This is a genomic window from Streptomyces sp. RLB3-17, assembly GCF_007113425.2.
GTDB classification, from domain to species: domain Bacteria; phylum Actinomycetota; class Actinomycetes; order Streptomycetales; family Streptomycetaceae; genus Streptomyces; species Streptomyces mirabilis_D.
In genome coordinates this window covers 10,861,146-10,918,311 of the sequence record NZ_CP041610.2, presented here as the reverse complement: position 1 = coordinate 10,918,311, position 57,166 = coordinate 10,861,146, and the positions used below count along the sequence as shown (strand labels likewise).

The following is a 57,166-nucleotide window of genomic DNA, read 5'->3' as shown; positions in this document are numbered from 1 at the left end:
ATGTCGGCCAGCAGCACAGCGTCCTTGCTGTCCACCGCGCCGCGCAGCGCATACGTCGACAGATCCGCATGCGGTACGCGGACGTACTCTGCCTGCGTGCCGTCGATCAAGTGGCCGAGGATCCAGCCCCCGCCCGCACGGCACTGCCCGTACGAGCCCTCCCGGCAGTAGCGGCAGCGGCCGCACGCCGTGATGCACGAGACCAGGACACGATCACCGGGGCGGACCATACGGACGTCGCTTCCCACTTCGACGACCTCCCCGACGGCCTCGTGTCCGAGCACCGTTCCCGGGCGCACCTCCGGTAGGTCGCCCTTGAGGATGTGCAGGTCGGTTCCGCAGATCGTGACGGCGTCGACGCGGACGATCGCGTCGGTGGCATCCTGGATACCGGGGTCCGCGACGTCCTCCCACGCGGACTTTCCGGAACCGTGGAACACGAGTGCTTTCATGACGACCCCTTTCTGGGCCAGGCGGACGCCGGTGGCGGGGGACTACGGCGTGCGAGCGCCCCGTTGCGCGCGACCACCCCTCCTGGTCGACTCGCCGACTCCGAGGCTGGTGGGACGCCGCTGCGCGGCCCTCCTCACGCGCGGGTTGGCCTTGCATGTCCAGCCTGAGGGCGACGACGCCCGTCCGCTTGGGCCGATCGGTCCCCATTGCGGGACCGAGCGGGGGCGCGATGCCGCCTGGTCGGCCCCTGCCGCCGCGCGTTCCCCAATGGCACCGTCCAATCAACGGCGATGAGGAGGTGCGGTCGGATGCGCAGGACCAAGCGTGTGAGGCAGCTGCTCTGGCGGTGGCGGAGCAATCCGTTGCGACGGCACGACGACCTCGTCGAGGCCTGGGTCGTGCTGGCCATCTGGCTGGTCATGGTGATCGGCGGCACCCTGACCGGCCTGCTGACGGCCCATGCCGCCGACGCGTCCTTCTCGCGGCTTCGGCACGAGCGGCATCCGGTCCAGGCCGTCCTCGTCGCGAGCAAGGCCCAAGCGGTGGGGATCGGGGCGGATACCCCCTACGACCGGGTCCGAGCGACGGTCCGCTGGACGGCGACGGACGGCTCGACCCGTACCGGTCAGGCCATGGTGGACTACGGCCACCGGGTCGGCTCGAGGGTCGTCGTCTGGCTGAACAGCAAGGAGCAGCTCACCACACAGCCGCCGACCGCCTCGGCGGCCGCCGCCGAGGCAGCCTGTCTCGGTGTCGCGGCCGCTGTCGCTTTCGGCGGCCTGGCCTTCGCCGCCGGGCGCGTCGCGCAGTGGCGGCTCGACCAGCGGCGCTACGACCAGTGGGGGCGTGAGTGGGACCAGGTCGGACCGCAGTGGCGGCGCAAGACCACGTGAAGCGCGAGAAACGTCCTCGCCGTGACGCTCATCGCCGCCGTGACCATGGTGTTCACCGACAAGTACCCGAAGGATCCGTACGACCTCGTCCTGAGCCTCGGCCGCTGGGTTCTCCGAGTCGCCTCTTCAGTCCGGCTCCATGTAGGGGCGCCGGAAGACCGGGGCCTGGCTGATGGCGTAAGGGCGTACGGCCGCCAGCGCCCGGACCACCGCGGCCTCCAGGGGGCCTCTCGTGTCGATGACGACGGCTTCTGGCCAGGGCGGTTCCGTGGTCGCCATCGTGGCGGCCACGTCGAGGTCGGCGTCGGATGCTCCGCGTGCGCGGGTGGTCAGGCGGGCCGCCGCGACATCACCCGGAACCTGGCAGTGCAGGGCCACGAGGTCGGCGCCTGCCTGTTCGGCCATGCGCAGGGCGGCTTCGCGCTGCCGCGCGCCGGTCCAGGTGGCGTCCAGGACGACGGACTCGCCGTCGGCCAGCAGGGCGGACGCGCGATCGAGCAGGGCCGCGTAGGTCTTGTCGGTCCACTCCGGTGTGTAGAGGCCCTCTCCGTACCCGGCCGACGCGGGCTCCTCGGCCGGGATGCCCGCCAGCTCCTTGCGGACGCGGTCACTGCTGAGCAGGGTGACGCCCAGCCGGTCCGCGAGGGCGCCGGAGAGCGTGGACTTCCCGCTGCCCGGAAGTCCACCGACGAGCGTCAGGCCGACAGCGGACGTACGAAGGTGCCGCAGGGCCGTCGCGATCAGTCGACGTGCGGCCCCCTCCGCGCCGGGCGCGCCTTGGCGCGCCTGGATGAGCGCGACCTTGGCACGGACGAACGCGCGATAGGCGACGTAGTGGTGCCGGAGGGAGGACGGCGCCGGGTCGCCGGAGTACTCGCTGTACGCGGCGAGGAAGAGTGCCGCCGCCTCCGGGGCACCGAGCTGTTCCAGGTCCATGGCGAGGAAGGCGGCGTCGTCGAGGCCGTCGACGTAGCGCAGCCGGTCGTCGAACTCCAGACAGTCCAGGACGCGTGGGCCGTCGTCGAGGCAGAAGATGTCGTCGGCGAGCAGGTCGCCGTGCCCGTCCACCACCCGCCCCTGTTCGATGCGCATGTCGAACAGCCGTTTTCGGCCGACGAGATAGCGGCGCACGAGTCGCTCGACGTCTTCCACGCCCTCGGGCACGAGACCGTCGTCCGCCAGTGCCCGGACCTGCGCGAAGCTCGCTTCCCATCGTGCCGCGAGGGCATCCCGCGTCCCCTGCTCGTCCACGTCCGGGGTGCGGGGGGAGTCGGCGTGCCGGGTGGCGAGCAACCGGGCCACGGCCCGCAAGGCCTCGTCCACGGGCGTGCCCTCCCTCACCAGCCGGGAAAGGCGACGCTCCGCCGGCATACGGCGCATCACGACGAGGGGTTCGGGCGTGTCCGTCTCCGGGCTGTGGAATTCGCCCAGGCCGAGGTAGACGTCGGGGGCGAAGCGACGGTTCAGCGTGACTTCCCGCTCGCAGGTGGTCCGGCGCGCCACCGCGGTGGTGTGGTCCAGGAACCCGAGGTCGACCGGTTTCTTGACCTTGTAGGCGCGATCCCCGACGAAGAACACCACGGCGGTATGGGTCTCGTGCACCTCCGCGCGCGGGCCACCCGGCTCAGTCATGAGGGACGACGGCGACCGGGCAGCGCGCGTGGTGGGCAGCGGCCTGCGTCACGGGGCCCAGGCGTGGTGCCGGTCCGGGGAGGTGCTTGCGTCGACCCACGACCAGCAGCCCGGCGCCGTCGGCGGCCTGCATCACGGCCTTGGCGGGGCTTTCGAGTGCGACGTGGTCTTCCACCTCCACACCTGGGAACTTCTCGCGCCAGGGGCGCAGGGCCAGGCTCAGGTGCTTGTGCGCGTCCTGCGTGATCTCTTCGGCGACGGCGTGGTCCGTACCCCAGGGCACGTGCGCGTGAAGCGGCAGGCTCCGGCCGTGGACGGCCCGAAGCGGCACGCCCCGCGCCGCGGCACTGACAAAGGCGAATTCGAGCAGGTCGTCGGATGGACCGTGCAGTTTCAGAGCCACGACTACGCCACCCGCCTTACCCGGAGCGGGCCGTGACCCCGCTTCGCGGGTTTCCGCGCGCACGAGGACCACCGGGCGATCGGCCCGTGCCACGACGGGCATGCTGATGTCACCCAGGAAGTAACTCCCGACGGCCCCGATCCCGCGCGAGCCGAGCACGGTCATCTCCGACTCCGATGCCGCTTGCAGCAGGGCGTCCTGGGCGTCTTCGGCGACCAGATTGCCGACGATCGAGAGGCCCGGGTGGCTCGCCTGGAGCTCCGCCCGCGCGTTGTGCACGATCCTCTTCGCCCAGTAGTTCTGATCCACCTCCGCGGGGGCACGGGCCGGTTCCGGCGTCAGCAGGGGCCATGCGTGCAAGAGACGCAGCGAGAGCCGGCGCCGCTCGGCCTCGTCGGCTGCCCAGTGGCCGGCGGCAAGGCTCTCGGGTGAGCCGTCGAGGCCCACGGTGACCACTGGCTCCATGGTGACTACCTTCGTCTCGTAAGAAACCGGAATGACCGTGAGCGGGCCCACTTGCCCCCTGCTCGATCGTCTGCGCCGACGCGCCGAACACGGTTGCCTCTCACACCTTTCATCCGAGGAGTACCCGAAATCCGCTCGCGGCGCATGCGGACTCTCCGGTGCGACGGGTCGCAGGGGTGAGCCCGCCGGTGCGTGGCCCGGATGGCCGCCCGCCGGGGACCTTCGGCCCTATGACCGGGGTTCGCCGCCGTTCGACCGTGGTGGGGAACGGAGCGGGACCGCCCGCGTGAAGCCGGGCCCGCTCATGGGCGAACCCGAGTGGTCCGCGCGCCTGCGCCAGTGCTTGGGCGAAGCCCCCACCGGCGGCGAGGAGTTGGCGTCGATGTCCGCTGCGACGACCACCGATCTGTACGAAGTGACGATGGCGATGTCCTGTCCGCGGGAGGCGACGACCGGACCGGCGACCTTCAGCCTCTTCGTCGGCGACCTGCCGTCCGACCGCGGTTTCCTCGTCGGTACGGGCCTGGAATCGGCGCTGGACTTCCTGTCCGGCTTCCGGATCGGCGCCGAGGACGCCGACGCCATCGCCACCGTGCGGCACCACCCGCCCGCCGACGTGGACACGCTGCTCGGCCTCGAGTTCACCGGACAGGTCCGAGTGGTGCCGGAAGGACGGATCGTCCTCGCGGGAGAGCCCCTGCTGGAGGTGACCGCTCCGATCCCGCAGGCCCAGCTGGTCGAAACATACGTGCTCAGCCAGGTGACCTCACCGACCGCGTCCGACACCGCATCGAGGAAGAGACCCTGGCCAGGACGACCGGTGGCCGCCGGCATTCCGGGCGAGTTCCATCCGGACCGGACCGGTCCGTACGAAGGTGAGGAGAAAATGATGCTGCATACGGTGGAATGGAAGGTTCGCCTCTATCTCTCCGAGGACGACGAGGGAACGACCAAGGCACGTGTCGTTGTCAACACCGGAACCACGACCCTCACCGGCCACGGGGCGGCGCGCTGCAACCCCGCGGACGCCGAAGTGCCCGAGATCGGTGACGAACTCGCGGCGGGCAGGGCCATGCACGACCTCGGCCAGCAACTGGTCAGCACCGCCGAGCGCGACATCCAGGACCTGGGCGCGCCCGGCACCGGGCGAAGTCCTCGACCGGCAGCTGGATGGCCCGTGTGACGGACGTCGGCGCAGCGGGCTCGCATCGACCCGGGCCACGCACACGCCCGGTGCCTGGCGACGACGGACATCCACCTCGATCTCATGTGCCCGAGGAGCGCGAGTCGTCGTTCCGGCAGGCGATGTGCGCAGAGACCGAGACGACGCCGTCAACGCTCCGTCACAGCCGCTCGATGACCGGGATCAGGCCTTGGAACTCGACGGATCCGCCCAGGGTCAGGTGCCCCTGACACACCTCGACCGTCACCTCCGAGGAGGCAGGGCCGGCCGCCCGCCGCAGCACGTCCCCGGTCTTCTCGTCACGGATGGCGTCGTCGCACCGCGAAAATATCCGTCGCCGTCGCCGCGGCTGACGATGCCCCGCAGCCGTTCCGTCTCATCCACCACGGGCGGTCGCTTGACGCCTTGGACGGCCATGAGACGGGCCGCCTCGACCACTCGGTCACCCGTCAACCGTGTCTGGAACCGGCCGCCACCGGGTGCGGCGCTCGACACCTCTTGAGGGGCCGGTCGGCCGGAGAACAGTCCGTTCGGCACCCCTGGTCGGGCTGCTCGGGCCATGCGGCGGAGCCTGTGCGCGTGGCACGTTGGGTACGGCACCATTCTGAGGAAGGGGCGGCGACCATGCGAGCTCACCTCGGCGATCAACTCGTTGTCAAAAGCCCGGCCGACGGCGCCACCAGACGCGACGGCGAAATCGTGGGGCTCCATCACGAGGACGGAACCCCTCCCTACGACGTGCACTGGTCGGACACGGACGAGGTGACGCTCGTGTTCCCCGGGCCCGACGCGCACATCCGTCACCTCGAACACAGGACAGGGGGGAGCCCTGACCCGGTTTCCCCTGACGTGGGTTCCCGGCCGAACTCGGACGAGGCACGTCAGCGGACGGGTGCCGGGTCCGACACGCCACCGCCGGAGGGGGCGTCCCACGCCGGTGACATCGGCCGCCGCGTGGCCGCCGAACGCCGGCGACAGGGACTGACCCGGGCGGAGACAGCCCGGCGCGCCAAAATGGCGCCGCAGTACCTGGCCTACCTCGAAGAGCGGTCGGCCGACCCGAGCCTGGCGAGTCTCGTCAGGCTGGCCGCCGCGCTGGGCACGTCCGTCGGGGCGCTGCGCGGGAGCGGAATCGATCTCCCGGCCGGCCGGGGCCAGGCACTCCTCGATCCCCAGCTGCGGGACCTCGGCCCGGACGAGTGTCGCGCCCGGCTCTCCACACACGGCCTGGGGCGTGTCGCGGTGTCGACCCCCGGCGGCCCGGCGGTCGTTCCGGTGAACTACGAGGTCGTCGACGACGCGATCGTCTTCCGGACCGCGCCGAACTCGGCCCCGGCGGCAGCCGTGGGAACGGACGTCGCCTTCGAGGTCGACCATGTGGACGAGGCCATGAGCCAGGGCTGGAGTGTGCTGGCCGTCGGTCCCGCCCGGGCGGTCACCGAGCCCGAGGCGGTGCGACGGCTGGCCGATCACGCCCACAGCAAGCCATGGGCGGGGGGCGAACGCGAGCTGTGGGTGTCGATCAGGCCCACACAGCTCACGGGGCGTCGCATCAGTCCGTCCGATCGGAGCGGGCACTGACTGCGCTTCCGCCTGCGGGCGTTTCGCCCCGAGCGTCCCGCGACAGTCCAGGAGCGGGCCCCGCCAAAGGGTTCGCCGATCTGCGAAGGGAGGCACCAGTGAGCCAACGAGCACTCTCGCCGGAGCGTGTGGCGACCCTGGTCCGCGACGCCACGGCCGCGCCGTCGATGCACAACGCACAGCCGTGGCGATTCAGCTACTTCCGGGGCAGCCGCACGTTCCATGTGCGCGCCGATCTCGCCCGAGCCATGCCCCACACCGACCCGGACACCCGCGCCCTCCACCTCGGCTGCGGTGCCGCGCTGCTCAACCTGCGGGTCGCGGTTGCCCACGGGGGCTGGTACCCGGCGACCCGGCTGCTGCCCGACCTCGCCGACCCCGCCCTGCTCGCGACCGTACAACTGACCGGGTTCGGAAGCGGCGAGAGCGACCTCGTCGCGCTGTATCCGGCGATCCACCAGCGGCACAGCAGTCGTTTCCCGTTCGAGGAGACGGAGATACCCGAGGCCGTGCGGACGGCGCTGAGCGACGCCGCCCATCTGGAGGGGGCGTCACTGTCCTTCGCCACCGCATGGCATCTGGAGGAGGTGCTGGAACTCGTCGAGGAGGCCGAGGCACGCAATCGGACCGATCGCGGCAGCGACGAGGACCTGGCCACCTGGACCCGTATCGGCACCCCATCGGTGATGTCGGCCGCTGACGGGGTCCCGGAGTACGCCTTCGGGCCGCGCAAGCGCGGCGGCAAGGCTCCGGTGCGCGATTTCGCGGGCGCCAGGTCAGTGGCGGGCCGCACCGCGACCGCATTCGAACGCTCCCCCCAACTCGCCCTCCTCAGCACCTCTCGCGACCACCCGGAGGACTGGCTGCGTGCCGGTCAGGCCATGGAGCACGTGCTGCTGCTGGCCACCCTCGAAGGTCTGTCCAGCTCGTTCGTCACTCAGGCCCTGGAATGGCCGGACCTGCGCTGGCCGCTGCGAGACCCGTTGTCGGGCTCCGCCCATGTACAGATGGTTCTTCGCCTCGGCTACGGGCCCGGGGGCCCCGGCACACCACGCCGCCCGGTACCGGAGGTACTCGACATGCAGCCCTGAAGGTCGGTTCGGCACTCGACGTCCACGACACCTTCCATGGCCCGGACGAGGCACGCGTCATGGCCCGGACGAGGCACGCGGCGTTCAGCGCCGGGCACTTCGGTCTTCGGACGGTCCATCCCGCTCGGTCTGCCGTTCCATTCCCTTCAGGACCTGAGCGGCCCACCGCCGCCGGACCGAGTCCTCGTGCTCGCTCTGCTCCGGAGCGAGGTCCACGTGGGCCAGTGCCTCCTGCGGGCGCGGGATCCAATGGCGCCGGAGCGCGCGGACCCGCCGGCTCGTGCTCGCCACCTCCGCGCCGACGATGCGGGCGGCCGCCCGTGCGCAGGCGTGGTCGGTGGCGGCCCGTACCGCTTGCCGGTAGGCGGCCTCGGCGTGGACCAGGGCGGTGTTGCCCGGTGTGGCTGCGCTCGTCGGGCGTGCGGGGACCGTGCACGAGATCCCCGAGGGGCGGCGCACCCCCATGGACGCGGTCCAGCGGACGGTGACGTCCGCCGGAGCGAGACCGGCCGCCGCCGAGAACAGGGCGTGCTCCCCGCTCAGGACAATCCCGCGCGACAACCAGGTCTCGGCCTCCCCCAGCTCCGCGCGCGGCGACGGCCAGGCGGTGCAGCAGATGCTGCCGGCCGGCCCGCGCGGGCGGAGTACGGATGGGGGCCACCGCGTTCACCCCCGCTCCGCGCCGTGCGCGTCCAGCAGCGCGGACGGCAGCATGGCGAGTTGATCGCGGCCAGGGTGAGCAGCACCCGCCAGGCGCTTTCCAACGTCTCGTCGAGGGTCCGCAGTTCGTCGCGCCGCCGGTCCACGAAGCGCCGCAGGAAGGCCTCGTCGAAGTCGAGATACCGGCGGTCGGTCGGGCACTTTCCCGCGGCCTGACCCCCACGGCAGGCCCTCGCCGTCGCGTCGTCGGCTGTCCAGCGCCTCCAGTCGTCGTGGTCCTCCTCGCGCTGGTGTGCCGCATCCGATGCATGGTGATGGAAGTCGTGTGCCGGTCGTCGGCGGGTGTGGGCCGAACGGCCCACGACACCGGCCACCTGCCCGCGGAAGGCTGGAAACCAGACAGTCGGCGGCCCCGGTCCGGCGGTCGTCGACAGGAACCCGACCGCAGAGGTGAGGACCATGATCCGTGGACATGCACGTGTCGCCGCCGCGGCGGCCCTGGCCCTCGCGGGCGCCGTGGCCATCGGCGGGTGTGGCGGGAACGGCAGCACCTCCATCGGTGGGCCCGCCAGTCCTCCGCCCGCCGTCTCGGTTGGCCCCACCGTGCCGGGCGGCGGCACACCGACCGTTCCCGACGGCACTCCCTCTCCGGCCGGGCCCACCAGCGGGTGGGGACCGGACATGTGGAACGGAAATTCGGGTTCCAGCATGATGGGCGGCGGCGGGGGCTCATGGGGGCCCGGCATGATGGGCAACGGCATGATGGGCAACTGGTGGCTGCCAGGCAACGGCACCCGGGTACAGACCCTCGACCAGGCCCGCCAGCGGGCGACGGCGTTCGCCGACCGGCTCGGCCTCCGGGTCGGCGAGATCATGCAGTTCTCCCGCAACTTCTACGCCGAACTGCGGACCACCGACGGCCACCCGGCCACCGAGGCCCTGGTCAACCCCACCGACGGCGCCGTACAGATCGAGTACGGGCCCGCGATGATGTGGAATACCGACTACGGCATGCACTACGGCAGCCGAAGCCAGGCCCGGATCTCGGCCACACAGGCCCGGAGCATCGCCCAGCAGTGGCTCCGCGACCACGGCAACACACTGACCGCGGGCGACCCGGAGCCCTACCCCGGCTACTACACCCTGCACACCATGCGGGAGGGGAAGATCACTGGCATGCTGTCCGTCAATGCCTCCAACGGCCAGGTCTGGTACCACACCTGGCACGGCACCTACATCGCCACCAGCCAGCGGTAATCGCGGTTTGATCGCCGGGGTCCTCCGCTGTCACCTCGGACTCCCCTTCCGCAAACCCTGGAGGCTGTGGCTGTGGCAGGCAACTCACTCACAAGCAATGGAAGTTGATCGATCCGTTCCTGCCGAGAGGTGAATACGGCCCGTACCTCGAGCGGCTGCGGAAGCAGTTCGAGAGGGTGATCTGGCGGTTTCGCACCAGCCAGTGGCGGGAGACGCCGGGTGAGTTCGGTCCGTGGGCGACGGTCCACGGCCGCTTCCGGGTCTGAAGGGATGCCGGCGACTTCACCGCATTGCCGGACGGCGTGATCGCCGAGGCCGCCCGCCAGGGGAGGACGGATCTGTCCCTGGTCAGCGTGGACTCCACCACCGCCCGCACCCATCACGACGCCGTCGGGATGTGCATCGGCAAGGAGGTCATGGACGCCCTTGAGGAAGCCGCCGCCGAGCAGTGGCGGGCCGGGCAGTAGGGGGCGGCCCGCCAGAACAAAACCCGTCTGCCAGTCGGCCGTCCGTGGTTCCAGCCTCACCCAGGGGCCTCACTCTTGCGAAGGAATCAGCAGCCCCGACCGATCGGCGGAGGTGACCCTGGACATGACTCGCACCACGGCAAAGTACGACGCTCGGCGCAGCAAGGGCAGGCGGCCGGCACCGCGTCCGTCTTGCCGAAGTGCTCTCGGCACACTGGCTACAGACCAGACGTCCCATCCAGCCCCCACGAGGACGATCAACGCCTGCCCTCTGTGCGTATTGGACCTACTCGTCCCTAGCTAGGAATCGGCGCGCACCTTCAAGGAATGGGAATACCGTGTTCCCGCTCCCTTCGACGAGGTGGCAGCCCAGGCAGCGTAGGTCGTGCGTGCGGCGTCTCCTGCGCCGACTCAGTGTGCTCGTGCAGACCAGCAGCGGCGGCCACGAAGTCGTGCGCCGTGAGCAGGCCGATCAGTCGGCCTTGTGGGTCGGTGACCGGCAGCGCGTCCATGTCTTCCTCCGTCATCACGGTTGCAGCGCGGAGCGTCGACTCCTCCGGATGGACCGTGACCGTGCGGCGCCCGTGCACGAGGTCACGCACCGTCCGGCAGGACAATGTCACCGCGGGGTCCGCGCAGGCGACGGCGAGCTCGGCGCGGTCCAGCACACCGGCGCAACAGCCGTCCTGGCGGACCACCGGCAGATGACGCTGCCCGGACCGCTCTACCACCTCCCAGGCCAACAGCAGCGTCTCGTCCTCGCTGATCGAGTACGGCGCCTCGTTCATCAGGGCACCCACAGACAGCCTCTCGTCCACGACTGCCTCCTTCCGGTCAGCGTTGGCTGGGCCGGGGCCCGGATCCAGTGGTCTCCCGCAAAACGGTCAGACGGCGGTGGTATTCGTCCTCGTCGATCTCTCCCCGGGCGAAGCGTTCTGCCAGGAACTGCTCGGGCGACGGCCCAGGAGGCCGGGCATCGGAACGGTCACCGCTCCCTCCCGGCCTCGCCAGGGCGCGGTACAGGAGGACGCCGAAGGTGATAATCAGGGCCCAGAAGAGGATCGTGCCGACGGACATGGCGAACCAGCCCCATCCGCCGACATCGTGGTCGTACCAGAACATCACGGTGACTCATCTCCCTCCAGGGCACCGCGAGCCAGGGGCCGGTGCCTGCGGCTTTCGAAGTGTCTGGTTCTCACGCTCGCCCAGACCGTGCAGCACGTCATGAGCCGGTGAGGCCAATGCAAGGGACCGATGGGCCCTCATCGCCAAGAGGGGGATGAACAGGATCTGCTGCCCGGGGAGCACGTGAGCCGCGAGTGGCAGCTCGGCCGGGCGGGCATGGGTGCTCGTTACCGCGGACGATCACGGAGTCCTTCGCGTGGGACTGGGACAGGCGGGATATGACAAGCCGGGCGTCGAGCCGGGCCCGTGCGGCCCGCCCGGCCCCTCGCTCGCGCCGCACACCGTCCTCCGCCTGCACTTCACACAGGAGGAGAGCTACTTCTCGCCGGCCGAGTGCACCGACTCTCGCGGATGGCCTCGGACCTGCCTCAGCTGACCGATGCCGACCTCACCCAGCGCTCGCCGGCCCGGCCATGCACGGCGTGGCCGACGACTGGCTGCACAAGCTGTAAAGAGCCGGCGGGACTCACTGTCCTGCGGCGGAGTCGGAGGACAGCGCGCGACGGATCCGGCGCTCTGGGAGCCGACCGCCTGCTCGTGACCGTCGGCCTATGGGTCGGACGGCCCTCGAAAGTGGGCGGGACAGCCTGTCGGCCGGAGCTGGTCGCCCCATGGTGGACAGGCGCCCCCGCACTCCTCGCGGGCCCGGTCCTCAGGACCTGCGGACGCCGTCGGGGCGGCCTCTGCCCGGCTGAGGGTTCCGCGCATGGTCACTCTCGACCAAGAACTCGCTGCCCGTGACCGTGCCGACACCGCCAAGGAACCTGAGGAGCGCGGGGCGTGACCCGCCGAGTGGCTGTGTTGCGGAGCGGGGAATCGCCGTGGTCGTGGTGTCGACTCCTCGTGTGTGCAGCAGGATTGGGGCCGAACGACACTGTTGCACCGGCGGTAGAACGTGCTGTGCTGGTGGTGGCGGGAAGGACCCGTTGGAGACGCGGAGAAGCGGCTCGCAGCCGCGCACCGCGCAATCCGGATCCGCGAGAAGCGGATGGCCCTTCCCGTCTCGTCATGCCGTGGCCGCGTGGGTCGCTCCGCGTGCCGCGGCGACCCGGTGCCGGACGATCCCGTCCTCGCGCCGTGTGACGAGGACATCCCCACGGCGGCGACAGACGGTGACAGACCTGGTCCGGGTAAGGTGCCGGCGACCTCGACGGCGTAACGCTGGAACGGGTCGCCGACCGCGACGCTCGTGGAGACGCTCATGGTGACTTCCCTCCGGGCGGGTGCCTCCAGCGTGTGGGGCGGCGATGCCGGCTCGCAGGGACCGAAGGGCCCTGATCGGATCCGAGCGGCCTGTGGTGGCGGGGCCTGTCCGCGTTCACGCTGGAAGCAGAGACCATGAAGGGAACCGGTGTGATGACTTCCGCCACCACCATGACCACGGCCTTGCGCACCGCGCACCGCGACAGCCTGATGCGCCTTGCCCGCGAGGTCTCCTTCGATGCGGGTAGTCGCCTGTTCGAGGAGGGTCGGCGCGCCGATCGCTTCTGGATCGTGCGGACCGGCACCATCGCCCTCGACCTGTACGTGCCCGGCCGCCGTCCCGCTGTCATCGAGTCGCTCGGTCACGGCGAACTGGTCGGCTGGTCCTGGCATTTCCCGCCATACCTCTGGCAGCTGGGCGCCGAGGCGATGAGCCCGGTGCGGGCCTGGGAGTTCGACGCCGAGGCGGTCCGGTCGATGTGTGCCGAGGACGCCGAGTTCGGCCGGGCGATCGCGGTCTGGGTCGGCCGTGTGGTCGCCCAGCGGCTGCACGCCTCCCGGGTCCGGTTGCTCGACCTCTACGCCCCCTACGGCAGCCGTGGCCTGACATGACCGCCCGGCCTCAGAAGGAGGACAGCATGGACAGCAGTCCGCACCGGGTGAGTGACGTGATGACACGTGCCGTCGTCGCGGTGGGCCGCAAGGCACCGTTCAAGGACGTCGTCGAGCGCATGGAGCAGTGGCAGGTCAGCGCCCTTCCCGTGCTGGAGGGCGACGGCCGGGTGATCGGAGTGGTTTCCGAGGCCGACCTGCTGCCCAAGGAGGAGTTCCGGGACAGCGACCCGGACCGGTTCACCCAGCTGCAACGGCTGTCCGACCTGGCCAAGGCCGGGGCGGTGAGCGCGGAGGAGCTGATGAGCACCCCGGCCGTCACCGTCCACGCCGACGCCACGCTCGCCGAGGCCGCACGCATCATGGCCATGCGACATGTGAAACGTCTGCCCGTCGTGAACGCCGAGGGCGTTCTGGAAGGGGTCGTCAGCCGCGGGGACCTGCTCCAGGTGTTTCTGCGCCCGGACAACCATCTCGCCGACGAGATCCGGCGCGACATCGTGGACGTCCTCTTCCCCGCCCCGGTCGAGCCCGTGCACATCATGGTCACCGAAGGCGTCGCGACCCTGACCGGACGAGTTACGGACGCCGCCCGCATTCCGCTTGCCGTCCGTCTCGTGCGGGGCGTCGAGGGAGTGGTGGGCGTGGACTGCCGACTCACTGCCGCCGACGGGTAGCACCCGCGCAACGAGAACAGCTGCCCTGGCAATCAAGTGCCCTGGCAATCGCGGTCGTTGGCGGCCGGCCTGTTGTCCGTACGGGCTCGGCGTTCAGCCTTTGCCCCCGCTCAGGTTCCCCCACCGAGGTCCGACCTGCTTCCATTCCTTGTCCCATGCGGCCATGCGCCGCCGGACGAGCCGGCTGCGAACCACCCATCCAGCGGTCCAGACCGCGGCGCCCGCCGAGGGTGCCACGAGGGCTCCGGTCAGGGCCGCCTGCAGGGTGGCCGCCGCACCCGTGACGGGTGCGGACACCACGCGACCCGTATGGTCCGTCCATACGGTGATCCGAGTGCCGGCCGGAGCACCGGGGAGCACCTTCGCCCGGTCGGTGTGCACGGCTCCGTCCGCTGTCGTCCAGCGCACGACCGCCCATACCCGGCCGTCGTCGTATCCGCTCCCGCCGAGCGCCGTCCTCGCCGCGTCGTCGGTGAGGACGGCGGACACGGTGTGGACCTGAGCCTGCCGCGCGGCGAACGCCGAGTCCGTCGCCTGGGCCGCGGCCGCGCCCGCCAGGGTCCCGCCGGAAAGGGCACAGATCCAGGTGGCGAGCACGATCCACGCTTCGACGACATCGCTGTGCCGTCGGAGCGGGTTGCGCCGCCAGCGCCACAGCCGTACGGGTTTCACCGTCATGGGAGGTGTCTGCGTCATGGTCGCCGCCTCCTCTCACCGGACGTCGGCCGCCGTCAGGTGGAGGCCGACGTCCGGCGCGTGTCCGGCAGGCCAGGGACGGGGTCCGGATGGCTCGCCGGACCGGTCAGCGCGCACTGCACGTCCACCACGCCCTCGACGCCCCGCACCAGCAGGGCGGCGAGCGGGACGAGCGCGGTGTCGTGCACCAGGCCCGAGAGCGTCACGACACCGTCGCGCACCTCGACCCGGAGCGCTTCGGCGTGTGTACCGAAGAGCGGTTCGACGACCTCGCGCCGAACCTCCTCGGCGATGTCCTCGTCATCCCGCAGGAACACCTTCAGCAGGTCGGAGCGGCTGACGATCCCCTCGAGCACGCCATCGTGCCCGACGACCGGCAGCCGCTTGACCCCGTGGCGTGCCATGATGCGCGCGGCGCGGGCGAGGGTGGCGTCGGGTGTCACGGTGACGGCTGGGCCGGTCATCAGCTCGCCGGCTGTCACCGCGCCGGCCTTGTACACATCGGCGGGATGCTGCAGCTGGCCATACCGGTCGAGATCACTTCGGCGGTACTCCTCCTTGGGCAGCATGTCGGCCTCGGAGACGACACCGACGACGCGTCCGGCGTCATCCAGTACCGGGAGAGCGCTGACCCGCCACTCCCGTATGGTCTTCACGATGTCCTTGAAGGTCGCTCCCCTGCGCAGGGCAACGACCCTGTGGGTCATCACGTCGTCCACCACAGTCGGAGTGCCGTCCATGGCGTCCTCCATTGGTTTCGGATGCCGTCCTACGACACCTCCAGCCTGAGGCAAGGGACACGTTCACGGCATGGGCCGAGTGGCCCGTCTTCCCGGTCCCTGTCACGGGACCGACCGGGGTTACGGCGCGGCCGGTGACGCTGTCGTGCGAGGGGTGTCCGCGCAGTTCCGGAAGGCGATTCCTACTCGACGGGCAGCGGAACCCACCAGGCCAGCAGCGTGCCGCCCCTGTCGGGGCTGCTCACCTCGAACCGGCCGCCCAGCTGCTCCGCTCGCTCGGCCATGTTGCGCAGTCCACTGCGGCGTCCGCCGGGCGTGATTCCCACACCGTCGTCCGAGACCGTCAAAGACGCCTCGTGGCCGTCAGTCGTCAGGACCACCTGGGCCCGGCCGGCGTGGGCGTGCCGTGCGATGTTGGTGAGGGCCTCGGAGAGTACGGCCATCACGTGGTCGGCGATCTCACGTGGCACATCGGTGTCGACGAGGCCTTCCATGCGCACGCTGGGAGTGAAGCCCAGCGTCGGGCTCGCCTCGCCCACCGCGCGGACGACGCGGGCCCGCAGCCCGCTGTGGGCCGTGCCCTCACGCGCCCGCAAGCCGAAGATCGTCGATCTGATGATCTTGATTGTCTCGTCCAGGTCGTCGACGGCTCGCAGCACCCGCCCGGCCGCCTCGGGGTGCTCGATGAATCGGCCCGCGCTCTGCAGCGTCATCCCGGTTGCGAACAACCGCTGGATGGCCAGGTCGTGCAGGTCCCGGGCGATCCGGTCGCGGTCCTCGAGTACCGCGATCTGCTCGGCGTCCTGTCGGCGCTCGGCCAGTTCCATCGCGATCGCGGCCTGCGCGGCGAAGCCCTGCAGCATCTCGGTCTCCCTCTCCGAGTACGTCGGCCGACCCGTCTCCCGCGCCAGCAGGACCACGCCGCGAACACCGTCTTTCCCTGTACCGATGGGGACGGCAACGGCAGGGCCGAGTCCGCCGAAGCGTGGAGGCTCCGGGCAGATCCGCGGATCCCGGGTGACGTCGTCGCTGGCGATCGGAGCAGCGGCGGAGTAGGCCAGTCCCATCAGGGTTTCGTGCATGGGCAGCACCAGCCCGCGGTGTTCCTCCGCGTCGACACCCACGGCGATCTCCACGGTGAGCGACTTGGTGTCCTCCATCGGCATCGCGACCGCGGCCAGTGCGGAGCCCGAGATCGTCCGGGCACGTTCCGCGATCAGGCCGAGAGCCTCGGCCCGCCCGCTGCCGGACATCAACAGGTGGGTGATCTTCGCGTTGGCCCGCAGCCAGCGCTCGCGCAGCCGGGATTCTTCGTACAGGCGGGCGTTGTCGATGGCCACGCCGGCCGCCACGGCGAGTGTGGCGAGCAGCGACTCGTCCTCCTCGTCGAACTGCAGCCCGCCGCGTTTCTCAGTCAGGTACAAGTTGCCGAAGGCCTGGCCGCGGACTCGGATCGGGACCCCGAGGAAGCTGTTCATCGGCGGGTGGTTGGGCGGGAAGCCGTACGAGGCCGGATGCTGGGAGATCTTCTCCACACGGAGCGGTTCCGGGTGGCGGATCAGTTCGCCGAGGATGCCGTGACCCTGCGGGTAGGGCCCGATTTCGGCGATCTGGTGCTCGGTCACGCCGACCGTGTGGAAGGCCGACAGGGTCTGGCCGTCGGGGCTGATGACTCCCAGAGCTGCGTATCCGGCGTTCACGAGCAATGCGGCCGCCTCCACGATGGAGTGCAGCACGTGCTCCAGCTCCAGCTCCCGGCCGACGGAGAGCACCGCCACGAGCAGGGTGTGCACGCGGTCGCGGGTGCCACGGGCCGCGTCGATCCGGGCCTGCAGTTCCTCCAGCAGCTCGTCGAGCCTCAGCTGCGGCAGTCTTACGCGGGGCTGCTCGGGGCATGCCACATCGTTCCTCCTGGTCCCCTCGGCAAGCCGACCCGGAACCATCGGATCGTTCCGTTTCCACGGTATCGGTCCCCGGTGGAAGGCGGTATTCCGAGAAGATGGTCGGCCCTCCCTCGAAGACGCCGCGCACATCACCATGGCTCAGGCAGCCCTGGGGCAGCTCGGCCCACCCGCAGGCCCGACGGCACCTCCCCGACGGCCCTGTTCCGGCGCCCTTGAGGCGATGGACGGGCTGCCGGTCACCATCCGGCTGCTGGACCCGCCCGGCGTCAGCCGTGCGCTACGACGGCGACGGGGGTAGTGATGTGGTGCAGGGCGGCATGGGTGACATGGCCGATGTGAGCACCGAAGGAACTGGTGCGGATACGGCGGCCGACGACGGCCAGGGAGGCGTCGTGGGCGGCGTTGACGAGCACCTGCGCGGCACTGCCGCACCGGCTCTCCTCGATCACCTCGACGCCCGGGAACTTCCGCCGCCAGGGTCCAGCAGGGTGTCGTCCGGGTGATCGATGTCGAGGCCGAGCACCACCGGCCTGAAGGGCGTCGCCGTGGACGGCACGCCCGCCGGGTCCATCGTGGGCTCGTCGGCGGCCTGTTCGCCCGCCCGCACCAGCACCACTGGTCGTTCCGCGCGGGCCACGACGGCCAGGCTCACCGATCCGACCATGAACCCACCGATCCCGCCGAGCCCCCGCGAGCCGGGACCTGCGTAGGCCGCGCAGCTGTCAGGGGAAGTCCACTCGGCCCCGCGCCAGGCTCGGATGGCCCCTGCCCCGGTGCGGCGCGCGGAGCACACGCCGGAGACGGCCCGCCACGGCCAGGCCGACCGATCCGAGAAGCGGTTCCTTGAGTTCACCGCGGCCGCGCGATCCCGTCACCAGTGCGAAGGCATCATCGCCCTCGCGCACGAGAACCTCCGCTGCTTCGCCCGGAACGACGTGTGCCCGGTCAGTCGTGCGGCACCACCGCCACCGGGGCGGCGGCATGGTGCAGGACCGCTTGCGTCACCGGTCCGATGTGCGGACCGACCGGCGTACGCCGGTTGCGACGCCCGACCACGACCAGTGCCGCGTCCCTGGAGGCGTCGACCAGGTGGGAGCCCGCGCTGCCGACCACCGCCTGCTCGTTCACCTCGACGCCGGGGAACTTCTCCCGCCAGGGCCGCAGTACCTCGATCATGTTGTGCCGGATCTGCGCGTGCAGTTCCGCGTTGAGGTCGAGGTCGAAGGCTCCGCCGTAGCCGTAGGAGGACGGCAGACTCCATCCGTGGACGACGCGAAGGTTCCGACCGCGCCGAGACGCGGCTTCGAACGCGAAACCGATCAGGGAACCGTCCGGGCGCTCCAGGTCGAGGCCGAGCACGACACCGCCCTTCAGGTGGTCGTCCGAGACACGTTCACCGGCTCGTACGAGGACGACCGGTCGCTCGGTCCTGGCCACGACGGCGAGTGCCACGGAGCCGACGATGAACCCGGTGACTCCGCCAAGGCCCCGGGACCCGAGTACCAGGAGATCGGCCTCCTCGGCGGCGGCCAGCAGCGCGGTGACGGGCTGCTCCGGGATCCGTTCGGCAGAGATGTGCAGGCCGGGGTGGCGTTCGGCAAGACGGGCGGCGGTCTCCCGCGGCAGGCGCTCGGCCCACTCGCTCCGCGGGTCGTCCATGGGCGGCACGGAGGCGCCCGCGAGCGGCGAGTACGTGTAGGGCTGCCACTGCCAGGCGTGCACGAGGCGCAGGGGCGCGTCGCGCAGCAGCGCCTCGTGGGCGGCCCAGTCTGCGGCTGCGAGACTCTCGGGCGAACCGTCCAGACCGACGGTGACGTTGCGGGACATGTGCGGACCTCCTCAGGGGGATGTGACTCAGTCTCCGGGTGGCAGGCTCACGTCAGGAGGGGCCGCAGGTCCCGGCCCGGGGCCGAACGGCCCATCCGCACGTGCCCCGTTCTCCCGCGAGGGTCCGTTCAGACGATCGCGACCGGGCAGTGGGAGTGGTGCAGCAGGGCGGTGGTGACCGGGCCCGGTTGGGGGCCGATGCGGTGGGCGTGTCCGTGGGTACCGACCACCACGACGGCGGCTTCGCGGGTCGCCTCCAGCAGCGAGTGCACCCGGCCGGAGTCGCATGTGCGGAACTCCACCTCGACCTGGGGATAGCGCTGCCGCAGCCCGGCAACCGCACGGCGCGGTACAGCCTGTTCGGTCGGTACTCGCACGACGGCATCGTCCCGCCCCCGATCCGCGGGAACCAGGGCCGGTGGTGCGAGTGCCGGGCGCCGGGAGGCCGCGGCGTCCAGCACACTCAGCCGGACCCCGCGGCGCGCCGCCTCCGCGAAGGCGTATGCCGCGGCATCCGCGTCGGCGTCACTTTCCATGCCGAGCAACACCTCACCGCGGCGGGCTGACTGGTGGTTCCCCCGCACGACGAGCAGCGGACCGCGCGTCCGCGCGGCCAGCCGCAGACTCACCGAGCCGAACAGTAAGCCGGCGACACCGCCGAGCCCCCGTGTGCCGACCACGGTGAGTTCAGCGCCCCGACCGTGCTGAGCCAGCGCCTGGACCGGTCCGCCCTCGAAGGCGGAGGCCGTGACGGGCAGGCCGGGGTGCCGCCGGCGTACCCGGGCCGCCGCGGACGCCAGGACCGGCCCGGCCTCGTCGAGGTCGGGCACGGCGTACACGATGTCCAGCAGGGCGCCGCGCAGCACCGCTTCCTCGGCGGCCCGGTCCAGCGCCCTTACGGCGATGAGCGTGCCGTCCACGCCGACGGTCACATGACGGGTGGTCATGTCTTTCCCTCCCCTTGGTCGGTGTTGTCTAAATGGCCGCTGACGCCCCGTCGGCCCGGTTCGCCAGTGCCGCGCGGCCCGCTTCCAGGCGGGCGGCGGGAACGCGGAACGGCGAGCAGGAGACGTAGTCGAGGCCGGTGTCGTGGAAGAAGTGGATGGAGTCCGGGTCGCCGCCGTGTTCGCCGCAGACGCCGATCTTCAGGGTCGGGTTCGTCGCGCGGCCCTCCTCGACGGCGATCCGGACCAGTCGGCCGACGCCGTCCCGGTCGAGGGTCTCGAAGGGCGAGGTGGCGAAGACGCCCTGGGCGAGGTAGGCGGGGAAGAAGGACGCCTCGACGTCGTCACGGGACAGTCCCCACGCCGTCTGTGTCAGATCGTTGGTGCCGAAGGAGAAGAAATCGGCGGCCTCGGCGATCCGGCCGGCGGTCAGCGCGGCACGGGGCAGTTCGATCATCGTGCCGATGGGACAGTCGACCGTGAATCCGGAAGCCTTCGACACCTCGGCGAGTACGCGCTCCGCTGCCGCCCGTACGAGCCGCAGTTCCTCGACCGTGCCGACCAGCGGAACCATGATCTCGGCCCGGGGGTCTCCCCCGTCCCGCAGCCGCTCCACGACGGCTTCGGCGATCGCCCGTACCTGCATCTCGACCAGCCCGGGGACGACGAGTCCGAGGCGCACGCCGCGCAGCCCGAGCATCGGGTTGCTCTCGTGCATGCGCTCCACGGCGGCCAGCAGGCGCCGGTCGTGCGCGGTGGGGTGGGTGGCGACACGGACGGCGAGTTCGGTGCGGTCGGGCAGGAACTCGTGCAGCGGTGGGTCGATCAGCCGGATCGTCACCGGCAGCCCGTCCATCGCGGCCAGGATGCCGGCGAAGTCGGCCCGCTGGAGCGGCAGCAGCGCGTCCAGGGCGGCGCGCCGCCCGGTCTCGTCCTCGGCGAGGATCATCGCCTCGACCAGGCCGCGCCGCTCGCCGAGGAACATGTGCTCGGTGCGGCACAGTCCGATCCCCTCGGCTCCGTAGCGGCGCGCGCGGGCCGCGTCCTCGGGGGTGTCGGCGTTGGCGCGCACCCCCAGGCGGCGTACGGAGTCGGCGTGTTGGAGGGTGCGGGCCACTGCGTCGGTCAACGCCCCGTCGCGTTCCCCGGTGTCCAGGAAGCGGCCCACCGGCGAGTCGGTCAGCGGCAGTGCCCCGAGGTGGACCGTGCCCGCCGTGCCGTCCACGGAGAGCACCGTGCCTTCGGCGAGCACGGTCCGGTCGGGGGCGGTGAGCGTCCGTGCCTCGACGTCCACCGTCAGTTCCTCGGCGCCGCACACGCACACCTTGCCCATGCCGCGCGCCACCACGGCCGCGTGGCTGGTCTTGCCGCCACGGCTGGTGAGCACGGCCTCGGCCGCGACCATCCCGGGCAGGTCGTCGGGGGTGGTCTCCCGGCGTACGAGGATCACCTTCTCCCCCGTCGCGGCGCGCCGCACCGCCTCGGCCGAGTCGAAGGCGATCGCTCCGACTGCGGCGCCGGGGGATGCGGGGACGCCGTGGGCGAGCGGCTTCGTCTCGACGTGTGCTTCGAAGCGGGGGAACATCAGGCGGGCGAGCTGTGCGCCCGAGACCCGGGCCAGCGCCTCGTCCTCGCCGATCAGTTCCTCGTCGACGAGTGCCTCGGCGATACGGAAGGCGGCCTCGGCGGTGCGCTTGCCGACCCGGGTCTGGAGCATCCAGAGCGTGCCCCGCTCGATGGTGAACTCGATGTCGCACAGGTCGCGGTAGAGGTGTTCCAACGTGCCCATGTGGTCGATGAGTTGCCGGTACGAGGGCGGGTCGAGCCGTTCCAGTTCGGCGAGTGGCACGGCGTTGCGGATGCCGGCCACGACGTCCTCGCCCTGGGCGTCCTGCAGGTAGTCGCCGTACACACCACGGGCACCGGTGGCCGGGTCGCGGGTGAAGGCGACTCCCGTGCCGGAGTCCGGACCGAGGTTGCCGAACACCATGACCTGGATGTTGACGGCGGTGCCCAGGTCGTCGGGTATGTGTTCGCGGCGGCGGTAGAGGCGGGCGCGCTCGCTGTTCCAGGAGCGGAAGACCGCCCGGATCGAGCGGTACAGCTGCGCGCCGGGGTCCTGCGGGAACTCCTCACCCGTCGCGTCCCGGATCACCTGCTTGTAGTCCTCGACGAGCCGGGCGGGGTCGTCGGTGCTCCCGCGCCGGTCGAACAGTCCCGGGGCGATGCCGAGCACCGTGCGGCCGTACATCTGGAGGAGGCGGCGGTACGAATCCCACGCGAAGCGCTCGCTGCCGGTGGCCTTGGCGAGTCCGAGGACGGATGCGTCGCCGAGGCCGATGTCCAGGATCGTCTCCATCATCCCGGGCATCGAGAACTTGCTGCCCGAACGGACGGACAGCAGCAGGGGGTTGTCACGGCCGCCCAGCTCGCGTCCGGTGCGTCGTTCCAGCTCCACCAGTGCGTGCGCGACCTGGCCGGCCAGTTCTCCCGGTTCCTCGCCGGTGGCCAGGTACTCCCGGCAGGCGTCGGTGGTGACGGTGAAGCCGGGCGGTACCGGCAGTCCCAGCCGGGTCATCTCCGCCAGGTTGGCTCCCTTGCCGCCGAGCAGGTCCGCCATGTCACGGCCGCCCTGGGAGAACTCGTACACGTAGCCGGCCATCTGTCTCATCCTCCGGGCTGTTCAGGCGTGCGGAACGACGGCGACGGGGCAGGACGCGTGGTGCAGTACGGCATGCGCGACGGAGCCGAGGTGGGTGCCGAGCCGGGTCTCGCGCACCCTGCGACCCACCACGAGGAGGGCCGCGCCGGCCGAAGCGTGGATCAGTTCGCCGGCCGCCCGCCCTTCGGTGACGGTCTCGGTCACGGCGACCTCGGGGAACTTCTCGCACCAGGGGCGAAGCGTCGCGACCACGGCGCGCTCGTGCTCGGCGAGCAGCTCGGGGCCGTTCTCGGGGGCGAGCCTGTCGATCGCCGCGTAGGCGGGCGGACCGCTGAAGGCATGGACCACGCGCAGCGGGGTGGCACGGCGTCGGGCGGCGTCGAAGGCGAACTCGATCAGTTCGTCGCAGGGCCGGGCCGTGTCGAGGCCGAGCACGATCTCGCGGTACGGGGTCTCGGGTATCTCGTCGGGGGAGATTCCGTCCACCGCCGAGAAGTGCTCGTCGGCGGTGCACTCCCCCGCCCGCACCAGCACCACGGGGCGCGGCGACCTGGCGACCACCCGCTGTGACACCGATCCGGTCAGGAAGCCCGCGACGCCGCTGATCCCGCGGGAGCCGAGGACCAGCAGATCGGCCTCTTCGGCCGCCGCGAGCAGGGCCCCGACCGGTGCGTCGGCGACCGAGTGGGTGATGACCTGCAGGCCGAAGTGTGCGGCGCGCATGCTGTCCGACGTCTGCGCCAGCATGTCCTCGGCCCACGACCGCTGCGACATGTCCGCGGGGACGCTCGGGGCCGGCCGCGGCTGCCACTCCCAGGCGTGCACCAGGCGCAGCGCCGTACCTCGGCGCATGGCTTCCCTGGCCGCCCAGTGCGCGGCGGCCAGGCCTTCGGGAGAACCGTCGATCCCCGCGGCGACGTGTCGAAGCATGGTCCGCACCTCCTGCGTGCATGCCGGTGGATTCCTCTTCTCCCATCGAGCCTGATACCGGGCCGTGTCCGGGTGCAGGGGCCGGGCAGGCCCTTCCGAGGGGCCCTTCGGCCCATGGTGGAAGGGGGGGCGGGAGCAGAGATTGGAGGTGGCAGGGTCGCGCTCCTGGAAGAGGAGCTCGAGGCAGAGGACACGATCATGAACGCTTCCCCCACTTCCAGCATGCTGCGGGCATTGCCCGCCGAGCACGGCGAGCGGCTGATGCACGTCGCCCGGGAGGTGTCGTTCCCGCTGGGAACCCGCCTGTTCGAGGAGGGCCGGCGAGCGGACCGGTTCTGGATCATCCGTACCGGCACGGTGGCCCTCGACATGCGCGTGCCCGGCCGCCGCGCGGCCCTCATCGAGACCGTCGGGCACAACGAACTCGTAGGCTGGTCCTGGCTGTTCGGACCGCACACCTGGCACCTGGGCGCCGAGGCCACGAGCCCGGTGCGCGCGTACGAGTTCGACGCCGAAGCCGTCCGCGAGATGTGTCAGGCCGATCCGGCGCTGGGAATGGCCGTGAGTCAGTGGGTGGGAGACACGGTCGCCCGCCGACTGCGGTCGGCCAGGACCCGGCTGTTGGACATGTACGCGCCCTACGGCAGCGGAAGTCTCAGCTGACCACGTCGCAATCCACCGAGGAGGCACCGTGCACGGCACCCCGCACATCGTCAGCGACGTGATGACCCACACCGTCGCCGCCATCGGCCGGAAGGCCAACTTCAAAGAGATCGTGCAGTTGATGGAGCAGTGGAAGGTCAGCGCACTGCCCGTCCTGGAGGGCGAGGGCCGGGTGATCGGCGTGGTCTCGGAGGCCGATCTGCTCCCCAAGGAGGAGTTCCGCGACAGCGATCCGGACCGGCACACGCAGCTGCGGCGGCTCTCCGATCTCGCCAAGGCCGGCGCCGTGACAGCCGAGGACCTGATGACGGCCCCGGCCGTCACCGTCCAGGCGAACGCGACTCTCGCGCAGGCCGCACGGACCATGGCGCACGCCAAGGTCAAGCGGCTCCCCGTCGTCGACGACATGGGCCTGCTGGAAGGCGTCGTCAGCCGCGGCGACCTTCTGAAGGTGTTCCTGCGGGGCGACGAGGACATCGCCGAGGAGGTGCGCCGCGAAGTGGTGTCGTATCTGTTCCGTGCGCCGTCGGCACCCGTGCGGGTACAGGTGCAGGACGGGGTCGTCACCCTCACCGGGCGTGTCCGGGACACCTCGTTGGTGCCCGTGGCCGCGCGCCTGGTGCGGTCCGTCGAAGGCGTGGTGGACGTCGAGTTCGAACTGACGGGGCCGTCCGGGCAGCAGGAGCGGTGACCGGCGGTCGATTCCAGGACCGCTCTCAAGTGGGGCCGGTCGGCCCTAGTGCGTTCGGCCCCGGAGCGTGATGATCGTCGTCACAACCCGCTCGTGGTCCGCAGTCCACCACTGAAACTGAACAAGGGGTCGTCATGGCCGAGGCGCGCACCTTCACGGAACAGAACCCCATCCGGGTCTTCCTGCTGGACGACCACGAGGTGGTGCGCCGCGGTCTTGCCGATCTCCTGGAAGCCGAGCCGGACATCTCGGTGGTCGGGGACGCGGGCAGCGTCGAGCACGCGCTGGTGCGCGGCCCGGCGCTGCGGCCCGACGTGGCCGTCCTGGACGTACGCCTGCCGGACGGCGACGGGATCAGCGTCTGCCGGGAGCTGCGCAGCCAGATGCCGGAGCTGGCCTGTCTGATGCTGACGTCGTTCGACGACGAGGAGGCCCTGCTCGACGCGATCATGGCCGGAGCCTCGGGGTACGTGCTCAAGCAGATCAAGGGCTCCGACCTGGTCGCGGCGGTGCGCACCGTGGCTTCCGGCCAGTCGATGCTGGACCCCACGACGACGGCCCGGCTCATGCGGTCCCTGCGCGCGGATCCCACCGAGGCCCCGGCACTCGCTCCCGAACTCGCCGGCCTCTCGCCCCGCGAGCGCGACATCCTCGCGCTGATCGGGGACGGGCTCACCAACCGTGAGATCGGCAAGAAGCTCTACCTGTCCGAGAAGACGGTGAAGAACCACATCTCCCGGCTGCTGGCCAAACTAGGCGTCCAGCGCAGGGTCCAGGCGGCGGTCCTGGCCAGCCAGTTGGAGCACCCCGACGCCGCCGACCACCGGACTCGCTGACCCCGGGAGCGCCCTTCAGGGGCGCGGTGACCTGCGCGACCAGCCCCCGTCACCCGCAGCCGACGGACACCGGACGCACAAGGTCACCGGCAGTCTCGGCCGTTCGCGGGACTGGGCCCCGGACCCGCGCTGGGTGCGCCCGCCGGTACCCGCCACACCAGCCGCGTGCCACCGCCCTCGGGCCGCTCGCCGAGCGTCAGTACGCCCCCGAGGGCGATGGCACGCTCCTCCATGTTCTTCAGCCCGCTGCGCCGTACGTCACCCGACACCCCGCAGCCGTCGTCCGTCACGGTGAGCGTCAACTCGCCCCCGGCGCACTGGAGTCGGACGTCGACGGCGTGCGCTCCGGAGTGCCGGGCCGCATTGCTCAGCGCTTCACCGAGCACCGCGACGGCGTGGTCGGCGACGTCCCCGGGAACATCGGTCTCGACGAGCCCCTCGATCCGCAGCGCGGGCGCGAACCCGAACGACGTGGTCGCGGCCGTGACCGCCTCGGAGACCCGGCCGCGCAGGCCGTTGCCCTCCCGGCCGGCCCCGCCGTGCGTCCGCAGGCCGAAGATCGTGGACCGGATGATCTTGATGGTGTCGTCGAGGTCGTCGACGGTCCGTGTCAGTCGCTCCATGCCCTCGGCATGCTCCATGAAGCGCTGGGCGCTCTGCAGTGTCATGCCGGCCGCGAAGAGCCGCTGGATGGCGAGGTCGTGCAGGTCCCGGGCGATGCGGTCGCGGTCCTGGAGCAGCGCGATCTGTTCCGCGTCCCGCCGTCGCTCGGCCAGCTCCAGTGCCAGTGCGGCCTGGTCGGCGAACCCGAGCAGTGGTCCGGTGTCCACATGCCCGAAGGGTGCGCCGCCCTGGACCCGCCCGAGCAGCAGCACGCCCCGAGCCTTCCCGCTGGTACCGAGCGGCACCGCCACGACGGGTCCGAGCTCGGCCCACTGGGCTTCGCCCTCGCCCGCACGGGCGTCGTGTGCGATGTCGGTGCTGACCACAGGCTCCGCGGAGCTCAGCGCGGCTCCGACGAAGCCGTCCCGGGCCGACATCACCAGGCCGCCGCGCTGCTCCGCGCCGAGCCCGACGGCCAGCGCGGGCCGCAGCGCCTCCTCGCCCGGTACGCCCTCCGCGATCATGCCCATGTCCGCGGAGACGATCTTCCGGGCCTCGTCGACGATGAGCTCCAGCACCTCCGCGCTCGGCGCGCCGGTGAGCAGGACGCTGGTGACTTTCCCGCTGGCCCGCTGCCAGCGTTCGCGAAGCCTGGTCTCCTCGTACAGCCGCGCGTTCTCGATGGCGACGCCGGCGGCCACGGCCAGCGTCGACAACACGGACTCGTCCTCCGCGTCGAACTCCCGCTCGTTCCGCTTCTCGGTGAGGTACAGGTTCCCGAAGACCTCGTCGCGCACCCGGATCGGTACGCCGAGAAAGGAGTGCATCGGCGGATGGTGGGCGGGGAAGCCGTACGACTCGGGGTGCTCGGAGAGCTCCGGCAGCCGCAGGGGCACCGGGTGCCGGATCAGCTCTCCGAGGAGCCCGTGCCCGCTGGGCAGCGCCCCGATCTCGGACCGCCGCTCCTCGTCGATGCCGACGGTGATGAACGCGGACAGCTTCCGGTCTCCGCCGATCACACCCAGGGCGCCGTACTCGGCGTCCACCAGGACCACCGCGGCCTCGACGATGCTGCGCAGCACCTGGGGCAGGTCCAGCTCCCGTCCGACGGACAGGACGGCCTCCAGCAGGCTGTGCAGGCGGTCCCGGGTGCCACGGACGGCGTCGATGCGTACCTGCAGCTCGCCCAGCAGTTCGTCGAGGCGGAGCTTGGGCAGATGCTGCTCGGATCCCCCACGCGTATCCGCGCCCATCGCTTCCTCCGGCCCATCAAGCGGACAAGGCCGCGCACCAGTTCGCCTGCGCTCACGGTACTGCCTGAGCGGCCTCGGCAGCACCACGCACTGCTCCGACGACGGGAATTGAACGTAGCTCAGCCCATCGGGCCGCCGTCGGGTTCCCGTCCGGTCGCGTCACGCTTCAGGTCGGCGTGAGGGCGCAACCGGAATGGTTCCGGTTGCGCCCGGTCCCGAAGCGGCACGGGTTCAATCCGACCGCAGCCCGGACGCCAGTTCGCTTCCGATGTCCGTGGCCCACGCCTCGATCCGCCCGAAGTCACGGAAGTCCCCGCCCTTCCCGGAGGAAACGATCTTCCGGGCGACGACTCCCTTGGCCCCTTCCTCCAGGCAGCCCCCGAACGTGACGTGCGCACGGACACCGAGCCGGGTCATGACCCGCCGCACACCGGGGACGGGCGGAATGTCCTTCTCGGTGGCCGAGGCGTCGAGCGGACCGCTGCTGAAGAACCACAGCGGACGCCCGACGAGCACACGGCCATGCCGACGGACGAAGCGGCGGGCGTCCTTGTGCCAGCGCCCCGCATACAGTCCACCGCCCACGACCACGGCGTCGTACGACTCGACGTCCGTCACCGAGTGAGCGGGCACCGCCTCGGTGGGCACGCCCCTCTTGCGCAGGACATCCGCGATGGTCTCCGCGATCCGCGCCGTCGATCCGTTCGTCGTCCCATAGGCGACAAGCACCTTGGTCGGCATGGCGGTACCCCTCCTCTCGGCCTGCTTCACAGCTTGCGCAGCCATTCCTCGGTGACACCGTGCAGAGCCGGCTCGTCGGGCCGCAGGTGCGAGTCGTCCAGTCGGTAGGTCAGCCTGTCGACCACCGCGACCACTCCGTCGATCCGGTCGGTCATGGAGGCGGCGATCTCCGCCTCGCTCCTGCGCTCCACATGGCCGGTCAGCGTGACGCCCCCTCGTACACAGCGACCTCGACGGTCGAGGGGCTCAACCACAGCGTGCGGACCAGCACCTCGTCGATCACCTCGCGGCGGATCACGTCGTCCGGCTGCAGGAAGACCTGGATCAGGTCGCGGCGGGTGACGATGCCGACGACCCGGTCCTCGTCGTCCACCACCGGCAGCCGCTCCACGCGACTGCGCGCCATGGTCCGGGCGGCCTCGGCGATGGTTTCGTCGGCGTGCACGGTGACCGGTGGCACGGACATCAGCTGTCCGGCTGTACGTGCGTGCCCCTTCGCGGCCTGCCGTCGGGCTCCGCGGGTCGGCCCGGTGAACCGGAAGCGGCGCGGCGTCTCGTAGGGATCAGGGACGCCCGCCTGCCGGACCATGAGGTCGGTCTCGGAGATCACACCAAGGACCTTGTCGTCCTCGTCGATCACGGGCAGCCCGCTGATGCGGTGCTCGGTGAGCAACCGTGCCACTTCCTTGAAGGGAGTGCCGTACCGGGCCGTGACGACCTCCGTGGCCATCACCGATCCGACCTTGTTCTGCCTCATGTCTGTTCCTCCTCAGCGCAGTCGGCGCAGATAGGGGTCCTGGGCGCGGCGCGGCAGCAGGCGGACGCGTGCGTCGAGCACGGTGACCGCGGCGGGTGTCGCCAGGACCGGGTTGAAGTCGGCCTCGGCGAGCTGCGGCAGGTCGCCCGCCATGCGGGACAGCCGCAGCAGGAGCTGTTCGAGGCCCTGGAGATCGGCCGGCCGGCTGCCGTGCGCGCCCAGCAGCAGGGGTGCACAGCGCGGCGTGGTGATCAGGTCGTGCACGTCGTGGTCGGTCAGCGGGGCGAGGCGGGCGGCGTGGTCGGCCAGCACCTCGGTCGCCGTACCGCCGAGCCCGAACAGCACCAGGGGGCCGAAGACGTCGTCCTGCGCCACGCCCGCGAACAGCTCGGTGCCGCGCGCGGCCAGCGGCTGGACGACGACTCCGGTCATGAGTCCGGCGAACCGGGTCTCGAAGTCCCGGAAGGCGGCGCGTACTTGGGCGTCGCCCTGGAGGTCGAGATGGATCGCGTGCTGTTCGGTCTTGTGGACCAGGCCGGGCCAGTGGGCCTTCATGACCACGCGGCCGTCGGCACCGCGCAGCCGTTCGGCGGCGATGACGGCGTCGTCCTCGGTCTCGGCCCAGGCCCACGGGAGTTGCGGTATGCCGTAGCAGGCGAGGAGTTCGGCGCAGGTGCGCGGGTCGAGCCAGCCACCGTCCGGATGGGCGGCGAGGTAGGTCTCGGCGACCGTGTGCGCCGAGGCCGTGTCGACCTCCACCAGCTCCGGGATCGTGCCCACGGGCCGGTTCAGCCAGGCCGCACGACGGGCGGCGTGCGCCAGGGCCCGTGCCGCCGCGACCGGTTCGGCGTACGAGGGGACGGCGCCGCCCTCCCCCGCGGGCAGCAGCTTGACCGGCAGGTCCTGCTCCAGGCGTACGACGGCGACGGGCCGTTCCCGCCGTCCGGGGCCTTCGGTGACGGCGCGGACCAGGTCGTCGCCGGTCGCCACGGCGATGGCGGTGGGGACGAGGGCCAGCAGCACGGTGTCGATGCCCGGGTACCGCAGGAGCCGGTCCACGCAGTCCCTGAGCTGGTCCTCCGTGACGGCCGCCGTGGCGTCGACGGGGTTGCCCACGGCCGCCCCTTCGGGCAGCACGGCGAGCAGGTCGTCGATCAGTTCGGGGGTGGGGGCGGGCAGGGTCAGCCCGGCCTCGGCGCACGCGTCCGCCGCGAGGACACCCGCACCGCCCGCGTTGGTGACGATCGCCACGCGGGTCCCGGCCGGGAGCGGCTGGGCGTGCAACAGGGCGGCGGTTTCGAGGAGTTCGCCCACCGAGCGGGTCGCGGTGATGCCCGCCTGGGTGAACAGCGCCTGTCGGGTCATGGTCCGGGTCGCGGCGGCCGCGGTGTGCGAGGCGGCGGCACGGCGACCGGCCTCGGTACGGCCCGCGTCGACCGTCAGAACGGGCATCCGGCGGGTCACCCGCCGGGCGGTGCGGGAGAACGCCCTCGGGTTGCCGAAGGACTCCAGGTGCAGCAGGGCCAGGTCGGTGCGACCGTCGCTCTCCCACCACTGGAGCATGTCATTGCCGCTGACGTCGTACTTGTCGCCGAGCGACACGAAGGACGAGACACCGATGCCGAGCCGGGACAGCCCGTCGAGCAGGGCGATGCCCACGCCACCCGACTGTACGGCGACACCCGCCGTACCGGGGCGCGGGTGGTCGGCCGCGAAGGTGGCGTCGAGGCGGAGCCTCGGGTCGGTGTTGGAGATGCCGAGGCAGTTGGGGCCGACCAGACGCATGCCGTAGGCACGGCACGCGGTCATGAGCGCCTCCGCCTGGTCGGGGTCGAGCCCGGACGTCACCACGAGCAGCGCCCGTACGCCGGCTTTGCCGCACTCCTCGGCCGTGGCGGGCAGGGCGTCCGCGGGTATGGCGAGGACCGCGAGATCAGGGACCTTGGGCAGCGAGCTGACCGACGGATAAGAAGGCACACCGAGGACCGAGGAGACGTGGGGGTTCACCGCGAAGAGCCGTCGGGTGAAGCCCCCCGCGTGCAGATGGTGCAGGAGAGCCCGCCCCACCGATCCGGGCCTGCGTCCGGCGCCGACCACGGCGACCGCGTCGGGGCGCAGCAGCGGTTCCAGGCTGGCCACGTCGGCGGCCCGGCCACGGGCCTCGACGGCCGCGAGATAGGTGTCGTCCTCGTCGAGCGCGATGGTGCAACGCACCTCCGGACCCTCGAACCGGCGTCCGGCACGCAGGCCCAGGTCGGTGAAGAGCCGCAGCACCTCGTAGTTCTCGCTGAGCGCGTCGGCGGTGAACGTGGTGACGCCGTCCGCACGCGCGGCGGAGACGAGGTGTTCGACGAGGAGGGTGCCGACGCCCCGGTGGTGCAGCCCATCGGCCACGGCGATCGACATCTCGGCCGTCTCGGGGTCGTCGACGGTCTCGTACTCGGCCAGGCCGATCACCCGGCCCTGCGTCTCGGCGAGCAGCGCCCGGTAGCCGGGGCGGGCCGGCGCCGCGGCCCGGTCGGCGGCCAGGTCGGCGGAGCGGCGACTGGCTGCGAAGAACCGCAGCCGGAGGTGCTCCGGTGACATCTCCTCGTAGAGCCCTCGCAGCTGGTCGTGGTCACCGGGCCGCACGGACCGTATGCACACGGTGGTGCCGTCCGCGAGCAGGGCGTGCACGGTGGGGCGGTCACGCTCGTCGTCCGTCATCTCGGGCCTCCTCAAAACCTCTCGACCCTTCGAGCATCCAGCGGTGCGGGGCCCCGCCCCAGGGGCTGGTCGGGTGCGCCGCATGGGCCGGTCGGCCCCTGTCCCGTGGGCCGGTCCACGGCGGAGGGTGGACACCCTGGAATCCCGTACGCATGGAGGGACGAACTGCCATGACCGAGCCGATCGTTGTCGGGGTCGACGCCTCCGCGCCCAGCAGGGCGGCGGCCGAGTGGGCGGCGGGGGACGCGCGGCTGCGCGGACTGCCGTTGCGGGTCGTGCACATCGACGGGGCCGACCCGGCCGGAGGGGTCGCCGCGGCGCTGATCTCGCTGGCCTCGCGGGCCGGGTGCACCGTTCTCGGGCTGCGCGGCGAGGACGGTGTCCCGGGACCGGGCGTGGGTTCCGTGGCCCATGAGGTGGCGGCCCGCTCGGATCTGCCGGTGGTGCTGGTGCCGGGCGGCGGCCACGGCCGAAGGGGCGGCGAGTGGCGTACGAGCCAGGTGGTTCTGGGCATGGATGCCCGCGACCCGGTCAGCGCCGTCGTGGACTTCGCGTTCGACGCCGCCCGGCGCCGCGGTACCCGGCTGCACGCCGTGCACGCCTGGCGGCTGCCCGCCCGCGCCGAGCGGTGGATGCCGTACGCGCTGCCGGAGGAGGACCGGGGCGCATGGGAGGACCAGGAGGTGCAGCTGCTGTCGGATGCGCTGCGGCCGTGGCGGGAGAAGTATCCGCAGGTGCACGTCTACGAGGACGTCCGCCTGCAGAGCCCGTCGGCCGCCCTGGTCCAGGCGTCGGCCTCGGCGGAGCTCCTGGTGGTCGGCCGCGCGGGCCGGACGCTAGGCACCACTGTGCGGGACGTGCTGGAGCACACCGAGTGCCCGGTGGCCGTGGTGCCGCGCTGATGCGCAACCGTACGGTCACCGGTCAGGCAGGCTGAGGGAGCGGGATTCCCCGGGCGCCACGGACGCCGTGCGATCCGCGAGGGCGATGTTGATCGGGTCCTGGCCGGAAGCGGGCACGGCGATCCTCAACTCATCGGCTGTCAGACGCAGTTGTACCCCACGGTGGCCGCGGTAGCGGATCGCGAAGCCATACTCGGAGAACTCAGGGAGCGGCACCGGATCCAGCCGCAGTCGGCCGCCCCTGATCTCCAGACCGGTCAGGCAGCGCTGGACGAGATCGAGGGTGCCGGCCATGGCACCGAGGTGGATGCCCTCCCCCGTGGTGCCGCCCTGCAGATCGGCGACGTCCCCGGCCAGGGCCTCGTGCACGAACGTCCACGCCTCCGCGCGCCGCGCCCGCGCCAGCACCCACCCGTGCACCACGCTGCTCAGCGTCGAGCCGTGACTCGTGCGCCGCAGGTAGTGGTCGACGGTGCGCCGCCAGACGGTGTCGTCCACCTCGTGCCCCAGCCTGCGGAAGAGCCCGCCCAGCTCGGCGGGCGAGAAGAGGTAGCCCAGCATCAGGGCGTCCGCCTGTTTGGACGCCTGGTAGCGGTTGACGCTGTCGCCCTCGGCCTCCAGGATCCGGTCGAGCCGCCGGATGTCACCGTAGCGCCTCCGGTAGCCGTCCCAGTCCAGCTCCTCCAGTGCCCCGAAGCCCTCGAACTGGCTGATCACCCCGGCATGGAAGGGCACGTACAGCTTCCGGGAGACCTCCTGCCAGTTCTCGAGTTCGGCCGCGTCGAGGCCGGTGCGCTCGCAGAGGTCCCGGCGCGGCAGTTCGGGCAGGTCGTAGAGGACATCGAGGGTGCGGGCGATCACCCAGGCCGCGGTGACATTGGTGTACGCGTTGTCGTCGAGTCCCGGCCGCTCGGCGCCGGGGTAGGCGTCGTGGTACTCGTCGGGGCCGACGACGCCACGGATCCGGTACCGCCCGAGCGTCCCGTCGTACGCCGCGAGGCCGGCCCAGAAGCGGGCGATCTGCACGAGCATCTCGATGCCCTTGGTGTGCAGGAACTCGGTGTCGCCGCTCGCCTCGCAGTACTGCCACACGTTGTACGCGATCGCCGAGCCGACGTGGTGCTGGAGCCGCGAGTGGTCGGGCAGCCAGCGCCCCGAGCGCGGGTTGAGGTGCAGTTGCTGGGTCTCCTCCCTGCCGTCGCTGCCGCTCTGCCACGGGTACATCGCGCCCGTGTGCCCGGCGTCGACCGCGGCCCGGCAGGCCTGCTCGAGGCGGCGGTGGCGGTAGGTGAGCAGGGCGCGGGAGACTTCGGGGAAGTGCAGGTTGAGGTACGGCAGGACGAAGAGCTCGTCCCAGAAGACGTGTCCGCGGTAGGCCTCGCCGTGCAGACCGCGCGCCGGCACGCCGACGTCCAGCTCCGCGGTGTGCGGGGAGAGCGTCTGGAGCAGGTGGAAGAGGTGCAGCCGCAGCACCGGGCCCGCGCTGTTCGGCACGTCCAACTCGGCGTTGCGCCACAGCTGTTGCCAGGCCGTGCGATGGGAGTCCAGCAGGGTCACGAAGTCCGGAGCGCGGCCGACCCGGTCGAGGGCGGCGTGCGCCGGCTCCTCGACGGCCGGGTCGTGGGAGGTGTGCAGGGCGACGGTCTTGTCGACGGTGACCGTCCTGCCGTCGGCCAGGGAGAGCCGCAGCAGCCGAGCCGCCCGCGCGTCCTCGTGCGCGTCCACGGTCTGGGCGGGTACGTCGGTGACCGTGCGGGCCGCCAGGCCGATCCTGATGTCGGAGGCGCTGGTCCGGCACTCCAGCCAGATCGTGTCCGGCGCCGCGGTGCCGGTCCGGACGTCCGTGAGGTGTCGGGAGGCGAGGGAGCGGTAGCGCTCCACTCCGGTGTTGGCGACCCTCCCGTCGAGCGCCGTCTCGACCTCGATCTCCCCGGACCAGCCCTGAGCCGTCAACTCCGTGCGCAGCAGGGCCAGATGGGGATCGGCCATGTGGACTAGGCGCACCTGCCGTACGGCGAGGCACCGGCCCTGTTCGTCCTCGTAGCGCAGCGTGCGTTCCAGCGTGCCCGCGCGCAGGTCCAGGGTCTGGCGGTGGTCGAGGAGCTTGTGGGTGTCGGGCGTGAGCCAGCTCCCGGAGGCGGTGCGCACGCGAAGTGGCAGCCAGTTGGGGAGGTTGACCATGTCCTCGTTCTCGACCCGGCGTCCGGCCACCTCCGAGGTGAGGCGGTTGTAGCAACCCGCAGCGTACGTCCCCGGGTAGTGGACGGGGTCCGCCGCGCACTCGGGCGCCGCGCCCCGCGTGGCGAAGTAGCCGTTGCCGAGGGTGCACAGCGCCTCGCGCAGCCGCTCCCGCGCGGGCTCGTAGCCTTCGTACGCCCAGGTCCAGTCGGACATTCTCAGGCCTCCGTCTGTGTGAGCAGTTCCGCGAGGTCCTCGACCACCAGGTCCGCGCCGTGCTCCCTCAGAGCGGTCCGGGTGGCCGGGGTGCGGGCGCGGTCGACGCCCACGACGAGTCCGAATCCGCCGCGTCGCCCGGCCTCGACTCCGGCGAGGGCGTCCTCCACGACGGCGGCCTGTTCGGCGGGGACCCCGAGGCGGCGGGTCGCTTCCAGGAAGAGAGCGGGGTCGGGCTTGCCGGGCAGGCCGAGCCGGGCCGCCTCCCCTCCGTCCACCAGGGCGTCGAAGAGACCGCGCACTCCCGCCTGTTCGAGGAGTTCGCCCGCGTGCCGGGAGGCGGAGGCGGCGGCCAGCGGGATCCCGGCGGACCGCAGGGCACGCAGCAGGCGGACCGTGCCCGGGTAGGCGTCGACGCCCCCGGCACGCAACCGCTCGGTGAACAGCCGCTCCTTGTCGGCGGCGACGGCGCGGACCTCGGCGTCGGAGGGCCGCAGTCCCCGGGCTTCGAGGAAGGCCGCGGCGCCGTCGAGGCGTGACTTGCCGTCGACGTGGCGCAGATAGTCCTCGCGCGGGTCGAAGGGGCGCTCGCCGCGTGGGCTCAGAAAAGCGTCGAAGGCCGTCTTCCACGCGGCGGCGTGCAGTCGCGCGGAGTCCGTGATGACGCCGTCGGTGTCGAGGACCACGGCCCGCGTCCCCCGCAACGCGGGGGGTACGCGGACCGTGCCGCTCCGCTCCGAGTTCATCGGTCGTCGGCCACCAGTGCGGTGAGGTCGAGGAGCCGGTTGGTGTAGCCCCACTCGTTGTCGTACCAGCCGAAGACCTTCACCAGGGTGCCGTTGGCCTGGGTCAGGGCCGGGTCGAAGACGCAGGAGGAGGGATCGCCGATGACGTCCCGGGAGACGATCGGCGCCTTCGAGACGCGGAGGATGCCGTTCAGCGGTCCCGCCGACGCCTCGACGAAGGCGGTGTTGATCTCCTCTGCCGTCGCCGCCGTCCGCAGCACCACCGCGAGGTCGGTGAGCGAGCCGTCCTCGACGGGGACGCGCACCGCGATGCCGTCCAGGGCGCCGGCCAGTTCCGGTACCACCAGCCCGACCGCGCGGGCGGCTCCCGTGCTGGTCGGGATGATGCTGAGGGCCGCCGACCTGGCCCGGCGCAGGTCCTTGTGCGGGCCGTCCAGCAGGGACTGGTCGTTGGTGTAGCCGTGGATGGTGGTCATCACGCCGCGCTCGATGCCGAAGGCCTCGTGGAGCACCTTGACCATGGGCGCGACGCAGTTGGTGGTGCAGGAGGCGGCGGACACGATCCGGTCGTTGTGCGGGTCGTAGGTGTCGTCGTTGACCCCCATGACGATGGTGGCGTCCGCGTTCTTGCCGGGCGCCGAGAGCAGTACCGTGTGGGCGCCGCCCTTCAGGTGCAGGGCGGCGGCGTCGCGGTCACGGAAGCGGCCGGTGGACTCGATGACGATGTCCGCGCCGTGATCGGACCACTGCAGGGCCGCCGGGTCACGCTCGGCGGAGACGGCGATGCGCCGGCCGTCGACGGTGATCGAGCTGTCGTCGTGCAGGACCTCCCGCCCGATGTGCCCGAACGTCGAGTCGTACTCCAGCAGATGGGCCAGGGTGGCGGGCGGCGCGATGTCGTTGACGGCGACCACCTCGACGTCCTGGGTGCCGGCCTCCGCCCGGTCGAGTGCCGCGCGCAGATACGTGCGGCCGATGCGGCCGAAGCCGCTGATGCCGACGCGTACGGTCATGGCGATGAACTCCTTTGCGGGGTGGGGGATATCGCGGGGTGTGGGGTGGGTGATCAGCCGGTCCAGGTCCAGTCGGCGACCTCGGGCAGGTCGGTGCCGTGTTCGCGGATCCAGGCGTGGTGGCGGGTGCGGGCATCGGCCATCTGCTGGCGGACGGCGGCGGCGCGGACGCCGAGGCCGGGGACGCGGTCGATCACGTCCATGACGAGGCGGTAGCGGTCCATGTCGTTGCGGACGACCATGTCGAACGGAGTCGTGGTGGTGCCCATCTCCTTGTAGCCGCGTACGTGCAGGTTGGCGTGGCCGGCGCGGCGGTAGGCGAGCCGGTGGACCAGCCAGGGATAGCCGTGGTAGGCGAAGATCACCGGTTTGTCGGCGGTGAACAGCCCGTCGTACTCGAAGTCGCGCATCCCGTGCGGGTGTTCGTCGCGCGGCAGCAGCCGGGTCATGTCGACGACGTTGACGACGCGGACGGCGAGCTCCGGCAGATGGCGGCGGAGCAGGTCGGAGGCGGCCAGGATCTCCTGGGTGGGGACGTCACCCGCGCAGGCGAGGACGACGTCCGGTTCACGGTCCCCGTTCGCCGAGCCCGCCCACTCCCAGATCCCGGCGCCGCGGGCGCAGTGGTCGCGGGCCTGGTCCATGGAGAGCCAGTCGAAGCAGGGCTGCTTGCCCGCGACGACGACGTTGACGTAGTCGCGGCTGCGCAGCACGTGGTCCGCCACCGACAGCAGGGTGTTGGCGTCCGGCGGCAGATAGACCCGTACGACCTCGGGGCTCTTGTTGAGGACGTGGTCGACGAAGCCGGGGTCCTGGTGCGAGAAGCCGTTGTGGTCCTGGCGCCAGACGTGCGAGGTGAGCAGGTAGTTGAGGGACGCGATCGGGGCACGCCACGCCAGCTCCCTCGACGTCTTGAGCCACTTGATGTGCTGGTTGACCATCGAGTCGACGATGTGCACGAACGCCTCGTAGCAGGAGAACAGCCCGTGCCTGCCGGTCAGGGTGTAGCCCTCCAGCCAGCCCTGGCAGAGGTGTTCGGAGAGGACCTCCATGACCCGGCCGTGCCGGTCCAGGTGCTCGTCCACCTGGAGGGTCTGCGCCTGCCAGGCCTTGCCGGTGGCACCGAAGACGGCTCCCAGCCGGTTGGAGGCGGTCTCGTCGGGGCCCACCAGGCGGAAGTCCCGGCGGTGGGAGGTGTCCTTCATGACCTGTTCGAGGAGGTCGCCGAGGACCCGGGTGGGCTCGTGCAGGGTGGCGCCCGGCTTGTCGACGGGGACGGCGTAGCGGTCGAGGGAGGGGATCGGCAGATCACGGACCAGCAGGCCGCCGTTGGCGTGCGGGGTGGCGCCGAGTCGCTTCGAGCCGTCGGGCACCCAGGCGAGGACGTCGGCGACGGGGCGCCCCTCGGCGTCGAAGAGTTCCTCGGGACGGTACGAGCGCAGCCAGGTCTCCAACTGCCGCAGGTGTTCCGGGTTCTCACGGACCGCGGCCAGCGGTACCTGGTGGGCGCGCCAGGTGCCCTCGACGGGCACGCCGTCGACCTCCGCCGGTCCCGTCCAGCCCTTCGGGGTGCGCAGCACGATCATGGGCCAGCGGACCCGCTCGGGCACGCCGTCCTGGCGGGCGGTGCGTTGCATCAGCGCGATGCTGTCCAGGGCCCGGTCGAAGGCGGTCGCCAGCGCGCGGTGGACCTCGTGCGGGTCGTCGCCGGCGACGTGGATCGGGTCGTGGCCGTAGCCGCGCAGCAGTTCGTCGAGTTCGGCCTCCGGGATCCGGGACAGGACGGTCGGGTTGGCGATCTTGTAGCCGTTGAGGTGCAGGATCGGCAGCACGGCGCCGTCGTGGACCGGGTCGAGGAACTTGTTGGAGTGCCAGGACGCGGCCAGCGGCCCCGTCTCCGCCTCGCCGTCACCGATGACGCAGGCGACCAGCAGGTCCGGGTTGTCGAAGGCGGCCCCGTAGGCGTGCGCCAGCGAGTAGCCGAGCTCACCGCCCTCGTGGATCGAGCCCGGGGTCTCGGGCGCGACATGGCTGGGCACTCCGCCGGGGAACGAGAACTGCCGGAACAGCCGCTCCATGCCGGCCGCGTCCCGCGAGACGCTCGGATACGTCTCGCTGTAGGTCCCCTCCAGCCAGGAGTTGGCGAGGACCGCGGGCCCGCCGTGTCCTGGCCCCCACACACACAGCGCGTCCAGACCACGGGCCTTGATTACCCGGTTGAGGTGCGTGTGCACCAGGTTGAGGCCGGGTGAGGTGCCCCAGTGGCCGAGCAGCCGCGGCTTGATGTGCGCGGGGGTCAGGGGTTCGGTCAGCAGCGGGTTGGCGAGCAGGTAGATCTGGCCCACGGCAAGGTAGTTGGCGGCTCGCCAGTGGGCGTCCAGGGTGCGCAGTTCCTCGTCGGTCAGTACGGTGCTGTCCTGGTGTTCGACCTTGGGCGGTTCGGCCTTGGGCATGGTGACTCCGTAAGTCATCGAGGTGCGTCACGAGGCGTGTCGCAGGGCGTGGCATCGGTGGGCGTGATCGAGCGGAGGAGGCGGCATGGCCGGCGAGAAGACGGCGAAGGTGCCGGTTGCGGCGTACGAGCGGGAGCTGCTGCGCCTGCAGACGGAGCTGGTGAAGCTTCAGGAGTGGGTGCGTACCGAGGGCGCCCGGCTCGTGGTGGTCTTCGAGGGCCGGGACGCGGCGGGCAAGGGCGGCACGATCAAACGGGTGTCGGAGCTTCTCAACCCGCGCGTCGCACGGACCGTGGCGCTGCCCAAGCCGACCGAGCGCCAGCGCACCCAGTGGTACTTCCAGCGGTACGTCGAGCATCTGCCCGCCGCCGGGGAGATCGTGCTGTTCGACCGGAGCTGGTACAACCGCGCCGGCGTCGAGCAGGTCATGGGCTTCTGCACGAAGGAGGAGCACCAGCTCTTTCTTCGCCAGTGCCCGATCTTCGAACGGATGCTCGTCGAGGAGGGGATCCTGCTGCGCAAGTACTGGTTCTCGGTGAGCGACGCGGAGCAGCAGAAACGGTTCCGGCGCCGGCTGAAGGATCCGACGCGGCGCTGGAAGCTGTCGCCGATGGACCTGGAGTCGATCACCCGCTGGGAGGCGTACTCCCGGGCCAAGGACGAGATGCTGGTGCACACGGACGTCTCGGAGGCTCCGTGGTACATCGTGGAGAGCGACGACAAGCGTCGGGCCCGCCTGAACATGATCGCCCACCTGCTCGGCTCCGTTCCGTACCACGAGGTGAAGCCACCGGTTCTCGAACTGCCGCCCCGGCCGCCGTCGACGGGCTATGTGCGCCCGCCGCGCGACCTGCAGACGTACGTCCCCGACCACGCGGCGACCCTCTGAGTCGCTCATCCCCGTTGCGGTACGACGGCGACCGGGCAGGCGCTGTGGTGCAGGAGCGTGTGGGCGACCCGGCCGAGCTGGAGTCCGGCGAGTCCGTGGTGGCGCCGGACTCCGACGACCAGCAGGTCGGCGTCGTCCGAGGCGGCCAGCAGGATCCGGCGGGCGCTGCCCTCGGCGGTCCTGCGGTGCAGATCCACCGCGGGATGCGCGGCCGCGGCCTTGCTCAGCGCCGACTCCATGATCTCCGCGGCCCGCTGCTCGTGCAAACGGGCCGGTTCACCCTCGAGCAGAGGGTCGTCGGCGCTCTCGTACGCCGGGCAGCGCCAGGCCCGTACGGCGTCCAGGGTGGCCTTGCGGACCTCGGCCTCCTCGAAGGCGAACCGGGTGGCCGCCGTGCCGTGCGGTCCCTCGCCGACTCCGAGGACCACGCGCCGGTGCGTCCTGGCCCCTGCCCGGTTGTCCTGGTCGCCGCGCAGCACGACCACCGGGCAGGCGGCGCGGCCGGCGACCGTGAGGCTGACCGAGCCGAGCAGCAGTTCGGCGAGACCGCTGCGGCCGCGCGACCCGACGACCAGCGCGGCGGCGGTGTGCGCCTCGTTCAGCAGCACGCTCGCCGCGTCGTCGGGCAGGACGTCAGTGGTGACCTTCACCTCGGGGGCCCGGCTGTGGGCCCGTCGCGCGGCGGCCTCGACGACGTCGTCGGCCATCACCTGCTCCGCGGGCCTGCCGACGCCCTCGGCGAGCGCGGCGCCCTCGTAGCGCTCCCACAGCGAGGCGTACACCAGGCGCAGCGGTACGCCGCGCAGGGCGGCCTCGTCCGTCGCCCAGTCCACGGCGCGCAGGCTGGGCTCCGAGCCGTCGACGCCCACGACCAGGGGCAGCTCCACCGCACTCACCGTCCTTCACCGAAGTCGAAGACGATCCGGGCCTTGACCTGACCGTGCAGCACCGCGTCGATGGACTCGTTGACGGAGACGAGGGGCCGGGACTCACGGATGACCCGGGTGCGGCCCGCCGCGTGCAGCTCGAAGACCTCGGCCAGGTCCTGCCGGGTGCCCACGATCGAGCCGATCACCGACGTGCCGTTCAGTACGGTGTCGAAGATCGGGACCTGGATCGTCCCGTGCGCGGGCAGTGCCACCATCACGAGCTTCCCGCCGCGCCGGAGTCCTCCGTACACGGCGGCGAACGCGGCCTCGTTCACCGCGAGCGCGATCGCCGCGTGCGCGCCGCCGAACCGCTTGAGCACCTCGGCCGGGTCGTGCGTGCGGGCGTCGATGACGAAGTCGGCGCCGAGTTCCGAGGCGAGTTCGAGTTTCTCGTCGGTGACGTCGATCGCCGCCACCGTCGCCCCGGCGATCTTCGCGTACTGGACCGCCAGATGACCCAGTCCGCCGACGCCCGAGATCGCGACCAGCTGAGCGGGGCCGACACCGGCGACCTTGAGCGCCTTGTACGTCGTGACCCCGGCGCAGGTGAGCGGGGCGGCGTCGAGCGGGGAGATCCCGTCGGGCACCGGCTGGGCGAAGTCGGCCCGGGCGAGCATCTTCTCGGCGTAGCCGCCGTCGCACCCGTATCCGGTGTTGACCTGCTGCTCGCAGAGCGTCTCCCAGCCGGACAGGCAGTGCTCGCACCGTCCACAGGCCGAGCCGAGCCAGGGCACCGCGACACGCTGGCCGAGCGTGAGGTGCGTGACACCGTCGCCGAGCGCCTCGACGAGCCCCACGCCCTCGTGGCCGGGGACGAAGGGCGGGTTCGGCTTCACCGGCCAGTCGCCGTGCGCGGCGTGGATGTCGGTGTGGCACAGCCCGGAGGCCTCCACCCGGATGCGGACCTGGCCGGGGCCGGGCTCGGGGTCGGGGCGCTCCTCTATGACGAGGGGTTCACCGAACGCTCGTACGACTGCCGCTTTCATGGGGGTCTCTCCTCGGATGGTGAAGCGTGTCTGGTGGTGAGTCGTGCCGGGTGATCAGTCGTGCCGGGCGTCAGTCGTGCGGGACCACGGCGACGGGGGCGGTGGCGTGGTGCAGTACGGCGTGGGTGATGGGTCCGATGTGGGCGCCGAGCGGGGAACGGCGGATACGGCGGCCGACGACGACCAGGGAGGCCTCCGCGGAGGCGTCCACGAGGCGGTTGGCCGCCTTCCCGGACAGGGAGTCCTCGACGACGTCCACCGTCGGGAACTTCTGCCGCCACGGCCGTAGCACCTCGCTCACGGCGGCGGCCTCCTCCGCGCCGAGCCGGGCGTTCAGTTCCAGGTCCGGGGGCAGGCCGTACGCGATGTAGGGCGGCTCGTTCCAGCCGTGGACGACGCGCAGGGAGGCGCCGTGCAGGACGGCCGCCTCGAAGGCGAAGCCGATCAGGGTGTCGTCAGGAGCCCTGGTGTCGAGGCCGAGCACGACGGGCCGGGAGGGCGGGACGGTGGAGCCGGTGCCTGAGGTGTCTCCTTCGGCCCGTACGAGGACGACCGGACACTCGGCGTGCGCCACCACGGCCAGGCCGACGGAGCCGACCATGAATCCACCCACGCCGCTCAGGCCACGGGATCCGAGCACCAGCGGTTCGGCGTCCTTCGCGGCGTCGGTCAGTACCTCGGCCGGTCGGCCGGTGACGTGCTTGATGAGCACGTCGACCTCCGGGTGGGCCGCCCGCAGTTCCTCGGCCGCTTCACGCGGTATCCGCTCGCTCCAGTGCTGGTGGGTCTCGGGGCCGAGCAGCGGGGCCTGGGCGATCGGCTCCGGTACGGGCTCCCAGACGTTGACCAGCTTCAACGGCAGTCCGCGCAGCTTCGCCTCACGGGCCGCCCAGTCGGCGGCGGCACGACTCTCGGGCGAGCCGTCGAGACCTACGGTGACGGTGCGGGGCATGCTCTCCACCTCCTGAACCGGGACCGCGAGGACCCGGTTCCAGCGTCGTGTCGTGGGGGGTTCGCGGTGCAGGGGCCGCAGGTCCCCGGAAGGGGCCGATCGGCCCTATGGACCCGCGGGGCGGGCGTGGGAGGGCGGCCCTTTCCGGGTGCCGCCCTCCCTTCCGCGCTCAGCGCAGCCAGCCGTGGTCACGGACGACCGGCAGCTTGGCCCAGAGCTTGCCGACGCCCAGGGTGTCGCCGGCGGCGGCCAGTGCCAGCGCGATGAGGACGACGGCGTAGACGAGGTGGTAGTCCGCGAACGGGTTGGTGGACATGCTCGCCGTGCCGTCGGACAGGTGCTTGGCGGGCGGCCACTCGGCGACCCACATCAGCGCCATCATCGCGGTGCCCGCCACCGCGGCCAGGCGCAGCGCGATCCCGCCGATCAGGGCGAGCCCGATGCCGAGGAGTCCGGCCATGAACAGCCAGTCCGCCCAGGTGTCGCCCGCCCAGGAGTGGAAGGTGGACTCCATCGGCCCTGCGGCGACGCCGCTGAGGAAGCCCTTGGTCGGCGAACCGCCGTCGATCCAGCCCTTGCCGGAGGGGGTGGCGTAGCCGAACCCGAAGGTCTTGTCGAGGAAGGCCCACAGGAAGACGAATCCGGTCAGCAGACGCAGCGAGGCGAAGGAGTAGGCCCGCAGGGTGTGCGTGTCGGTGCTCGCCGACACGGCGGACTCAGAGGTGGACGCGGCCCGGTTCCTGCGGAAGGACGGCAGGTGGAACCCCGGGCTCCGGTGAGGGTGCTCGTGCACGGCCATGGTGGTGATCCCTTCGGGGAATCGGAGAGTGTCGGACCAGTGCCCGACAGCGACCACTCTGGTGGCGCGGGACGGGCGGCACCGGGTGCCGAAGGGCCGCGACCGGGGGGCCGAACGGCCCTGCCTGCGGGGGCTGTTGGGCTTGCCGTACGGGATCTCGGCGGCACTGGGCGCGCAAGCGGCCCCTGGCAGTCGCCCCACGTCGTGGCTCACCTGTCCGCACGGTCGCGCGGACGGGGGCCGTTCGTCCCCTGCCGAACGTGCGGTCTCAGCGGTGTGATGGAGAGGGAGGGCATCAGCAAGCACCCGCCGCGAGATTCGAGGGCACACCATGGACCGGCGCATCCCGTGGGAACTGTTCCGCCGCCCCGCCACCCTGCTCTCCGGCCGACGCTTCGAACCATTGCTGCTGGCGGCCACCGCCGGCGCCCTGACCGCCGGTGGCATCGCCTGGCTCGCCGGTGCGCCCGACATCGCCGACCTGTGCTGGGGTCTGGGCACCGTGATCGCTGTCGTGCCCGCCGTCATCTGGGTACTGGCCGCGCTGCAACGGGGACACGCTGGCGTGGATCTCATCGCGGTCCTGGCACTCGGCGGGACCCTGGCGGTGCGGGAGTACCTGGCCGGGGCACTGATCGCGCTCATGCTGGCCTCCGGACGGACTCTGGAGGCCGCGGCCCAGCGGCGCGCCTCGCACGATCTGCGCGCGCTGCTGGAACATGCGCCGCGCTCCGCCCGCGTCCGGACCCTCGACGTGGTCAGGGAGGTGTCTCTCGCCGAGGTCGCGCTCGGTGACCTGGTGGTCGTCGGTCCGGGCGAGGTGGTCCCGGTCGACGGTCGGGTCGTCGGCGCCACGGCCGTGCTCGACGAGTCGGTGCTCACCGGGGAGACCCAGCAGGTCGAGCGTGCCGACGGCGAGCGGGTGCGCAGCGGAGTGGTCAACGCGGGCGGCGCGTTCGAGCTGCGGGCCACCGCCACCGAGCAGGACAGCACCTATGCGGAGATCGTCCGGCTGGCGCAGCAGGCCGGTGCCGAGTCCGCGCCCGTGGTCCGGCTCGCGGACCGGTACGCCGCCTGGTTCCTGCCGCTGTCGGTGGCTGTGGCGGGCCTGGCCTGGTGGGTCAGCGGTTCCGCGGTGCGGGCCGTCGCGGTCCTGGTGGTCGCCACCCCGTGCCCGCTGCTGCTCGCCGCGCCCGTGGCGATCGTCTCCGGCCTGTCCCGGGCCTCCCGCTACGGCGTGGTCGTCCGCGACGGCGGCGCCCTGGAGAGCCTCGGCCGGGCCCACACCCTGCTGTTGGACAAGACCGGCACCCTGACGTCCGGCCGCCCACGGGTGCTCGACGTCGTCGCCGCACCGGGCCGGAAGCCGTCGGAGGTCCTGCGGCTGGCGGCCTCGCTCGATCAGCTCTCACCGCACGTCCTGGCTCATGCCCTGGTCGACGCCGCCCAGGCGCGGGGTCTGGAACTCTCCATGCCCGTGGACGTCACCGAGGAGCCCGGCCTGGGGGCCACCGGCACCGTCGAGGGCCACCACCTCGCCGTCGGCCGCCACGGCGTCGGCGCGGGGGACCCGACCTGGGCACGCGCCGTCGACAACCGTGCCGTGCTCGACGGCGCGGCCGTCGCCTGGCTGACCGCCGACGGCCGCCTCGCCGGCGCCGTACTGCTGCGCGACCCACTGCGCCCCGACGCTCCCCGGACCCTGCGCCGACTGCGCGCGGCGGGCATCCGACGGCTGGTGATGCTCACCGGCGACCGCACGGAACCCGCCCGCGAAGTGGCCATGGTGCTCGGCCTCGACGCCGTCCACGCCCACCTCACCCCCGCCGACAAGGTCGCGGCCGTACGCGCCGAACGCGCCCGCGCCGTGACCGTCATGGTCGGTGACGGCGTCAACGACGCCCCCGCCCTCGCCGCCGCGGACATCGGCGTCGCCATGGGGGCCCGCGGCTCCAGCGCCTCCGCCCAAGCCGCGGACATCGTGCTGACCACCGATCGGGTGGAGCGCCTCGCCGACGCCGTCACCATCGCCGTACGGGCCCGGCGCATCGCGGTGCAGAGCGCGCTCGGCGGCATGCTGATGTCGCTCGCCGCGATGGCCGTGGCCGCCTTGGGCATGCTGCCGCCGGCCCCTGGTGCACTGCTCCAGGAGGGCATCGACGTCGCCGTCATCCTCAACGCGCTGCGCGCCCTGCGCGCCGGCCGGAAGAGCCGGCCTGCCCTGGAGCCCACCACGGAGGCCCTCATCCACCGCTTCGCCGCCGAGCACGACGACCTGCAGGAGGTCCTCGAAGCCGTACGAGGCGCCGCCGACCAGCTCTCGAACACTCCAGGGCCCGCGGCCCTCGCATCGGTACACGAGGTGCACCGCCTGCTCACCGAGCAGCTGCTGCCCCACGAGTACGCCGAAGAGCACCAGCTCTACCCGGCCCTCGCCTCCTCGCTCGGAGGCCCCGAGACCACCGCCACCATGAGCCGCGCCCACGCAGAGATCGAGCGCCTCGCCGGACGCATAGCCACGCACCTCGCGCTCAGCGGGACCGACGGCGCACCGCGCCCCGAACAACTCGACGACCTGCGCGCCTGTCTGTACGGCCTGCACAGCGTGCTGCGCCTGCACTTCACGCAGGAGGAGGAGAACTACTTCTCCCTCGCCCCGTGACGGCCGCCGCGTCGGAGCCACTCCCGGTACGCGGCCCGGGCCGTGGGCAGGGTCGGGAAGATCCGGTCGGTGCCGATGGCCTCGGTCAGCCCGAAGGCGTCGAGGTCGTCGCGCAGGTCCTGCTTGACTCGGGCGAGCGCGAAGACGATGTGACGCTGTTCGAGGTCCTGGCGCAGGGCGTCGACCGCGTCGAGCGCGGTGATGTCCACCTCGACGATGGCCTCGGTGTTGAGGACGAACCAGTCGACAGCACCTTCGTGTCGGTCGACGGCCGCCAGCGCCCGCCGTTTGAAGTCCTCGGCATTGGCGAAGAACAGGGGCGAGTCGTAGCGGTAGACAAGCAGTCCGGGGACCGTGCGGGCCTGCGGATAGTCGTCCACGTCGTGCATCCCGGCCAGGCCCGGCACCAGACCCTCGACCGCGTCGTGCGGGCGGGCCACCCGGGTGAGCAGCTCCGCGACGGACAGCCCGACCGCCACGAGCACGCCGTACAGGATGTCCAGGGTCAGCACTCCGACCAGACAGCCCAAGGCCAGTAGCAACTCCCGGCGCCGGAAGGCGGCCAGCCGCCGGAACCCGGCCAGATCCATCATGCGGACCCCGGCATAGACGACCAGGGCACCCAGCACGGTCGACGGCGTGTGCGCGAGGAGCGGGCTGAGGAACAGCAGCACGGCGAGGACCACCGCGCCCGCGACGAGCGAGTAGGCCTGGCTGCGGCCCCCTGCCGAGTGCGCGAGCGCGGTACGACTGGCGCTGCTGCTCACCGGGAAGCCGTGCAGCACGCCCGCGCCCAGGTTCGCGGCCCCCAGAGCCGACAGCTCCTGGTTGGGGTCGAGTTCGTCGCCGCGAGACGCGAAGGCGCGCGCGGTGAGGATGACGTCGGTGTAACCGACCAGGAGCACGCCGATCGCCGGCAGTACCAGTTGCGGCAGGTCGCCCGGCGTCGGCAGGCCAGGGCGGGGCAGCCCGGCCGGTACCGCGCCGATGACGGCGATGCCGTGGTCCTCCAGGCCGAAGACCGCGACGGCCGCCGTGCCGAGCACCAGGGCCAGCAAAGGGCCCGGGATACGGGGGAAGAACCGCGCGACCGCGAAGAGGAAGGCGATCGCCGCCGCGGAGAAGATCACCGTGGCGGGATGGGCCTCTCCCAGGTTCCTCACGAAGGAGAGCAACTGAGGAAAGAACTCGGATCCCGAGGTGCGGACACCGGTCAGTTTGGGGAGCTGGTCGACGATGATGATGAGCGCCACGCCCGTGAGGTAGCCGACCAGGATCGGCCGTGACAAAAGGTCGGCGAGGAAGCCCAGTCGCGCCACCCACGCCACCAGGAACATCGCCCCGACCACGACCGCGAGCCCGGCGGCGAGCTCGGCGTACCGGTCCGGGGCGCCCGCGGCGAGTGGCCCCACCACGGTGGCGGTCATCAGTGCGGTGGTCGACTCGGGCCCGACGGACAGCAGTCGTGACGAACCCAGCAGGGAATACAGCAGCAGGGAGGGAAGGATCGCCCACAACCCCGCGACCGGCGGGAGTCCCGCGAGGCCCGCATAGGCCATGACCTGCGGAACGAGATAGGCCGCGACGGTCACACCGGCGAGCAGGTCGCCGCGCAGCCACGAACGGTGGTAGCCGGCCAGTACGGCGAGTCCTGGAGCCACCCGCCGCACGAGACCGCGTCGGTCTTCCCCGGCGGCAGCATCCGGGCGCTCGGACATGGGGCTCCCTTCGTCACCCCCTTCAGCATCGCCCCACGGGCGTCCAGCCGCGAGGGCCGGTCGGCCCTCGCGGCTGGACGACTCGGGGGCGGGAGGACTCGGAAGGGGCCCAGGAGGGCCGGGTGACGGGTGCCGGGCCGACCCCGGGCAGTGGTGTGCGCGGTCCTGAGAGTCTCCCGACCGCGCATGGTGAGTCGGTGTTCACACGTGATGCAGGGGGATCGTCCCGCTACCAGTCTTCGTCTCCGGCACCGGAACGCTGACGGTAAGGACACCGCCCCTGCACCCCGCGACAGCCTCGTCGGCCTTCGCCCCGGCCCGCGGCACATACGGTCCGTCCGTGAGGTGCTGCGTGAGACGAATGCCGTGCAGCCCCGGAATCGGGTGCACGGCGGGAAGTCCGGCTTCGACCCGGCCAAACAGATCGGGCACCGGCAGCCGCCCGATCATCCCGCTCATTTCTTCCTCCCTCGCTTGTCGGCTGCTTCCAGCGTGGCGCAGCCGGACCCGACCGCGGCTGGGCCGACCAGGCACCCCACCGGGACCAGCAGGCCAACCTCCGGTCCGCAGAGGATCACCCGGCACCGCTGCCCAATGCCGGTACCCACACAGCCTCAGGTTGAGGCCGGACGGCCCCTTCGCCCCGCTCCGCCGACGGCAGCAGGCTCAGAACATCGCAAGCCCCGCAGCTCGCCTCGTCCGGGAGGAGGCCCTCATGTCCGGCACGTATCTGGACTCGTCGGTGTTGGAGAAGCTGATCGCTGCGGCTGTCGCCGCGCCCTCGATGCACAACACGCAGCCCTGGCGCTTCCGCCTCGACACCGAATCGACCACCGTGGAGATCCACGCCGACGTCGGGCGGGGACTTCCGCACGAGGATCCGCACGGCCGGGCCCTGCACATCGCCGCCGGCGCGGCCCTGTTCAACCTGCGGGTCGCGGTGAGCCACTTCGGTTGGGAGCCGGTCACTCGGCTGCTCCCTGATCCCCGCCACCCAGATCTGCTCGCCTCGGTGCACATCACTGGGCGCACCAGCACCCGCACACTCCACGCCGACGACCTGTACGAGGCCATCTGGCACCGGCACAGCAGCCGCTTCCCCTTCGGCGTCCAGCCCGTTCCCGTGTCCGTTCGCCACGAACTCGCCGAAGCCGCCCGGGCCGAAGGCGCCACGCTCGCCGTCACCGGCCCGCGTGAGACGGCGCGGCTGCTGCGGATCACCACCGAAGCGGAGCGCCGCAACCACGCCGACCCGGCGCGCAGCGCCGAAAGCCGCCGCTGGTCGAGCCGCGACGGGGCCGAAGACACGGGCATCCCCTCCGCGGCACTGGGGTCGCAGGACACCTTCGAGCAGCTCCCCATGCGTGATTTCAGCGCACGGCGATCCCTGGACCAACTGCCGGCCCGGCCCTTCGAACGGACACCCGCGCTCGCGTCGCTCCGCACCGGCCACGACCGGCGCACCGACTGGCTCCGGGCCGGACAGGCGCTTGAATACGTCCTGCTCGTCGCCACGGCCCACGGTCTGCGCACCTCCCTCCTGCACCAGGCTCTGGAGTGGACCGACCTCCGCGACGACCTGCGCCCCGCGACATCCCCCTTCGACCATGTGCAGATGCTCATCCGATTCGGCTACGGCCCGGAAGGGCCTCCCACGCCCCGTCGCACACCGCGGCTCTTCCTCGAACTCGACGGCGCCGTCCCTCAGGGAGACCGGTACTGACCGAGGACGAAATCGCCTCTCCCCCGGGCCGGTCGGCCGTGGCCGGGGCCGACCGGCCCATGGGGGCGACGGCCGAGAACACCGCACAGTGGAGGGGAACGCACGTGACGAAGGAGGCGGAAGTCATGCGGCACCGGATGGTGAGCGATCTGATGACCACTTCGGTCGTACGAGTGCGCGAGGACGCCGGGTTCAAGGACATCGCCAAGCTGCTGGCCGAGTACGACATCACGGCGATACCGGTCGTGGACGCCGACGACCGGCCCGTGGGTGTGGTGTCCGAGGCGGATCTGCTGCGCAAGGAGGCGGGTCAGCTGGACCCCGCAGGACTGCTGCCGGTCCTGCACCCGCGCCCCGCCGACCGGACCAAGCAGGAGGCGACCACCGCCCGAGGGCTCATGAACAGCCCGGCCATCACGGCCCGGCCGCAGTGGACGGTGGTGGAGGCCGCGCAGGTGATGGAGCGCCACCGCGTCAAGCGGCTGCCGGTGGTGGACGAAGCGGACCGGCTGGTCGGGCTGATCAGCCGCGCCGACCTGCTGCGCGTGTTCCTGCGCGGTGACAGTGCCATTCGTGAGGAGATCTCCGGGGACGTGCTGGTCCGCACCCTGGGTATCGCGCCCGACTCGGTGACCGTGCGGGTCGTGGACGGCCGGGTCTCCTTGACGGGAAGCGTCGAACGGAAATCCCTCATCCCCGTCGCCGTGCGGATGTGCCAAGGCGTGGACGGAGTCGTGGACGTCACCGAACAGCTGGGCCACCGGACGGACGACACCTCCGAAGGCCTGTACGCCGAGTCACCGCGCCACACCCAACTGTCGCCTTGACGGGCGCGGTGCGGCAGCACCTCCGAGCCTTCCGGCACGCGGGGGACTGGACGCCGACCTGCGTGTGCGCTCAAGGAGAGATACAAGTGGGGGAAGGAACCGACGCGACGGGATGCGACGTTCCGCCGACCTGCGGCCTCTGCTTTGTCTCCCCAGAACCCGAGAGTTCCCGGGGGGGCAGGATGGGCGATGATGGGACATGGAGAATGCCGGCCCCCTGGGAAACGGCCTCGGTCAGCTTCCGGACCCGGTCACCTCGGCCACGGCGGTCGTCGACGCGCGGGGGACCGTGACGGGGTGGAGTAACGGCGCGCAGCGGTTGCTCGGATACCCGTACCAGGACGTCGTAGGGCGTCCCGCGGCGCGTCTGTTCGGCTGCGACGCCGACGCCCCGGTGGACTTCTCCGCGCTACTTGAGGGACGCACCGGGACGACCCCGCTGCGGCACCGCGACGGCCATCACACGGAAGCCGAGCTGCGGGCGTACCCGTCACTCGACCGTGAGGGCAACCCGCAATGGCTCATCGTGGCCACGCCGCCGCGCCGGCCGCGTACGGGTCAGAAGCCACATCCGGCCAAGGACGAGGCGACGACGGAGGAAGCCTTCGCGCAGAGCCACCTTCCTGTGATGATCTACGACTCCGATTTGCGGGCCCTGCGGGGCAGCGCCGGCGCGATCCGCCAACTGGGGCTCACGGAGCGGCAGATGCGCGGTCGGCGTGTCACCGACATCCTGCCGCCCCACATCTGCACCACGGTCGAAGAGGGGATGCGCCGGGTGTTCAAGACGGGGGAACCCGAGCTCTTTCACGTACATGGCCCACCCCGGCCCGAAGCCCACGGAAGGTTCTGGGCCATCACCGTGTCCCCCGTCAGGAACCCCGCGGGAGAGGTGCGACACGTACAGGTCGTCGCGCTCGACGACACCGAGCAGCACCGGGCCCGGGAACGGCTCGCCCTGCTGAACGACGTCAGCGCACAGGTGGGCAGCACTCTCGACGTGACGCGTACCGCTCAGGAGATGGCCGACGTCGCGGTGGGCCGGCTGGCCGACTTCATCAGTATCGACCTGCTGGACTCGCTGTTCCGCGGTATCGAGCCCAGGCCCCCCGGCGAGGGCTCCATCGGTCTGCGCCGCGCAGCGCAGCAGTCCGTCCTTCCCGGCGTCCCCGAGTCGTTGGTCCAGCCGGGAGATGTCGACTACTACCCGGATTCCTCGCCGCCCGCCAACTGCCTTCTCACCGGGCATTCCTCGCTGCACAGCACCCTGGACGAAGCCGTCGAGAGCTGGCGGACGGCCGACCCCGAGCGCGCGGTGAAGGTCCGCGCCTTCGGAATGCACACGCTCATGGTCGTCCCACTGCGCGCCCGCGGCATCACGCTCGGGGTGGCCGTACTCGTCCGCCACCAGCGCCAGGACCCCTTCAACGAAGACGATCTGCTTCTCGCGGAGGAGATCGCCGCACGCGCCGCCGTGGCCGTGGACAACGCCCGCCGGTACACCCTGGAGCGCACCACCGCCCTGGCCCTGCAACGAAGTCTGCTTCCGCAGCGGATCGCCGCCCAGGAGGCCGTGGAGGTGGCGCATCGCTACCTGCCGGCTCGCTCCCGGGCCGGGCTGGGCGGCGACTGGTTCGACGTGATCCCCCTGTCGGGGGCCCGGGTCGCCCTGGTCGTCGGAGACGTGGTCGGCCACGGTCTGCACGCCTCCGCCACCATGGGCCGCCTGCGGACCGCGGTACGCACTCTGGCGGACGTCGACCTGCCTCCCGAGGAGCTCCTCGTCCATCTGGACGACCTGGTCACCCATCTCAGGGCGGAGGAGGGCACGGGCACGGAGGACCCGGAGCTCGACAACTTCACCGATGTCATCGCCACCTGTCTGTACCTGGTCTACGACCCGGTCACGCGCCGCTGCACGGCCGCCGGGGCGGGCCATCCCCCGCCCGCCGTGGTCACGCCCGACGGCACGGCGGAGTTCGTCGACCTGCCGGTCGGCCCTCCGCTCGGAGTGGGCGGGCTGCCTTTCGAAGCAGTCGAATGGGAGGTGCCCCGTGGCAGCCTGCTCGCGCTGTACACGGACGGCCTCGTCGAGGTCCCCGAACACGACCTCGGCAAGGGCATGGCGCTGCTGCGCCGACGCCTGGAGCGGCCCGCTCACTCGCTGGAGGCCCTCTGCGACGACCTGGTCCAGACCCTGCTCCCCGCGCAGCCGTCGGACGACGTCGCCCTGCTCGTCGCCCGCACTCGCACCCTCGACTCGGGCCGGGTCGCCACCTGGGACCTGCCTGCCGACCCGGCCGCCGTGGCGGGCGCGCGCGGCGAGGTCTCCCGTCGCCTGGCGAAGTGGGGGCTGCAGGAGGTCTCCTTCACCGCGGAGTTGGTGGTGAGCGAGCTGGTCACCAACGCGATCCGCTACGGCGGCCCTCCCCTTCAGCTACGCCTGATCCAGGACACCGTGCTGATCTGCGAGGTCTCCGACGGCAGCAGTACCGCCCCGCACATGCGGCGGGCCCGCACCTTCGACGAGGGCGGGCGCGGGTTGTTGCTCGTGGCCCAGTTCGCCGAGCGTTGGGGCACGCGCCACCTGCCCGGAGGGAAGTCCATCTGGGCGGAGATCGACATCCAGCACGAGCGCACGTAACCGCGACCGAACATGTCCGCAGACGGACGAAGCCCGCGCTCACCGCAGACACGATCGACCGCGGTGCGGCCAGAATGAGACATGCCCGAGTGATCGTGACCCAAGTGCGCTGAGATGGCCCGAAGGACCCCATGCGGAGGGTCTGTGGGGGGCGAACGTGGGAAAAACGATCAGTTCGGCTTCGGTCGCACCGGACTCGGCGTCCGGCTGCACGGCGGCGTCGACATCGTGTGCCGGGGAGTGCGGTGTCCGTTCGGGAGGCGCCGAGGACAGGTTCCGTGGGCTCCTGGAAGCGGCACCCGACGCCATGATCATCGTGGACGACACCGGGACGATCACACTCGTCAACGCCCAGACGGAAGCGCTCTTCGGCTACGGCCGCGAGGAACTCCTCGGCCGAACCGTGGACTTGCTCGTACCCGACCGCTTCCGAACCCACCATTCACTGCACCGCTCCGGCTACGCCGAAAACCGCCAGGTGCGCCCCATGGGCGCCGGACTCGAACTCCACGGCCTGCGCAAGGACGGCACCGAGTTCCCCGTCGAGATCAGCCTCAGCCCCCTGGAGACCGCCGACGGCCTCCTCGTCTCCGCCGCCGTCCGCGACGTCAGCGACCGCAAGGCAGCCGAGGACCGGTTCCGGGGATTGCTGGAGGCGGCGCCGGACGCCATGGTGATCGTGGACGACACCGGAACGATCAGACTCGTCAACGCACAGACGGAAGCGCTCTTCGGCTACGGCCGCGAGGAACTCCTCGGCCGAACCGTGGACTTGCTCGTACCCGACCGCTTCCGAACCCACCACACCGCGCACCGGACCGGATACACCAACAACCGCCAGGTGCGCCCCATGGGCGCCGGACTCGAACTCCACGGCCTGCGCAAGGACGGCACCGAGTTCCCCGTCGAGATCAGCCTCAGCCCCCTGGAGACCACCGACGGCCTCCTCGTCTCCGCCGCCGTCCGCGACGTCAGCGACCGCAAGGCAGCCGAGGAACGCATCAACGAGCTGGCCGCGCTCGTCGAGTCCTCCCAGGACGCGATCCTCGCCAAGACCCTCGACGGGCACATCACCTACTGGAACGCCGCCGCCCAGCGCCTCTACGGGTACTCACGCGCCCAGGTCATGGGCCGCCACGTGTCCCTGCTGGCCCCGCCCGACCACGGCCCCGAGATCGACCTCCTGATGGACCGGTTGCGCAACGGGGAGAGGGTCGAGCACTTCGAGACACTGCGGGTCACCCGTCGCGGCGATCTCCTCGACGTCGACATCACCCTGTGGCCGACCCGTTCCCCCGACGGCGAGGTCATCGGCGCCTGTGCCATCGTCCGCGACATCAGCGATCGCAAGCGGGCCGAAGCCGAGCTGACCGTCCTGTACGAACAACAGCGGCACATCGCCCTGACCCTGCAGCGCAGTCTGATGGGCACTCCGCCCGCCATCCCCGGTCTCACGACCGCCAGCCGCTACCGGCCCGCCACCCAGGGGGCCGGGGTGGGCGGCGACTGGTTCGACCTGGTCCCGCTGGGCGCCGGCCGCGTCGGCATCCTGATCGGCGACGTGATGGGACGCGGCCTGGAAGCCGCCGCCGTCATGGGCCAGTTGCGTTCCGCCGCACATGCCCTGGCCAAGACCGGTATGCAGCCCCGCCAGCTCATGCAGGCCCTCGACGCGGCCGTCACCGACCTCGACGTCCCGGACCAACTGGTCACCTGCTGCTACCTGGTGATCGCGGCCGACGCGGGCGCGGTGACGATCTGCTCCGCCGGACATCTGCCCACCCTGGTGGCCACCCCGGGCGAGGGCGCCCGTGCGCTGCCCGCGCCCGTCAACGCGCCCCTCGGCGTGGGTGATGTCCTCTACCAGCAGTGCAGCGCCGTCATCCCGCCCGGCGCCACCCTCGTGCTCTACACCGACGGACTGATCGAAACCCCCGGCAGCGACATCGAGGACCAGCTCTCCCAGCTCACCAGCACGCTGAGCGACCTGTTCACCACCGCCCCCGACCTGGAAGCGGCCGCCGACCACGTCCTGACCACCTTGCTGCCCGACGCCGACGGCCACAACGACGATGTCACCCTGCTGCTGACTCGGCTGCCCGACGCACCGCTCGCCGCCGTCGCCCTCGACCTCCCGGCGGTCCCCGACTCGGTCCCCGAGGGCCGAGCCTTCCTCAGCAAGACCCTCACCTCGTGGGGCTGCACCACCAAGGCCGACGACGCGCGGCTGCTGCTCTCAGAAGTGCTCACCAACGCCGTTCAGCACGCCCAGGGCCCCATCGGACTGCACGTGTGCCGGACTGCCTTGGACCTGACGGTCGAAGTCGGCGACCACAGCCCGCAGTTGCCCCAACCCCGCTTCGCAGCCGAGGACGACGAATCCGGGCGAGGACTGATCCTCGTCCGCGCGCTCGCCGACGACTGGGGCGTACGACCCACCGACGACGGCAAGACCACCTGGTTCACCCTCCACCTGTGAGCGATCCCGCCGTCATCGTGCTACCTGGTGACATCGTGCTGCCCTGCGTCGCCTCGTCGTTGCCCGGCGTCGCCTCGTCCGGCGCTCACTGGCCGGAGGTGGCGGTGCCCGAGCCGCTGGACGGGCCACTGGACGGGCCCTGACCGCTCAGGACGAGTTCCTTCGCCCTGCGGAACTCCTCGTCCGTGATGTCGCCACGGGCGCGGATCTCGGACAGCTTGGCGAGTTCGTCGACGCTGCTGGTTCCGGTGCCGGCCGCCTGCCGGATGTAGGAGTCGAAGGCCTCCTGCTGCGCGCGGGCCTGATTCACCTCTCGGCGACCCATGTTCTTGCCGCGGGCGATCACGTAGACGAGGACACCCAGGAAGGGCAGGAGGATGACGAACAGGAGCCAGCCGGCCTTGGCCCAACCACCCAGTTCGTCGTCACGGAAGATGTCGATGATGATCCGGAAGAGCAGGATGAACCACATGATCCACAGGAAGAACCAGAGCATGCTCCAGAAGACGCTCAGCAGCGGGTAGTCGTAGGCGAGGTACATCTGTGTGCTCATGTCGCTCCTCCATCCCGGGCGTTGGCCCGGCAGTCGTCCCTCCCGATTCAGCATGCGCACGGCAAGGTTCGTCCGGCCTCACCCGGGACGGGTGAACCTCCCCCCGCGGAGTCTCAGGTCGACCGGGCCGAGCCGTACGGGTCCGCGGCGCGTGCGCGGCGCAGTGCGGCCCGCCAGGCGAAGGCGAGGACGAGTTCGATCACGCCGAGCAGGACGAGCCACAGGCCGAGCAGCCGGGTCAGGGCGCGGGCGGACTCGGTGGGCAGGGCGAGCACCACGACGCCCGCGACGATGCCGAGCGCCGCGGCGCAGAAGACGACGCCACGGTGCGGGAGGGCCTTCATGGCGATGGCCGTGTAGGCGGTCAGCATGCCGGACGCGAGCCAGACGACGCCGACGATCAGCGAGAGCGCGGCGATGGTCTGCAGCGGGTTCCTCAGGCACAGCACCCCGGCCAGGACGAACAGTATCGAGAGCAGGAGCCCGGGAATCCGCTCGCCGTGCTCCTCGCGGCCGAAGACCGCCACGAAGCGGAACCCCCCGGTCACGACCAGATAGAGACCGATGAGCACCGCCAGGATGTGCAGGGTTTCGTCCGGCCACACCAGCACCAGGACGCCCGGCACCAGCGTCGTGATCGCCGAACCCAGGATCCAGGTCCATGAGCGGCCGAGTCCCGCCAGCAGTTCCTCGGCGTCGGCGGGTGGCGGGGAGACCGCCTCTTCGGGCCTGGGCCCGGGCTCGGTACGCGGCGCCGGACCACGCGATTCGGTCATGGCTCC

45 protein-coding genes and 5 pseudogenes (1 of these 50 running past the window's edge) are annotated in these 57,166 nt (G+C 71.4%); 19 read left to right on the top strand and 31 right to left on the bottom strand.

The genetic code is table 11. From position 1 onward, the window contains the following. A protein-coding gene (locus tag FNV62_RS49150; protein WP_097288161.1) for a zinc-dependent alcohol dehydrogenase family protein crosses the window boundary here: on the bottom strand, positions 1-452 show its start. It extends 619 nt beyond the left edge of the window; the window shows 452 of its 1,071 coding nt (coding positions 1-452); its start codon is at positions 450-452; its stop codon lies beyond the left edge, outside the window. A gap of 309 nt (positions 453-761) precedes the next feature. Between FNV62_RS49150 and FNV62_RS49145 the strand changes: the two genes are divergently transcribed. Then, positions 762-1,346 carry a hypothetical protein gene (locus tag FNV62_RS49145; protein WP_143610582.1) on the top strand — a complete coding sequence of 195 codons (585 nt, stop codon included), beginning with the start codon at positions 762-764 and terminating at the stop codon, positions 1,344-1,346. 126 nt (positions 1,347-1,472) lie between these two features. On the opposite strand, the gene FNV62_RS49140 is transcribed toward FNV62_RS49145, so the two are convergent. Further along, entirely contained in the window at positions 1,473-2,978 is a 1,506-nt protein-coding gene (locus FNV62_RS49140; RefSeq protein ID WP_225900666.1) for an AAA family ATPase, read from the bottom strand. Further along, positions 2,971-3,846, bottom strand: coding sequence for a universal stress protein (locus FNV62_RS49135; protein WP_143604499.1), 876 nt, complete (start codon positions 3,844-3,846; stop codon positions 2,971-2,973). The genes FNV62_RS49140 and FNV62_RS49135 overlap by 8 nt, the downstream gene beginning before the upstream one ends. Before the next feature lie 31 nt (positions 3,847-3,877). Here FNV62_RS49135 and FNV62_RS58230 point away from each other — a divergent pair. Beyond that, positions 3,878-4,597 (top strand): annotated as a pseudogene (locus FNV62_RS58230) (hypothetical protein); the annotation flags it as partial. A 138-nt stretch (positions 4,598-4,735) separates the two neighbouring features. Continuing rightward, a complete protein-coding gene (locus tag FNV62_RS49125; protein WP_054232071.1) occupies positions 4,736-5,029 on the top strand; it encodes a dsRBD fold-containing protein in 294 nt (97 codons plus the stop codon). Between the two features lie 82 nt (positions 5,030-5,111). Here FNV62_RS49125 and FNV62_RS56395 read toward each other — a convergent pair. After that, positions 5,112-5,467 (bottom strand): annotated as a pseudogene (locus tag FNV62_RS56395) (BON domain-containing protein); the annotation flags it as partial. 186 nt (positions 5,468-5,653) lie between these two features. Here FNV62_RS56395 and FNV62_RS49120 point away from each other — a divergent pair. Both FNV62_RS49120 and FNV62_RS49115 read left to right on the top strand, forming a co-directional pair. Next, positions 5,654-6,610, top strand: a complete 957-nt coding sequence (locus FNV62_RS49120; protein WP_143629867.1) for a pyridoxamine 5'-phosphate oxidase family protein — start codon at positions 5,654-5,656, stop codon at positions 6,608-6,610. Positions 6,611-6,708: 98 nt separating this feature from the next. Then, a complete protein-coding gene (locus FNV62_RS49115; RefSeq protein ID WP_313905092.1) occupies positions 6,709-7,701 on the top strand; it encodes an Acg family FMN-binding oxidoreductase in 993 nt (330 codons plus the stop codon). Between the two features lie 84 nt (positions 7,702-7,785). On the opposite strand, the gene FNV62_RS49110 is transcribed toward FNV62_RS49115, so the two are convergent. After that, complete coding sequence (locus FNV62_RS49110; protein WP_143629865.1) at positions 7,786-8,262, bottom strand: V-type ATP synthase subunit D; 477 nt, start codon at positions 8,260-8,262, stop codon at positions 7,786-7,788. 558 nt (positions 8,263-8,820) lie between these two features. Between FNV62_RS49110 and FNV62_RS49105 the strand changes: the two genes are divergently transcribed. Both FNV62_RS49105 and FNV62_RS49100 read left to right on the top strand, forming a co-directional pair. Next, entirely contained in the window at positions 8,821-9,618 is a 798-nt protein-coding gene (locus tag FNV62_RS49105) for a hypothetical protein (protein ID WP_225900665.1), read from the top strand. Between the two features lie 77 nt (positions 9,619-9,695). Continuing rightward, positions 9,696-10,076, top strand: a pseudogene (locus FNV62_RS49100) (transposase); the annotation flags it as partial. 329 nt (positions 10,077-10,405) lie between these two features. Here the strand turns inward: FNV62_RS49100 and FNV62_RS49095 are convergent. Together FNV62_RS49095 and FNV62_RS49090 are read right to left on the bottom strand one after the other, a co-directional pair. Beyond that, positions 10,406-10,903 carry an HPP family protein gene (locus FNV62_RS49095; protein WP_097288156.1) on the bottom strand — a complete coding sequence of 166 codons (498 nt, stop codon included), beginning with the start codon at positions 10,901-10,903 and terminating at the stop codon, positions 10,406-10,408. Between the two features lie 16 nt (positions 10,904-10,919). Further along, positions 10,920-11,207: an SHOCT domain-containing protein gene (locus tag FNV62_RS49090; protein WP_143605814.1), complete on the bottom strand. Its 288-nt coding sequence runs from the start codon at positions 11,205-11,207 to the stop codon at positions 10,920-10,922. A gap of 1,419 nt (positions 11,208-12,626) precedes the next feature. On the opposite strand from FNV62_RS49090, the gene FNV62_RS49085 reads away from it, so the two are divergent. Next, on the top strand, positions 12,627-13,085 hold the full coding sequence (locus FNV62_RS49085) for a cyclic nucleotide-binding domain-containing protein (RefSeq protein ID WP_143629863.1): 459 nt from the start codon (positions 12,627-12,629) through the stop codon (positions 13,083-13,085). A gap of 26 nt (positions 13,086-13,111) precedes the next feature. Then, the gene (locus tag FNV62_RS49080) at positions 13,112-13,762 is read left to right on the top strand and encodes a CBS domain-containing protein (RefSeq protein ID WP_097288152.1); all 651 of its coding nucleotides are present in this window, start codon (positions 13,112-13,114) and stop codon (positions 13,760-13,762) included. Positions 13,763-13,855: 93 nt separating this feature from the next. Here the strand turns inward: FNV62_RS49080 and FNV62_RS49075 are convergent, their stop codons facing one another. The 8 genes and pseudogenes from FNV62_RS49075 to FNV62_RS49040 all read right to left on the bottom strand — a co-directional run bounded on the left by FNV62_RS49075 (position 13,856) and on the right by FNV62_RS49040 (position 23,465). Next, a complete protein-coding gene (locus tag FNV62_RS49075) occupies positions 13,856-14,458 on the bottom strand; it encodes a hypothetical protein (RefSeq protein WP_143629861.1) in 603 nt (200 codons plus the stop codon). Between the two features lie 35 nt (positions 14,459-14,493). Further along, on the bottom strand, positions 14,494-15,198 hold the full coding sequence (locus FNV62_RS49070) for a CBS domain-containing protein (protein ID WP_143610575.1): 705 nt from the start codon (positions 15,196-15,198) through the stop codon (positions 14,494-14,496). Between the two features lie 182 nt (positions 15,199-15,380). Continuing rightward, positions 15,381-17,141: a GAF domain-containing sensor histidine kinase gene (locus FNV62_RS49065; protein WP_186003179.1), complete on the bottom strand. Its 1,761-nt coding sequence runs from the start codon at positions 17,139-17,141 to the stop codon at positions 15,381-15,383. A 227-nt stretch (positions 17,142-17,368) separates the two neighbouring features. Continuing rightward, positions 17,369-17,799, bottom strand: a pseudogene (locus FNV62_RS49060) (universal stress protein); the annotation flags it as partial. Positions 17,800-18,047: 248 nt separating this feature from the next. Then, entirely contained in the window at positions 18,048-18,929 is an 882-nt protein-coding gene (locus tag FNV62_RS49055) for a universal stress protein (RefSeq protein WP_143604490.1), read from the bottom strand. Positions 18,930-19,057: 128 nt separating this feature from the next. Continuing rightward, positions 19,058-19,876 carry a universal stress protein gene (locus FNV62_RS49050; RefSeq protein WP_186003178.1) on the bottom strand — a complete coding sequence of 273 codons (819 nt, stop codon included), beginning with the start codon at positions 19,874-19,876 and terminating at the stop codon, positions 19,058-19,060. A gap of 28 nt (positions 19,877-19,904) precedes the next feature. Next, a complete protein-coding gene (gene ppdK, locus FNV62_RS49045; RefSeq protein WP_143629859.1) occupies positions 19,905-22,535 on the bottom strand; it encodes a pyruvate, phosphate dikinase in 2,631 nt (876 codons plus the stop codon). Positions 22,536-22,556: 21 nt separating this feature from the next. Then, positions 22,557-23,465, bottom strand: coding sequence for a universal stress protein (locus tag FNV62_RS49040; protein WP_143629857.1), 909 nt, complete (start codon positions 23,463-23,465; stop codon positions 22,557-22,559). Between the two features lie 198 nt (positions 23,466-23,663). Between FNV62_RS49040 and FNV62_RS49035 the strand changes: the two genes are divergently transcribed. From FNV62_RS49035 to FNV62_RS49025, 3 genes are all read left to right on the top strand, one after another. After that, the gene (locus FNV62_RS49035) at positions 23,664-24,128 is read left to right on the top strand and encodes a Crp/Fnr family transcriptional regulator (protein WP_054232051.1); all 465 of its coding nucleotides are present in this window, start codon (positions 23,664-23,666) and stop codon (positions 24,126-24,128) included. A 28-nt stretch (positions 24,129-24,156) separates the two neighbouring features. Next, a complete protein-coding gene (locus FNV62_RS49030) occupies positions 24,157-24,819 on the top strand; it encodes a CBS domain-containing protein (RefSeq protein ID WP_143604488.1) in 663 nt (220 codons plus the stop codon). A gap of 134 nt (positions 24,820-24,953) precedes the next feature. Further along, on the top strand, positions 24,954-25,655 hold the full coding sequence (locus FNV62_RS49025; RefSeq protein ID WP_143604487.1) for a response regulator: 702 nt from the start codon (positions 24,954-24,956) through the stop codon (positions 25,653-25,655). 83 nt (positions 25,656-25,738) lie between these two features. On the opposite strand, the gene FNV62_RS49020 is transcribed toward FNV62_RS49025, so the two are convergent. The 4 genes and pseudogenes from FNV62_RS49020 to FNV62_RS49005 form a co-directional block, all read right to left on the bottom strand. Next, positions 25,739-27,511: a GAF domain-containing protein gene (locus FNV62_RS49020; RefSeq protein WP_164331879.1), complete on the bottom strand. Its 1,773-nt coding sequence runs from the start codon at positions 27,509-27,511 to the stop codon at positions 25,739-25,741. A gap of 231 nt (positions 27,512-27,742) precedes the next feature. After that, on the bottom strand, positions 27,743-28,252 hold the full coding sequence (locus FNV62_RS49015; RefSeq protein ID WP_097288144.1) for a flavodoxin domain-containing protein: 510 nt from the start codon (positions 28,250-28,252) through the stop codon (positions 27,743-27,745). A gap of 26 nt (positions 28,253-28,278) precedes the next feature. Beyond that, a pseudogene (locus tag FNV62_RS49010) lies at positions 28,279-29,009 on the bottom strand (CBS domain-containing protein). Between the two features lie 12 nt (positions 29,010-29,021). Further along, on the bottom strand, positions 29,022-31,715 hold the full coding sequence (locus tag FNV62_RS49005) for a bifunctional GNAT family N-acetyltransferase/acetate--CoA ligase family protein (protein ID WP_143629855.1): 2,694 nt from the start codon (positions 31,713-31,715) through the stop codon (positions 29,022-29,024). 170 nt (positions 31,716-31,885) lie between these two features. Between FNV62_RS49005 and FNV62_RS49000 the strand changes: the two genes are divergently transcribed. After that, a complete protein-coding gene (locus tag FNV62_RS49000) occupies positions 31,886-32,617 on the top strand; it encodes a universal stress protein (RefSeq protein ID WP_143629853.1) in 732 nt (243 codons plus the stop codon). Positions 32,618-32,632: 15 nt separating this feature from the next. On the opposite strand, the gene FNV62_RS48995 is transcribed toward FNV62_RS49000, so the two are convergent. From FNV62_RS48995 to FNV62_RS48980, 4 genes are read right to left on the bottom strand one after another with little or no spacing between them, the layout of a single operon-like run. Then, entirely contained in the window at positions 32,633-35,011 is a 2,379-nt protein-coding gene (locus FNV62_RS48995; RefSeq protein ID WP_143629851.1) for a glycoside hydrolase family 65 protein, read from the bottom strand. A 2-nt stretch (positions 35,012-35,013) separates the two neighbouring features. After that, positions 35,014-35,757, bottom strand: coding sequence for an HAD family hydrolase (locus FNV62_RS48990; RefSeq protein WP_097288139.1), 744 nt, complete (start codon positions 35,755-35,757; stop codon positions 35,014-35,016). Next, positions 35,754-36,770, bottom strand: a complete 1,017-nt coding sequence (gene gap / locus FNV62_RS48985; protein ID WP_143629849.1) for a type I glyceraldehyde-3-phosphate dehydrogenase — start codon at positions 36,768-36,770, stop codon at positions 35,754-35,756. The genes FNV62_RS48990 and gap overlap by 4 nt, the downstream gene beginning before the upstream one ends. 53 nt (positions 36,771-36,823) lie before the next feature. Continuing rightward, a complete protein-coding gene (locus FNV62_RS48980; protein WP_143604482.1) occupies positions 36,824-39,223 on the bottom strand; it encodes a phosphoketolase in 2,400 nt (799 codons plus the stop codon). An 85-nt stretch (positions 39,224-39,308) separates the two neighbouring features. On the opposite strand from FNV62_RS48980, the gene ppk2 reads away from it, so the two are divergent. After that, the gene (gene ppk2, locus FNV62_RS48975; protein WP_143629847.1) at positions 39,309-40,112 is read left to right on the top strand and encodes a polyphosphate kinase 2; all 804 of its coding nucleotides are present in this window, start codon (positions 39,309-39,311) and stop codon (positions 40,110-40,112) included. 5 nt (positions 40,113-40,117) lie between these two features. Here ppk2 and FNV62_RS48970 read toward each other — a convergent pair whose 3' ends face one another. The 4 genes from FNV62_RS48970 to FNV62_RS48955 all read right to left on the bottom strand — a co-directional run bounded on the left by FNV62_RS48970 (position 40,118) and on the right by FNV62_RS48955 (position 43,778). Further along, complete coding sequence (locus FNV62_RS48970) at positions 40,118-40,999, bottom strand: universal stress protein (RefSeq protein WP_143610568.1); 882 nt, start codon at positions 40,997-40,999, stop codon at positions 40,118-40,120. 5 nt (positions 41,000-41,004) lie between these two features. Next, positions 41,005-42,027 (bottom strand): zinc-dependent alcohol dehydrogenase, encoded by a 1,023-nt coding sequence (locus FNV62_RS48965; protein ID WP_054232064.1) that lies wholly within the window; start codon positions 42,025-42,027, stop codon positions 41,005-41,007. A gap of 70 nt (positions 42,028-42,097) precedes the next feature. Further along, complete coding sequence (locus tag FNV62_RS48960; RefSeq protein ID WP_097288134.1) at positions 42,098-42,979, bottom strand: universal stress protein; 882 nt, start codon at positions 42,977-42,979, stop codon at positions 42,098-42,100. A gap of 169 nt (positions 42,980-43,148) precedes the next feature. Next, a complete protein-coding gene (locus tag FNV62_RS48955; protein WP_054232066.1) occupies positions 43,149-43,778 on the bottom strand; it encodes a hypothetical protein in 630 nt (209 codons plus the stop codon). Positions 43,779-44,109: 331 nt separating this feature from the next. Here FNV62_RS48955 and FNV62_RS48950 point away from each other — a divergent pair, with 331 nt between their 5' ends. Next, complete coding sequence (locus FNV62_RS48950; protein ID WP_143629845.1) at positions 44,110-46,440, top strand: heavy metal translocating P-type ATPase; 2,331 nt, start codon at positions 44,110-44,112, stop codon at positions 46,438-46,440. Here the strand turns inward: FNV62_RS48950 and FNV62_RS48945 are convergent. Together FNV62_RS48945 and FNV62_RS48940 are read right to left on the bottom strand one after the other, a co-directional pair. After that, entirely contained in the window at positions 46,419-48,158 is a 1,740-nt protein-coding gene (locus FNV62_RS48945) for a SulP family inorganic anion transporter (RefSeq protein ID WP_143629843.1), read from the bottom strand. The genes FNV62_RS48950 and FNV62_RS48945 overlap by 22 nt on opposite strands. A gap of 201 nt (positions 48,159-48,359) precedes the next feature. Continuing rightward, positions 48,360-48,617 carry a hypothetical protein gene (locus tag FNV62_RS48940; RefSeq protein WP_144316243.1) on the bottom strand — a complete coding sequence of 86 codons (258 nt, stop codon included), beginning with the start codon at positions 48,615-48,617 and terminating at the stop codon, positions 48,360-48,362. Between the two features lie 256 nt (positions 48,618-48,873). On the opposite strand from FNV62_RS48940, the gene FNV62_RS48935 reads away from it, so the two are divergent. The 4 genes from FNV62_RS48935 (at position 48,874) to FNV62_RS58225 (ending at position 55,831) form a co-directional block, all read left to right on the top strand. Next, complete coding sequence (locus tag FNV62_RS48935; RefSeq protein WP_143629840.1) at positions 48,874-49,881, top strand: Acg family FMN-binding oxidoreductase; 1,008 nt, start codon at positions 48,874-48,876, stop codon at positions 49,879-49,881. A 125-nt stretch (positions 49,882-50,006) separates the two neighbouring features. Further along, positions 50,007-50,708, top strand: coding sequence for a CBS domain-containing protein (locus FNV62_RS48930; RefSeq protein ID WP_097289474.1), 702 nt, complete (start codon positions 50,007-50,009; stop codon positions 50,706-50,708). 199 nt (positions 50,709-50,907) lie between these two features. After that, positions 50,908-53,352, top strand: coding sequence for a SpoIIE family protein phosphatase (locus FNV62_RS48925; RefSeq protein ID WP_143610562.1), 2,445 nt, complete (start codon positions 50,908-50,910; stop codon positions 53,350-53,352). Positions 53,353-53,659: 307 nt separating this feature from the next. Next, complete coding sequence (locus tag FNV62_RS58225) at positions 53,660-55,831, top strand: PAS domain S-box protein (protein WP_143629838.1); 2,172 nt, start codon at positions 53,660-53,662, stop codon at positions 55,829-55,831. A gap of 85 nt (positions 55,832-55,916) precedes the next feature. On the opposite strand, the gene FNV62_RS48915 is transcribed toward FNV62_RS58225, so the two are convergent. Together FNV62_RS48915 and FNV62_RS48910 are read right to left on the bottom strand one after the other, a co-directional pair. Then, the gene (locus FNV62_RS48915; RefSeq protein WP_097288126.1) at positions 55,917-56,384 is read right to left on the bottom strand and encodes an SHOCT domain-containing protein; all 468 of its coding nucleotides are present in this window, start codon (positions 56,382-56,384) and stop codon (positions 55,917-55,919) included. Between the two features lie 113 nt (positions 56,385-56,497). Next, on the bottom strand, positions 56,498-57,160 hold the full coding sequence (locus FNV62_RS48910) for an HdeD family acid-resistance protein (RefSeq protein ID WP_143604473.1): 663 nt from the start codon (positions 57,158-57,160) through the stop codon (positions 56,498-56,500). Between the last annotated feature and the right edge of the window lie 6 nt (positions 57,161-57,166).

Excerpts from the sequence above, each read along its gene's own strand:
- FNV62_RS58225 (WP_143629838.1), top strand. The coding sequence starts at position 53,660 with ATGATCATCGTGGACGACACCGGGACGATCACACTCGTCAACGCCCAG.
- FNV62_RS49140 (WP_225900666.1), bottom strand. The coding sequence starts at position 2,978 with ATGACTGAGCCGGGTGGCCCGCGCGCGGAGGTGCACGAGACCCATACC.
- FNV62_RS49055 (WP_143604490.1), bottom strand. The coding sequence starts at position 18,929 with ATGTCCCGCAACGTCACCGTCGGTCTGGACGGTTCGCCCGAGAGTCTC.
- FNV62_RS49065 (WP_186003179.1), bottom strand. The coding sequence starts at position 17,141 with ATGGTTCCGGGTCGGCTTGCCGAGGGGACCAGGAGGAACGATGTGGCA.
- FNV62_RS49005 (WP_143629855.1), bottom strand. The coding sequence starts at position 31,715 with ATGACGGACGACGAGCGTGACCGCCCCACCGTGCACGCCCTGCTCGCG.
- FNV62_RS49135 (WP_143604499.1), bottom strand. The coding sequence starts at position 3,846 with ATGGAGCCAGTGGTCACCGTGGGCCTCGACGGCTCACCCGAGAGCCTT.
- FNV62_RS48950 (WP_143629845.1), top strand. The coding sequence starts at position 44,110 with ATGGACCGGCGCATCCCGTGGGAACTGTTCCGCCGCCCCGCCACCCTG.
- FNV62_RS49080 (WP_097288152.1), top strand. The coding sequence starts at position 13,112 with ATGGACAGCAGTCCGCACCGGGTGAGTGACGTGATGACACGTGCCGTC.
- FNV62_RS49145 (WP_143610582.1), top strand. The coding sequence starts at position 762 with ATGCGCAGGACCAAGCGTGTGAGGCAGCTGCTCTGGCGGTGGCGGAGC.
- FNV62_RS48945 (WP_143629843.1), bottom strand. The coding sequence starts at position 48,158 with ATGTCCGAGCGCCCGGATGCTGCCGCCGGGGAAGACCGACGCGGTCTC.
- ppk2 (WP_143629847.1), top strand. The coding sequence starts at position 39,309 with ATGGCCGGCGAGAAGACGGCGAAGGTGCCGGTTGCGGCGTACGAGCGG.
- FNV62_RS48960 (WP_097288134.1), bottom strand. The coding sequence starts at position 42,979 with ATGCCCCGCACCGTCACCGTAGGTCTCGACGGCTCGCCCGAGAGTCGT.
- FNV62_RS48915 (WP_097288126.1), bottom strand. The coding sequence starts at position 56,384 with ATGAGCACACAGATGTACCTCGCCTACGACTACCCGCTGCTGAGCGTC.
- FNV62_RS49015 (WP_097288144.1), bottom strand. The coding sequence starts at position 28,252 with ATGCCGACCAAGGTGCTTGTCGCCTATGGGACGACGAACGGATCGACG.
- FNV62_RS48980 (WP_143604482.1), bottom strand. The coding sequence starts at position 39,223 with ATGCCCAAGGCCGAACCGCCCAAGGTCGAACACCAGGACAGCACCGTA.
- FNV62_RS49025 (WP_143604487.1), top strand. The coding sequence starts at position 24,954 with ATGGCCGAGGCGCGCACCTTCACGGAACAGAACCCCATCCGGGTCTTC.
- FNV62_RS48940 (WP_144316243.1), bottom strand. The coding sequence starts at position 48,617 with ATGAGCGGGATGATCGGGCGGCTGCCGGTGCCCGATCTGTTTGGCCGG.
- FNV62_RS49040 (WP_143629857.1), bottom strand. The coding sequence starts at position 23,465 with ATGCTTCGACACGTCGCCGCGGGGATCGACGGTTCTCCCGAAGGCCTG.
- ppdK (WP_143629859.1), bottom strand. The coding sequence starts at position 22,535 with ATGGCCGGCTACGTGTACGAGTTCTCCCAGGGCGGCCGTGACATGGCG.
- FNV62_RS49035 (WP_054232051.1), top strand. The coding sequence starts at position 23,664 with ATGAACGCTTCCCCCACTTCCAGCATGCTGCGGGCATTGCCCGCCGAG.
- FNV62_RS49085 (WP_143629863.1), top strand. The coding sequence starts at position 12,627 with ATGACTTCCGCCACCACCATGACCACGGCCTTGCGCACCGCGCACCGC.
- FNV62_RS49070 (WP_143610575.1), bottom strand. The coding sequence starts at position 15,198 with ATGGACGGCACTCCGACTGTGGTGGACGACGTGATGACCCACAGGGTC.
- FNV62_RS48935 (WP_143629840.1), top strand. The coding sequence starts at position 48,874 with ATGTCCGGCACGTATCTGGACTCGTCGGTGTTGGAGAAGCTGATCGCT.
- FNV62_RS49050 (WP_186003178.1), bottom strand. The coding sequence starts at position 19,876 with ATGACCACCCGTCATGTGACCGTCGGCGTGGACGGCACGCTCATCGCC.
- FNV62_RS48925 (WP_143610562.1), top strand. The coding sequence starts at position 50,908 with ATGGAGAATGCCGGCCCCCTGGGAAACGGCCTCGGTCAGCTTCCGGAC.
- FNV62_RS49125 (WP_054232071.1), top strand. The coding sequence starts at position 4,736 with ATGCTGCATACGGTGGAATGGAAGGTTCGCCTCTATCTCTCCGAGGAC.
- gap (WP_143629849.1), bottom strand. The coding sequence starts at position 36,770 with ATGACCGTACGCGTCGGCATCAGCGGCTTCGGCCGCATCGGCCGCACG.
- FNV62_RS48910 (WP_143604473.1), bottom strand. The coding sequence starts at position 57,160 with ATGACCGAATCGCGTGGTCCGGCGCCGCGTACCGAGCCCGGGCCCAGG.
- FNV62_RS49090 (WP_143605814.1), bottom strand. The coding sequence starts at position 11,207 with ATGTTCTGGTACGACCACGATGTCGGCGGATGGGGCTGGTTCGCCATG.
- FNV62_RS48955 (WP_054232066.1), bottom strand. The coding sequence starts at position 43,778 with ATGGCCGTGCACGAGCACCCTCACCGGAGCCCGGGGTTCCACCTGCCG.
- FNV62_RS48990 (WP_097288139.1), bottom strand. The coding sequence starts at position 35,757 with ATGAACTCGGAGCGGAGCGGCACGGTCCGCGTACCCCCCGCGTTGCGG.
- FNV62_RS49020 (WP_164331879.1), bottom strand. The coding sequence starts at position 27,511 with ATGGGCGCGGATACGCGTGGGGGATCCGAGCAGCATCTGCCCAAGCTC.
- FNV62_RS49120 (WP_143629867.1), top strand. The coding sequence starts at position 5,654 with ATGCGAGCTCACCTCGGCGATCAACTCGTTGTCAAAAGCCCGGCCGAC.
- FNV62_RS49075 (WP_143629861.1), bottom strand. The coding sequence starts at position 14,458 with ATGACGCAGACACCTCCCATGACGGTGAAACCCGTACGGCTGTGGCGC.
- FNV62_RS48995 (WP_143629851.1), bottom strand. The coding sequence starts at position 35,011 with ATGTCCGACTGGACCTGGGCGTACGAAGGCTACGAGCCCGCGCGGGAG.
- FNV62_RS49105 (WP_225900665.1), top strand. The coding sequence starts at position 8,821 with ATGATCCGTGGACATGCACGTGTCGCCGCCGCGGCGGCCCTGGCCCTC.
- FNV62_RS48930 (WP_097289474.1), top strand. The coding sequence starts at position 50,007 with ATGCGGCACCGGATGGTGAGCGATCTGATGACCACTTCGGTCGTACGA.
- FNV62_RS49000 (WP_143629853.1), top strand. The coding sequence starts at position 31,886 with ATGACCGAGCCGATCGTTGTCGGGGTCGACGCCTCCGCGCCCAGCAGG.
- FNV62_RS48965 (WP_054232064.1), bottom strand. The coding sequence starts at position 42,027 with ATGAAAGCGGCAGTCGTACGAGCGTTCGGTGAACCCCTCGTCATAGAG.